Here is a 54,166-nt window from a genome sequence, read left to right as displayed (position 1 = left end):
ATCTTCGACGTGGCCAACTCGACGTTCCTGCCGTCGATCGTGAGCAAGGAGCAGTTGCAGTCCCGTAACAGCCTGACCTCCGGCACCCAAGCCACTACTCAGCTCGGCGGACCATCCGTTGGCGGTCTCATCGTCCAGGTGCTCGGGGCGGTGCCCACCCTCCTCGTCGACGCGGCCAGCTATCTTGTCTCAGCTCTGCTGCTGCGGACCCTGCCCGAACGCCGCGCAGAGGCCCCCGACCGCTGGCCGCCGGTGCGGGCGATGATCCGCGAAGGCTGGCGTTTCGTCGTGCATCACCCGGTGATGGGCCCGTGCATGTGGGCCGCCACCGCGGCGAACACGGTCTGCGGGGCGCAGCACGCGCTCTACGCGCTGTACCTCGTACGCGAGTTGCACGCCGCGCCCGGCCTCGTCGGCCTGCTGTTGGCGGCGGACGGGGTCGGTACGCTGCTCGGCGCCGCGTTGACGAATCAGATCACGGCCAGGCTCGGGACCGCCCGCGCCCTGATCGTCGCCGGATTCGTCTCGCTCGCGGGGGCGCTTGTCGTTCCTCTCGGCACTGGCTGGCAGGCCTTCGTCGCCTTCGCCGCCGGCAACGTGGTTTTCTCCGCCGGTGTGGTGGTGCTCAGCGTGGTGACCCGCACCTACCGGCAGATGGCCAGCCCGCCCGAACTGCTGCCCCGGGTGATGGCGACGGTCCGCTTCGTCTCCTGGGGCGCGATCCCGATTGGCGGCTTGATCGCCGGAGTGATCGCCGGGGTCGTCAGCAGCCGGGTCACCCTGCTGATGTTTGTCGTCGCGGCCGCCTGCATTCCGTTGGTCCTGCTGGCCTCACCGATCCGGCGCCTGCGCAATCTCAGCGATTATCACCAGGGTGAGTAACGGGTAGTTCTCTGGGGTCTTCGCGTATCAGCGTCTCCACGACCAGAAACGTCGTGCACGCCGCCCGGCCACCCGCGCGGTGGACAGGTCCCTGAACGTCCACAATCCCGCTGCGGACGCTGGCGTCCGAAATCCGATGTCAAAGGAACGGGCGCGGTTCCGGCTTCATGGTGATGTCAAGCGATGGCACTGACATTGTGCGGCTGGTGCCGCTTGCAGAGGTGGCGGACCGTCCGGTCTTTCCGGCTCGTGTGACGCGGCGGCGCGGCTTTACGAGCCTGTTTCGGGTGTACGGAGGCGTACCCGCCTGGTCGCGGTACTGGTGGCGCTTGCTCGGACTGTCACGGGAGGAACCGCTCCGGGCGGAAATCCGCAAGCATCTCATCCCTCTTCCCGCTGAGGATCTCCGCAGCAAGCAGCCGGCCGATCACCGGGCGGTGGCGGGCAGCGCGATGCGGCCGTGGTCGGCGTAGCAGGCGGTGAAGGAAGGTCGAGTACAGGAGCCCTGCTGGGGAGGTACTCCGTGTGCCGGAACCGGCCCATGGCCGGCGCCGATCAGGCGTCGTGAGTGGGTGTCTGGCCGCCTTTTCGCACCGGTTCGGTCTGTTCGAGGGTGGAGGCCCAGCTGGCGAGGAGGGTGATCGCGTCGTGGGCTGCGGTGCCGGGTTCGGCGCTGAAGGCGGTCAGGGTCAGGCCGGGGTCGGCGGGCAGGGGCATGGCTTCGAAGGGGAGGCTGAGGTCACCGACGACGGGGTGGTGGAAGTTCTTGACGCCGGTGTGGTGCAGGCGGACGTTGTGGGCGGCCCACAGAGTGCGGAATTCTTCGCTGCGGGTGGCGAGTTCGCCGATGAGGTCGGTCAGCGCGCGGTCGTAGGGGTCGCGACCGGCTTCGGTGCGCAGCAGGGCCACGGTGGTGTGGGCGGATTCGTCCCAGTCGGGATAGAAGTCGCGGGCACGAGGGTTGAGGAAGCGGAAGCGGGCGAGGTTGACGGGCCGGACCGGGTCCTCGAAAACGGGCGCGTACAAGGCCCGGCCGAGCCGGTTGGCGGCGATGATGTCCAGGCGCCCGTTGCGTACGTAGGCGGCCGAGCCGGTCATCGAGTCGAGCAGGTGCTGGATGGCGGGCCGGATCTGCTGCTGGGCAGGGCGGCGGCGGGTGCGGGGGCCGGCGTTGGCGGTTCGGGCCAGGTCGAACAGGTGGGCGCGTTCGGCCTCGTCCAGCTTCAGGGCGCGGGAGAGGGATTCGAGGACGCTTTCGGAGACGCCGCTGAGGTTGCCTCGTTCCAGGCGGGCGTAGTATTCGGCGCTGACGCCGGCGAGCATGGCGACCTCTTCGCGGCGCAGCCCGGGGACGCGCCGATTGCCGCCGTAGGCGGGCAGCCCGGCCTTCTGCGGGGTGATCTTGGCTCGCCGCGAGACCAGGAACTCGCGGACCTCACTGCGGTTGTCCATGTCTTCCCAGGGTAGGCCGGGTTTCAGTGCCGTGGGGTGTTCTGCCAGTACATGGAACAGCAGGAACTCCCTGACCCGTCTCATCAGCGGTTTGCTGGATGGTGCCGGGGTGGTGCGTGCCGTCCCCGAGCTCAGGACAGGCCCAGGGAAAGGCAGAAACGATGACGCAGAAGGGCAGCCGGAGCGTGCTCGGCGGCTTCGCGCCGAAGCTGGTGGAACTGACCGATGAGGTGCGGTTCGGGGATGGCCGGCCCACCGCGATGAGCGCGGTCGCCCAGCTGAAGAGCGTCGTCGAGGAATCGGGCCCGGCTGCCTGACAGCAGCAATCCCGCTGTTCTGCCCGTCAGGCCCGGCACCATTACAGGAGTTCAGATGGAGATTGTGCAGCAGCCTGCCACCATGAAGCTGCCCGAGCAGTGGTTCACCGGCGATGCCTGGGCGGACGTGCTCTACCGGGGTGAGGACCCGTCCCGGGCCCGGGCGAACATGGTCCGCTTCGCGCCCGGCGCGCGCACCGCCTGGCACAGCCACGGGCTGGGGCAAGCACTCTACATCGTCGAGGGCGTCGCCCTGATCCAGTCCCGTGGCGGGCAGATCGTCGAGGCCCGTCCCGGCGAGGTCATCTGGACCCCACCGGGCGAAGAGCACTGGCACGGCGCCGCCCCCGACCGGTTCATGGCCCACATCGCGCTGTGGGAGGGCGACGAGGTCGATTGGCTGGAGCACGTCGCCGACGCCGACTACAACGGCCCACGCACACGCCCCTGATTCCACCTGCGCGGCCCTGATCGACCTCATCCGCAACCGGACCATCGGCCCGGGCAAGGTCTTCCACGTGACCCTGCCCTGGACCAGGCCGCTGAGGGCCATCCGGCCCGGAGATTTCCAGGAGTGGTTCTTTATGAAAGCTGTGGGACTGACCGAGTTCGGCGGCCCCGACGTGCTGCGGGTCCTGGAACTTCCGGTTCCCGAGGCCGGGCCGGGCGAGATCCGGATCCGGGTGCATGCGGCGGCCGTCAACCCGGTCGACACGATGGTGCGCCGGGGAATCGCCTTCGTTTCCGACGCCGAGCCAGCCTACATACCCGGGATGGACGCGGCAGGCGTGGTCGAGCAGGTCGGTGAGGGAGTCGACAGCGATCTCAGCGTGGGCGATCATGTCATGGCCGTCGCGGTCATCTCCGGGACGCACGGAGCATACGCGGAACACCTCGTCGTCCCCGCCGAGTCGGTGGTCCCTGTTCCGGCGGGCACGACCGACATCGAGGCCGCCACCCTGCCGATGAGCGGCCTGACGGCCCGTATGGCGCTGGACCTGCTTGACCTTACTGTCGGTGCCACCGTCGCGGTCACCGGATCGACCGGTGCCGTCGGCGGCTACGCCGTCCAGCTGGCCAAGGTGGACGGGTTCCGAGCGATCGCAGACGCGGCGTCCAGGTGTCCGGTGAACGCGGCATCGTGACCCAGACGACGTTCGTGCCGCGGTACGCCCGTGAACACGCCAAGCTTGACCGCCTCCGGCAGCTGGCTGAGGAAGGCCGGATCACCCCGCGTGTCGCGCGGACCCTGCCGGCCGAACAGGCCACCGAAGCGCACCGGCTGATGGAGGCGGCCGGCCTGCGGGGACGGGTGGTGCTCACCTTCTGAGCCACAGCCGACCGGCTGCGATCCACGGTGTGGCCTCAGCCCCGAGCAGCCCGCCCGTTTGTCCGCCCTCCATTGCGAAGAGATCATCGCATGTCCACTCCGCGCACCGTATCCCCGACCACCGACGCCGGTGCCGACCAGTCACGTTCCTTTGCCGGCGCCGCGCTGGCTGCCGCCGTGCTCGGCTTCTTCGTCATCACCCTGGACGCCGTCATCGTCAACGTCGCCCTGCCATCGATCCGGCACGACGTCGGCGGTGGCATCACCGGGCTGCAGTGGGTCGTCGACGGCTACACGCTGATGTTCGCCGCGCTGCTGCTGACCTCCGGTTCTCTGACCGACCGCGTCGGAGCGCGCCGCGCCTTCGGCATCGGGTTGACGATCTTCGCTCTCGCTTCGGCGGCCTGCGGCCTGGCGCCGAACCTGGGCGCGCTGGTCGCCGCCCGCTTCGTCCAGGGCGCGGCGGCCGCGGTGATGATGCCTTCATCGATGGCGTTGATCGGCCACGCCTACCCAGACCCGCTCCGGCGGGGACGGGCGGTCGCGATGTGGGCGATGGGCGGCGCCGTCGCCTCCTCCTGCGGCCCCGTCCTGGCCGGACTGCTGACCTTGCTCACCTGGCGGCTGATCTTCTTCATCAACCTGCCCGTCGCCGCGGCGGCTCTGATCCTGCTCGCGCGTACGCGGCGCTCGCCCCACCGGCGCGTCCCCTTCGACTGGGCGGGCCAGGTCGCCGCGGTCCTGGCGATGGGCGGGCTGACCTACGGCGCGATCGAAGCCGGTGCCGCCGGTTTCGCCGCGCCCCGGGTGATCGCCGCGTTCGCGGTGGCGGCCGTCGCGCTCGCCGCCTTCCTCACTGCCCAGGCACGCGGCAGCCACCCGATGATGCCGCTGGACCTGTTCGCTTCCCGCACCGTGACGGTCAGCGTCGCCGTCGGCTTCGCGTTCATCGTCGGCTATTACGGGCTGCCGTTCGTGATGAGCCTGTACCTTCAGCAAATGCGGGGCCTGTCGGCCCTGGCCACCGGAGCGGCGTTCGGCCCGATGATGCTCGTCGGTGCCGTCCTGACCCCTTTCAGCGCACGCATCACCGAAAGGGTCGGCGCCCGGGCACTTGTCACCATCGGCCTGGCCCTCATGACGGCGGACCTGGCGGTCCTCGCCCTCGTGCCCGCCTCGACACCGGTCTGGGCCCTGGCCGCACTGATGGTCCCGATCGGGCTGAGCGGTCCGCTCGTGATGCCGCCGATGACCGCCGCCCTGCTGAGCGCCGTACCGTCCCATCGTGCCGGGGTCGCCAGCGGTGTGTTCAACACCAGCCGGCAGGTCGGCGGCGCCCTGGCCATCGCCGTCTTCGGCGCGATGCTCGCCCAGCCGACCGGCTTCCTGCACGGCCTGCGCACCAGCCTGCTCATCGCCGCCGTGACCTCGCTGGCCGCCGCAGCCGTGAGCCGACTGCTGAGACCCGCCCCCACGACGGCAGGACCTACGTGCGCGGACTGACCACAAGCGTCACGAGGCCACCGCTGCAGACGAACGGCAGCGCCCGCTACCCCGAACACCTCGAACGCATGACCGGCCCATGACCTCGCCGTCACCGGCCCAGTACCACCAGAGGGAAGGACATCCGTCATGGCTTCATGGACCAGCGACGAGCTCGACCGTATCGGCACAGCGGACGAGCTGCAGATCGCGCCCGTCCGCAACGACGGCACGCCGCGCACACCGGTGCCCATCTGGGTCGTCCGTGACGGCGACCACCTCTACATCCGCTCCTACCGGGGCAGCGACGGCGCCTGGTACCGGACCGCCCGAGCCAGCCACCACGCCCACATCGCCGCCGGCGGCATCGACAAGGACGTCACCCTGGCCGAGGAGAACGATCCCAGCATCAACGAACGGATCGACGCCGCGTACCACACCAAGTACCACCGTTACGGCGGCACCTATGTCGGCCCCATGGTCGCCGCCCAGGCCCGAGCCACCACCCTCGAACTCCTACCGCGACCATGACCGACGGCACCGACGTTCACCGTCGATTGCCGGTGTCCGGTAGCGGTCCGTAGCGCTGCAGCGAGCACGACGCCGAGCGCATCCGCAGGAGCCTGCCGGCCGGGCGGCCTGTGTCGTCATGGCCCTGCGCGTGCCGGCCCTCGACGTCGTGTCCGCTGCCCACTTCCCGGGCATCCGCCCAGGTGAGACCGGTTCGCAGGAAGGACGGCTGCGACATGTGGCGCTCCCCCGCGCGGAGAGCGGTCTGAAGAGTGCGCGACGTGATTGCGACCATCGAGCGCCGCCGGCTTGGTCAGCGGCGACGTAGCCGCCATCAACGGGAAGGACGACGCCGATGACGAAGCCGCCGCCACCTGGGGCTGTTTCGCCTGGCGGGCGAACCCTCAACTCTTGACGGCCTCTACGATCTGGAGGGCGACCTGGGCGGGCGTGAGGTGCGTGGTGTCCACGACCTCGGCCTCATCGTGCAGCCACGTGCGGGCCGCCTCGGCGTAGGGCTCGAGGTATTCGAGGCGGAATGGGGAGGGGCCAAGAAGGGTGTCCCCCTCGATGCGCCCGCGCAGGGTGTCTTGGTCAGCGTGGAGGACGAAGTGCCTTACCGGGATGGCATGTTGGGCGAGGCCCGTGCTGATCTCGCGCCAGTACTGCTCGACCAGGACCGTCATGGGGATCACCAGAGTGCCGCCGGTGTAGTCGAGCACGCGGCGGGCGGTCTCGACCACGAGTGGCCGCCACGGCGGCCAGTGCTGGAAATTGCCCGTCGCGGGCAGCCCTGGCGTGATGTCCATGAGTGTCTCGCCGACCTTCTCGGCGTCGAACACCCGTGAATCCGGAATCAGCGGCTGCACAAGTGCACTGGTCGTCGTCTTGCCTGCCCCATGGGTGCCGTTGAGCCATACGATCATGGGACCCGATGCTAGCGCTGTGCGGGCCGAGGGAGCGGGCACGGCAGAAATCCGGTACGGCTTCGACGTTTCCCAGGGTGGCACCTGTCTCGATATTCGCAGGAACCGGCAGCCGAGCCGTCTGCTGCCCCCGATGACATATGTCCGGCCAATGTCCCGTCATTGTCCTGATCGGCTCTCGGCATGACGGCAAGAATTCACTCACGAAGAAGGCCGAGCGCGTACAGGTCGAGCATGGACAGAAAGGCGTACCCACGTGTTTGCTATTTACTATGCGCCCTCCAACATATACACCCTCTCAACGAGAGTGACGTGCAGCGTGAGATTCTGAGATCGTAGAAACCGCAGCGCCTCGGGGGCGGCAATCCGTGCCCTCACCGGCACCCTCCGACGTCCAGACCGCAGGCCCACCTGGGACTCACCCGCCCATGCCGCACTGCGACGCCTGATCGCAACGGCCCACCGCCGACCCACCGCACACCCACGCGCCAGAAACGGACGCTGCGATCATGGCCGGTGGCCGCCGATCGACTTGAGTTCGCCTATAGGCGAATATCTAGCGTCGACGCCATGACAGAAGACAACGTCAATGGCCGGCTCCGGATCGCCGTGGTGATCGGGAGCGTGCGCAGGCCCAGACTGGCTGATCCGCTCGCCGCGTGGCTGGAGCAGGAACTCACCGCGATCGACTGGCTCGACCTCGACATGATCGACCTGGCCTCGGTCTCGCTGCCGATGCACGAGATGCAGCCGGGCGGGGCTGCTGCGTCTCCGATCGCGAGCCGCCTCGCGGACGCCGACGGATTCGTGTTCCTCACACCGGAGTACAACCACAGCTTCCCTGCGCCGGTGAAGAACGCGATCGACTGGCACTTCACCGAGTGGGCGTACAAGCCGGTCGGGTTCGTCGGATACGGCGCTTCCGGCGGCATCAGGGCCGTCGAGCAGCTGCGGGCGGTCTTCCCGGAGCTGCGGGCCACCACTGTCCGCGAGTCGGTCCTGCTGCCGATGGCATGGGAGCGTCTTGACGCCGACGGCCGTTTTGCTCCTCCGACGGGCACGGTGCAGGCGCTGCACGTGATGATGAACGAGCTGCGTACGTGGGCGTGCGCGCTGCGCCCCCATCGGGTCACAGATCTGGCCGGTCGGGCATGACCAGGCTGACAGGACCGGAGCTGCGCGCCGCCACCGTGCTGGCGTGCGGCGGATTGATGGCGGTGCTGGATGCCACGATCGTCGTGGTGGCCCTGCCGCAACTGATGGCGACGTTCGGTACGTCGTTGACCGCCGCCCAATGGATCATCACCGCGTACACGCTCGCGATGGTCGCGACGATGCCGCTGGCCGCCGGTCTTGCCGCACGATGGGGAGCCCGTCGCGTGTACCTGGGGGCGCTGGCCGGTTTCGCGGTCGCCTCCGCCGCCGCCGGCGCGGCAGACAGCCTGGGCTGGCTGGTCGCCGCGCGAGCGGCGCAGGGTCTCAGCGGTGGCCTGATGACACCGCTCGGGATGGCGATCGGGTTCGGCGCGGTGGCGCCCGAACGCCGCGGCCGGATGATGACGGTCACCGGCCTGCCGATGCTCATCGGACCGATCCTGGGCCCGGTACTCGGCGCGTTGCTCCTGGGCGCCGGCTCGTGGCGGGCGCTGTTCTTCATCACCGTGCCGCTGGCGCTGCTGGGCACCGCGGGCACGCTGGCCTGGCTACCGGCCGATGCCGCACACGGACGGCGGGTCCGGCTTGACCTGGCCGGAGCGATGCTGCTGGTCCCGGGCATTGTCGCGGTGGCCTACGGCGTCAGCGCCCAGGACGGCCCGGCCTGGGTGCGGATCGCCACGGCCGCCGTCGGCGCGGTGTCGGTCGCGGTGTTCTCGGCGCGCGCGCTGACTCATCCTGAACCGCTGCTGCGGGTCGGTCTCCTGCGGAACCCGACATTCGGCCGGGGCGCCGCGGTCCTCGCCCTGTATGCGGCCCCCTACTTCGGCTCGGCTCTGTTGATGCCGACCTATGTGCAGGTGCTCCGCTCCGACAGCGCGTCGGTCACGGCCGCGTTGACGATCCCCGGTGCGGTCGGCATGTACATCAGCCTGCAGATCGCTGCCCGGCTCCTGGAGCGGCTCGGTCCCCGGCTGGTCGTCGGCGCCGGGCTCGGCGTCGCGATCGGCTCCGGCCTCGTCCAGGTGGCCATCCTCCGGCCGGACACCCCGTACCTGGCGCTCGGTCTGCTCGGACTCCTCCAAGGAGCGGGCACCGGCGCGATCATGATGCCGACGATGTCCAGTTCCAGCCGCGATCTCACCGGCTCCGACCTGGCCTCCGGTTCCGCGCTCCTGTCGCTGGTGACCACGATCGCCAACGGCATGGGCACCGTGGCGGTCAGCGCGCTGTTCGCGATGCTGACCGCCGCGATGACCGGCGGCGGGTCGCTCGCGGCTCTGACCGGCCCGGGAACGGCGGCCACGATCGTGGATTCCCTGCGGTTGACCAAAGCGGCGGCCATCGTCGTGATGTCGCTTGCTCTGGTCGTACGTCTGCGCTCCCCACGCCGAGCTTCGGCGATACTGGACCGGCAAGAGTCGTCAGTGAACGCGGGACGTGTGCCATGACCACCACCGAGCACTCCGGCCGCGAGGCGAGCCAGGCCTCACTCACGGTCGGGCAGGTGGCCAGGGCCGCTGGGGTGACGGCCAACGCGGTCCGCTTCTACGAGCGCTACGGTGTGATCAACGGTTACCGGAGCAGCGGCAACGCCCGCCGCTTCACCGTCGACGCGATCTGCCGGATCAGACTCGCGCTCGCCGCGCAACGCGTGGGGATCACCCTCAAGGAGAGCGCCGACATCCTCGCCGGCATCCCGCCCCTCTCACACGATCTCGACCAGTGGGTCGCCGCGGGTGAAGAGCTCGTCCGGATGGGCCGCGCCCGCATCAGCCAGCTTCAAGAGACCGTGAACGAACTGGCCACCTTCGACTTTCTCCAGTCGGAGATCTCGGACGGCCGGCCTCGGACCTGACGTCCCGTCCGGGACCGATCAGCGCGCCACTCTCGCCCTGATCGAGGTGACCGCCCGCTTGGAAGGGCGTCCGGCCGGCAACGTGATCCGGTAGTTGAGCGCCGTCGCCCTGGAGGCGTTGTGACCTCCGTCCGCCTCATCTTCACCTGACTCTGCAGGAAGGCACCATGCACACGCTCCACGGCAAGACCGCCCTCGTCACCGGCGCGAGCAGGGGCATCGGCCGGGCCATCGCCCTGCGCCTGGCCCGTGACGGCGCCCGCGTCGCCGTCCACTACGGCGGCAACGAGCAAGCCGCCAAGGAAACCGTCGCCGCGATCGAGGCGGCAGGCGGACAGGCCTTCTGCCTGCGGGCCGAACTGGGCACCCCCGGCGACGCCGAACGCCTGTGGGCCGCCTTCGACGCGCGGGCCGACGAGCTGGACATCCTGGTCAACAACGCGGGCATCCTCAACGACGAGCCCGGCATCGAGCACGTGACCAGGCAGCAGTTCGAGCGGATCTTCGCGGTCAACGCCACCGCCCCGTTCTTCATCACCCAGCTCGCGCTGCCCCGGCTGCGCGACGGCGGCCGGATCATCAACATCTCCACGATGCTGACCCGCGGCTCGGCCATGCCCCGATCCATCAGCTACGCCATGTCCAAGGGCGCGCTCGACGTGCTCACCTCGACGCTCGCCAAGCAGCTCGGCCCACGCGCGATCACCGTCAACACCGTGGCGCCCGGCGTCATCGACACCGACATGCACGAGGGCAGGCTCGTCGGGGACGCGCTGGCCTGGCTGTCGTCGCTGTCACCCATGGGCCGCGTGGGCACCCCCGAGGACGTCGCCGGCGCGGTGGCTTTCCTGGCCTCCGACGACAGCCGCTGGGTGACCGGCCACTGGCTGGACGCCTCAGGAGGAACCCTGCTGTAACGGCCCAGAACTCCCTGACTCGGGTCAGTGCGGTAGACGCAGTCCTGCGATGAGGAGTTCGACCAGCCGGCGTGCGTCGTAGCGGGGATCGCTCTCCGCACCTATGCAGAGGTTCCCGACGCCGCGCATGAGCTCGTAGGCCTCCAGGCCGGGGCGGATCTCGCCCGCACCGGCCGCGGCGTCGATCAACTGGGTGCAGACGGGTACGAGGCGGTCGAGGAAATAGGCGTGCAGCGCGTCGAAGCCGGCGTCCTTGGACTGGAGCACGGCGGCGAGACCGTGTTTGGTGACCAGGAAGTCGACGAACTGGTTGATCCATTGCCGGAGCGCGGCGTAAGGGGTCGCGCTGCCGGCCAGCAGGGCCGGACCGGCCTCGGCGCAGGCCTCGACCTGGTGCCGGTAGACGGCGATGATGAGATCCGCTCGCGTCGGGAAGTGGCGGTAGATCGTGGCCGTCCCGACCCCGGCCTCGGCGGCGATGTCGCGGATCGGCGCTTCCACGCCTGACGCCACGAAGATCGCGGCGGCCGCGTCGAGCAGAGTCTCCTTGTTGCGCCGGGCGTCCGCCCGTTTGGGCTGGGCCGCGTGCCCTGCGCCGCGGTCGCCGTCGTTCACCACGCCGTTTCCTCCGCCACCCGGATTGCTAAACGGGACAACGTCCCGTATCGTCAAAACGGGACACGGTCCCGTTTGCTCATCATGCCAGATCAGGGGCCGATGACCAAGCCGCGCGCGGTCACCACCCGCACGGGCCCACCGGCCGGCCCACCCGAAGAAACCGAAACGAAGGCACGTCCATGTCGAACTCCCCCACCGCGAACACGCAGAAGTTCGCGAACACCCCCACCACGGTCGTCTCCGCGAAGCCGGTCGTCCTGTCCGCCCCGGACCGCGGCGAGGACCTCCAGGTCCGCGTGTCCGCCCCCGCGACCGGCAGCGACCTGCCCATCATCGTCTTCTCCCACGGCTTCGGCTGGTCGATGAACGGCTACGCCCCCCTGGCCGACTTCTGGGCAGCCCGCGGCTTCGTGGTCGTGCAGCCCACCCACCTCGACTCGAGGACGCTCGGCCTCCCTGCCGACGACCCCCGTACGCCGCGCATCTGGCGCTTCCGCGTCGAGGACCTCAAGCGTGTCCTCGACGAGCTCGACCAGTTGGAAGCTTCCGTGCCGGGCCTCAAGGGGCGGCTGGACCGCCGCCGCATCGCCGTGGCCGGCCACTCCTGGGGAGCCCAGACCGCGAGCACGCTGCTGGGCGCGCGCGTCCTCGGCTCCGACGGCGTTCCCGGTGAAGACCTGTCCGACCCTCGGGTCAAGGCGGGCGTGCTGCTCGCCCTGCCCGGTCGGGGGGACGATCTGACTCCGTTCGCGGCCGAGCACCTCCCCTTCATGAAGCCGTCCTTCGACCACATGACCGCGCCGGCTCTCATAGTCGCCGGGGACCATGACCAGTCCGCGCTGTCCACCCGGGGGCCGGACTGGTTCACCGACCCCTACTTCCTCAGCCCGGGAAGCAAGAGCCTGCTCACGCTGTTCGACGCAGAGCACTCGCTCGGCGGCATCCCCGGGTACGAGGTCGCGGAGACGACGGACGAAAGCCCCGAACGCGTCGCCCTGATCCAGCAGCTCACCTGGGCGTACCTGCGCAGTGCCCTCTACCCCGAGGACACCAGCTGGCAGGCGGCGAGCTCCGCGCTGGAGGAAGACCCCCAGCCGCTGGGGAAGCTCCAGAGCAAGTAAGCGCTGTCACCTTGAAGGGGGCCGCCGGTGTTCGCCAGTACGGTCCCCCTCGGTCAGGTGGTCGAGCAGGACCTGGCTGATGTCGGCGAGTTGCCGCAGTTGTTCCGGGGTGAGCAGGTCGATCAGGTGCTCGCGGACGCCCGCCACGTGCCGGGGGGCGGCTGCGCCCGCCACGCGATGGTGACCAAGGTGCGCGGCAGCATCCCCGTCCGCGAGGCCACCGCCCACCTGGACGCCGCCGACCCCGCCGCCTCCACCGTCCACGTGGTGCTGGACGTGGCCGGCATCCAGACCGGCAACCAGCTCCGCGACGACCATCTGCGCACCGGCGACTTCCTCGACGCCGCCGCCCACCCGACGATCACCTTCACCTCGACCGAGATCAAGCACCTTGACGGCGACAGCTTCGACGTCACCGGACAGCTCACCGTCCGCGGCGTCACCCGCCAGATCACCATCCCCCTACACCGGCACCGCGGTCGACGCCCAGGGCCTGACCCGGGCCGGCTTCGAGGGCAGCACCGCGATCAACCGCAAGGACTTCGGCATCACCTACAACGCCGTCCTGGAGACCGGCGGCGTGATGATCTCCGACAAGATCACGCTCGAGTTCGACCTGTCCGCCGTCAAGACCGCCTGACCCAGCTGCAACCACATCATGCGTCACCCACGACCACGTCGCCGACTTCGACGCCCGTCGTACAAGCCGTCGACCCCGACATCCTGTGACGCCCCGAGCGTTGGCAAGCCCGCCGCGATGTCATCCCGGTGCTCGTTACGGCCGTTCCTTGCGGGTTAGAGAAGCGGGATTGGCCGGATCAAGCAGAGAGGCGGGGCGATGGCGGTTGTTTCCGGGAGGCTGGTGCTGTGCGGGGTCGCGATGGGCGTCATCTACGGGTACGACTCGGGCGCCATCGCGGGGGCACTGCTGTTCATTCCGGACGACCTGGGCCTGTCGACACCGGCGACGCAGAGCCTGACGGCGGTGACCATCGCGGGATACCTGGTGGGCGCGCTGGGAGCCGGCAGGCTGGCGGAGGCCGTGGGACGGAAGGCGGCGATGACCTTATCGGTCGTGGGGTATGTCGCGTTCGCGCTGCTGGCCGCCGCAGCCAGTGGGCTGGTGTGGCTCGATGTGGCGCGGTTTCTGCTGGGGGTGGCGATCGGGGTCGTCCTGGTGACCGTGCCGGTGTTCCTGGGTGAGTCGGCCTCCACCGGGAGCCGGGGCAGCATGGTGGTCGTCTTCCAGGTCTCCACCGTCGCCGGGATCATGCTGGGGTATCTGGTGGACTTCCTGCTGGCGGGCAGCGGGGCGTGGCGGTGGATGCTGGGTGGGGCGGCGGGGCTGGGAGTGCTGGCTCTGGTCGCGCTGCGGGGGGTGCCGGACACACCGCGGTGGTACGTCTCGAAGGGGCGGTTCGCGGAGGCCGAGGCGGCGCTGCGCCGCACCGAGCCTGGGGCCGACTTCGCGGAGGCGGTCGCGGAGATGCGGGCCTCGTGGCAGGCCGAGCGCGGCGGATCGGCGCGGGAGCTGTGGCGGCTGCCCTACCTGCGAGCCACCGCCTTCGTGGTGGCGCTGGGGTTCCTGGTGCAGATCACCGGGATCAGCGCGATCGGGTACTACGGGCCGTTCATCTTCGCGGGCATGGGGTTCACGGGGCATGCGGCGCTGCTGCTGTTGCCCGCCGCCGTGCAGGGGGTGGGGCTGGCGGCCGGCCTGGTGGCGCTGTCGCTGGTGGACCGGCTGGGGCGGCGTCCGGTCCTGCTCGCGGGGGTGGCGGGGATGGTGGTTGCCGATCTGGTGCTCGTATGGGCGCTGGCGGACCAGGGGCGGGGTGCCGCGGGGTTCGCGGGGGTGCTGCTGTTCACCGCGGCGTTCAACGCCGGCCTGGGGTCGGTGGTGTGGGTCTACGCGGCCGAGAGCTTTCCCGCGCGGCTGCGGCTGGCCGGGGCCTCGGTGATGCTGACGTGCAACCTCGTGGCGAACTTCCTCGTCGCCCAGTTCTTCCTCAGCTCGCTGGAGTCGCTCGGCGCGTCGGGGACGTTCGGGGTGCTGCTGGGGTTCGCGGCGCTGGCGTGGGTGTTCCTGTGGCGCCTCGCGCCGGAGACGCGCGAACGGCCACTGGAGTCGGTGCGGGCCTTCTGGGAGAACGGCGGGCGCTGGCCCGACTGAGCTCTTCTTGCGTTTGAACCCAGACGCCGCGTGCAGAGAACATGACGGCATATGCGGAAACGATCACAAGGAGGGGCGTTCGGATGGCCGATCAGGACAACAGGCCCAGGTTGTGCCAGGTGGTGCTCGACTGCACCGACGCCAGGGCCTTGGCGGAGTTCTACCGTTCCCTGCTTGGCCTCGTCTACCGACCCGGCGATGAGCCGCCCGACGCGGGAGGCGACGACGAACGGGGGCGCGACTGGCTGGTGCTGAGGACCCCGGACGGCGCTCCGCACCTGGCCTTTCAGCAGGTCGACCGGCTCCCTGAAGCAACCTGGCCGGACGACCGGGTGCCCCAGCAGTTGCACCTGGATCTGACCGTGACGTCGGTCGAGAACTTGCTGGCACAGCATGAACGCGTCCTGCGCCTCGGCGGCCGGCTGCTGCTGGACCGCGTGGACGACGCCGAGGAGCCGCTACGTGTGTACGCCGACCCGGCTGGACACCCGTTCTGCATCTTCGTTTCGCAACGCAGCGCAACTCATGTCCCGTGACCCGTGACCCGCCGAGGGCGGCCGTCAGCGGGTGAAAAGGGCGCGGTGCAGCATTTCCCGCACGCGTTTGTGGCGGCTGTCGCGCTGGGCGGTGTCCTTGGTGTTGACGGCGGCCTCGCCCATGGAGATGGCGAGCATCAGGTCGTCGACGTCGACGACGGGCTGGACGAGGCCGGCCGCGCGGCCGTGGTCGAGGAGAGGTTCGAAGCAGGCCGCGATGCGGCGGGAATGCTCCATGAACCATTGCAGGTCGGCGCCGGACAGGACCTGGGCGAGGCCGCGGTTGTCCAGTTGCATGTCCAGGACGAAGTCGAACAGCTTGACCGCGCCGTCGGGCTGTTCCCGCAGTCCGGCCGCGTGGCGCTCGATCTGGGCGACGTTGTCGGCGAGGACCGTGGCCGCGAGCTCCTCGCGGGTGGCGAAGTTGCGGTAGATCGTGGTGCGGCTCACCCCTGCGGCTCGGGCGATCTCCTCCAGCGCGACGTCGTGACCGTGATCGGCGAACATCCGCCGGGCCGCGGTGAGCAGCCGGTCCCGGTTGCGGGCGGCGTCCTTCCGTGTCAATTGCGACCCACTTTCACGCACGGTCCAACCCTAGCTTGCCACGAACCGTACATGATTGTACGTTTAGCGGCGGTCGAACCGTACATATGTGTACGGTTCGGCCGGCCGGACGGCGGGCGCCACCGGCCTCCATCACGACGTAGGCGCGCCGCCAGGAGCAGCGGGGCGCCCGGATCGATCGGAGCGGACAATGCGTGGTTTGACGGAGAAGGCGATCATCGTGGCAGGCGGGGCGACCGGCATCGGCGCGGCCACCGCGATCAGGCTCGCCGAGGAAGGCGCCGGCGTCGTCGTCGGCGACATCAACCTGTCCGGCGCGCAGGCCACCACCGCCACGATCACCGAGGCCGGCGGTTCGGCGATCGCGGTGCACTTCGACCTCGCCGACGAGCACTCCGTCAACGCGATGGTCGCCAGGACGGTGGAGGAGTTCGGTACCGTGCACGGCCTGTTCAACGTCGGCGCGGACCTGTCGCCGGGCAACCTCGGGCGCGACACGTCACTGCTCGACACCGACCTGGACGTGTGGGAACGGACCCTGGACGTCAACGTCGTGGGTTATGTCCGTACGGCTCGCGCCGTCCTGCCGCACCTGCTGGACAACGGCGGCGGCAGCATCGTCAACTGCTCCTCCGGCGCCGCGGTCAGCGCCAGCGACCGCAAGCGCCCCGCCTACGGGGCATCGAAGTCGGCGGTCAACGCGCTCACCCGCCACATCGCCGGGCGCTACGGCCCCAAGGGGGTGCGCTGCAACGGCGTGATGCCCGGCCTGGTCATGGGCGAGACCCAGGTGGCGCAGAACGACATCCAGCTCCAGAAGATGTTCCTGGAGCACGTCCCCACCACCCGGCTGGGCCGCCCGAGCGACCTGGCCGCAGTCGTCGCCTTCCTGCTGTCCGACGACGCCGAATGGATCAACGGCCAGGTGTGGGCCGTCGACGGCGGCGCCAACATGCGCGCCTGACCGGCGGCGGCGACCGAGCGGCAACGGATCAAGAGGTGCCGGCGCGTACGGCGGTGGCCGCCAGCGTGGTGTAGTGCATCGTGAAGCGGCCCCCCAGCGCGTCGATCGCACCTCCGACCGCGTCCAGTATCTCGGCCAGCTGATCGGGACGGAGCTGGGTGAGACCGCCGGTAGTGGGCAGCAGGTCCAGCCATTGGTCGCGCGTGTAGGACTGCTCCCAGTCGAATCGCCACTGTTTCGGCTCGGTGAACCGTCCGGTCTCGCAGATCTTGTCGGCGAACTTCGCGTACCCCGCTCGGTACAGGTCGAGCGGACGTCGAGCCGGCTGATTGCCGAACGGCGAGTCGGGCGCCACCCGGCGGAAAGCGGCGGCGAACGGCTCGGCCACCTCGGCAGGCGGCTCGAATACGTGCCCGAAAATCGCCAGGCGCCCGTCCGGGCGCAGCACCTGGGCCGCCTTCACGGCGCCGGCGACCGGATCCACCCAGTGCCACGACTGGGCGGCGACCACCGCGTCGAACCTCCGGCCGGCCGGCTCCCAGGCTTCGAAGGTCGCCACCTCGACCTGCAGGCCGCGGCCTTGCGCGAACTCGGCCATCCGCGCATCCGGCTCGATCCCGAGCACGGCGCAGCCGGCGGCCTGGAACTGGCGGGCCGCGATGCCGGTGCCACAGCCGACGTCGAGCACGTCAGGTCCTGGGCTCCCGGCGACGATCCGCGCCACCAAGGCATCGGGGTAACCGGGTCGGGCCTGGTCGTAGCGTTGCGCGTCCATGCCGAACGACTCAGCCATCCGTCGGGCCTGATGCAACTGCGCTGGTTCTGGTTGCTCTCGCGGTAGAGTGGGCATGCGTTCACCTTAGTGGGCAAGCGCCCACTAAGCAACGGATGCCGACGACTGACGTACGAGAGGATCGGTCAGTGCCGACTGGGGTGCACCTTCGCGACGCGCGACAGCAACTGTTCGACGCCGCCGAACGCGTGCTGCTGCGCGACGGCCCGAACGGGCTGACCAGCCGTGCCGTCACCGACGAGGCAGGCTGCGCCAAAGGCGTCCTGCACCGGCACTTCCCCGACTTCGACGCCTTCCTCACCGAGCTCGTGCTCGACCGCGCCGCACAGCTCGAGACCCAAGCACGTGCGCTGCACGAGGCCGCCGGCACCGGCACGGTGGCCGACAACATCACCGGCGCACTGACCACCCTGTTCGGACCGGTCCCGGTGGCGATCATCCCGCTCATCACGTTCCGGGACGAGCTGCGCGCACGGCTGCGGCAGGCCAGGCCCGGAGGCGGCATCGCGATCCTCGCCCAGGTCGCGACCGCCGTCTCCACCTACCTGGCCGACGAGCGCGAACTGGGCCGTATCGCGGCCGACGCCGACATCGAGTCACTCACCCTCTCCCTGGTCGGAGGCGGGCATCTGCTGTTCGCAGACCGCCACCAAGACCCGCCGACCACGGCCACCGTCCACAAGCTCGTGACCACCGTGCTCGCCGACGTCGTGCAACGGCGGCTGCTCTGAGCTTGGCCGGTCATCGCGATCACTGGTGCGTGGTGCTCGCCCGCCCTGATTCCGTCCTCAGATATCCCCGGCGCTTGCCGCACCGGGGATATCGTCGAGCCTGCGGCAAGGCGGCGTTGGCCGGGTTACCGGTTCAGGCGGGCAGGGTCAGCATCTGCGCAGGCCGTACCTGCCGGGGTCGGCGTCGAAGGCGCTGGGCGTGTGCACCGCGGAGGCCGGCACGTACCCGAAGTTGCCGAACCTGTCGCCGACGGTTCCGTACCAGGTGGTGTTGCCGCCGGTGTGGAGTTCTCCCTGCGTCCAGCAGGTGAACCAGCTCTGCGTGGTGTCGAGGAAGTCCACCGCGTCGACGGGCCGGGGCTCGTGGAACACGGGGACGCCGCCTTCGTTGCTGCAGTGCAGCCTTCCGTCGTGCGGGTCGACTCCGCAGGGGGCGGCAGCACTGGCAGTGGCAGTGGCCGGGGTGAGCCCGAGCAGCGCGAATGCCGCGATGGCGATGGCCGTGGAGATGGCTTGGTGCTTGTTCATCTGTGGCGCCTCATTCGGTGTAGTTCTCGGGGATGCGGATCGTGAGGGCGTCACGGTCCGATGAGGTCGTAGTCGGCCGAGGTGCACTCGCGCAGTCCCGGCGCGGGGTCATGGGCGGTGGCCACGTGGACGGCGGGCAGGAAGCCCCAGCCGCGGTAGGGCGGCACCGCCTCGTCGCCCGCGGCCAGGTACCAGATGCTGTTGCCGCCCGCGTGCGGGCCGCCCTCGACCCAGCACTGGAACCAGCTGAAGCTGCTCTTCAGCACGCCGGTCTCCGCGGTCTGGTAGGAGGCGTCGTAGGACAGGGTGACGTTGGGGGTGTTGCGGCAGTAGAGCCTGCCGTCGCTGCGGACCCCGCATTCCTCCGCCGCCGTGGCCGCCAGGGCCGTGGTGGTGGCGGCCTCGGGGATCCCGGCTCCCCAAAGGGCACTGAACAGGGCCGCGGTCAGCAGCGCGCCGGCCGCGCGATTGCGGATCATCATGGTGGTGGTCTGCCTTTCTGTTGCGACAGGTGCGGCGGGTTCGCCGCGTCGAGACTCAGCGAAGCCGCGTGTGCAAGGTGTCCAACAGGGGCGCGGACGGACTCGTCCGAAGTCGAGCCATCCGATGGCCAGACCTGGACGGCAGGCCGCCGTTGCCGGCACTTCTCGGACGCTCTGCGTCATCGCTTGTAAACTCTGCGTCAAGTACGGGTCGGTGAGGCGGAACGGCCCGGGCAGAAAGGACAAGGGCTGGCGGCGATGAGCGAGTATCCGGAAGGCGACCAGGGTTCCGGGGCCGTCAGGCAGGCGCCCCCATCCCAGCTGGAGTCCGTGACCTGTCACGAGGATCTGGTGAAGTTGCTGGCCGAGCAGTTCGCGCGGGCCGACACTTCACTGCGGGAGCTGCAGCTGCGGGCGGACAAGGCGGGCGGTACCCGCCTGCCGCGGGCGACGTGCGCGGACATGCTGGCCGGGCGGCGCTTTCCCAAGAAGGCGTTGATGGTGGCCTTCCTGCGGGCGTGCCAGGTGCCCGAGGATCAGCTTCCGGCTTGGGAACGGGCGTGGGAGCGCTTGCGCGTCAGCCGCATGCCCGCAGGGAGGGAGGAGGATCGCGAGATCGAAACCCCCGGCGGCGCGGCGCCTGCCGCCCAGACGGCCGGGCCGGGCCAGGCGGGGCCGACCGGCGTCCTCGGGCGAGGCCGGCGTCGAGCCGTCGTGTCGGCCGTACTGGGAGTGCTGGCAGCACTGGTCGTGAGCGTCATCATCGATCAGCGGGCGGCATCGCCACGCGATGCCGGCGGCTCTGTGGGTCCCGGCCACTTCGTGAGCGACGATGGCCGTGCGTTCGGCCCCGGCGGGTCGAGCCGGTTCACCGTGTCCGTCGATCCGGCCAACACCGGCGTACGCCTGATCCGCCGCCTGGACGTAGGCGTCGCCTCGCAACACGCCACCATCACCGTGAACGGGGAACCGGCCGGGGTGTGGCGGGAGCTGCCCGGCGACAGCACCTACAAGTGGAGGGATCAGGTCGTCGAAATCCCGCGCACCCTGACCGCAGGCCGACGCTCTCTCACCATCGTCAACAGGTTCGTCTCCTCCTCCTTGGGCTTCAACGAGTTCCTCTACGTCGTCGAGCAGCGGGTCAACGGAGCCTGGTCGACCGCCGACACGGTCGACGTCGGCCCTCACCACGCCGCCAGCGAAGCCTCGCACGACTACCGCATCGTCGGAGAGGGCTGGACCGGTCCCCAGACATTCGCCTATCCCCCGCGTGAGGAGGACCGGAGAGTCGAATGAGTGAGAAGCCCAGCCCGCGATCAGAGGTATCCGCCGTGCATGTCGCGAGACTGCAGGCATGATCGTCATTATGTCGATCACTACCTTTGACGCCGGGAGACGGGTTCGATGAGTGAGGTCACGCCGCAACTGCTCGTGGACGGTGCCCTGCCGCTGCACCCGGCGATCTCACCGGACGGCCACTGGGTCGCCTACACGGTCGCCCCTGTCGCGCGGACAGACGACCATCCGAGCAGTGCCATCTGGATCGCCGCGACTGACGGAAGCTCATCGCCCAGGAAGCTGACCGCGGGAACGGCGAAAGACTTCGCTCCGCGCTGGGCGCCGGATTCAGCCTCGCTCTTCTTCGGATCGGATCGGGTGCAGCGCGGCACCATCCAGATCCATCGAATATCGCTCGACGGCGGCGAAGCCACGACGCTGACCACCTGGCAGAGCGGGATCTCCGGCTACCTTCCCCTCACCGACGGCCGGCTGGTCGCGGTGGTGGCCGCGGAGCCGCCAACCGATGAGGACGAGCGCAGGACGGCCGAACGCGACGACGCCAAGGTGTGGGGTGTCGGTGGCGTCCTCGCCGACCTGGTGGAACGCTGAGGGAGATAGCTGGCACCTGTGCTACCTGGCGACGACCCCGCCCGGGCCGGTCGGGGGTCGCGCCGTCTTCGACCTCACCGTGCCCGAGACCGGCGCGGCGGGCGAGCATCGCAACCTGACCAGCGGCATGACCGTCTGCCCAGCTGACCTGGCACAGGTTGCGGATGGACTGCCGCTGGCGCTGTTCGCCGACGGGCTCGACACCTCGATCTGCCGGCTCGATCTCGAGACACGGCGGTTCCAGCCGATGTCCTCTCTGGAGGGCTTGGCCGTCTCACTCACCGCGAGTCACTCGGGCGAGGTCGTTGCCGCGCTGGCGAGCACGGCGTACGAGCCGATGAATGTCCACGCCGGCTCGCCTGCCGATCGGCTTTTACGGCTCAGCGACACCAGGCCGGAGCTGCGCGGGATCAGGTGGGGAAGGCAGGAGCGCCTCTCGTACAAGGCCTCCGACGGGCTCGATCTCGACGGGTTGCTGATCCTGCCGGCCGGAAGGAGCCGTCGCGACGGCCCGTTTCCGCTCATCACGTTGGTGCACGGCGGCCCGTACGACAGACATGCCGACCGGTTCATGCTCGGCGTGATCCCGTCGGGGCAGTGGCTTGCGACCGCAGGATATGCGGTCTTCCTGCCCAATCCGCGGGGCGGCGAGGGCCACGGCCATGATTTCGCGGCGACCGTCGCGGGCGCGGCCGGCATGGATGAATGGAGGGACATCGTCAGCGGCATCGACCTGCTGATCACTGACGGCATCGCCGATCCGGACCGGCTCGGGATCGGCGGGTGGAGCCACGGCGGGTTCATGGCCGCCTGGGCCGTCGGGCAGACAAGCCGGTTCAAGGCCGCCGTCATGGGTGCCGGCATCAGCGACTGGGGCATGCTCGTCGCGACCGGTGACTGGGGGACTCTGGAGGCCGGGCTCAGCGGGAGCTGCGGCTGGGAGGGGACAGGCCCGCACCGGCACGACCGGCTCAGCCCCATCTCCCACGCCTCGAAGGTCTGCACGCCGGTGCTGATCCTGCATGGCGAGGACGACACGAACGTGCCGGTCAGCCAGGCCGTCTACTTCCATCGCGCTCTGCGGCGGTTCGGAGTCGAGCACGAGTTCGTCGTCTATCCGCGAGAAGGCCACGTGATCCAGGAGCGCAACCACCAGATCGACGTGCTGCGGCGCACCCGCGCGTGGTTCGACCGATGGCTCGCCGACCCCGCATCAGCTCACGGCTGACGCTCGCGGCAGGGGCGCGCGGACCGGCGCGGTTGCTTTGCAGCGGCATCGATGCAGCGGCTGTTCCACCAGATGGACACTGTCAAGCAGCTGTCCGCTCGCGTGGCCTCGAGCAAGTCTGGAAGGTTCTCTGTGCTGATGCGGGCTTGATCGATAAGGTGATCGGCCATGGGTGTTCTGGTCGACTACTTCACTGCGGACTCTGAGCAGGTGGCCCGGGAGGCGTTGTCCGGCGGGCCGGGAGCCGCGAACCTGCCGTATGTCGACTGCAAGGGCTGGCTTGACGAGCTCGACGCGCTGGTCGCTGAGATCAGCGGGCGTGATCTCAGCGAGTTCGGCGACAGCGAGGTCGTCGCGGACGACGGCGAAGCGGCGGGCGTGGAGCGGATCGCGCCGGAGACGGTCGCCGCGCTCGCCGAGGTGGACGATGCGCGGTTGCGCGAATATGCCGAGGACGAACTGCTCGAGGAGTACGAGGTCGAACGCATCACCGCCGTGCGGGACCTGGCCCGCCAGGCGAGGCGGCTCAATCAGGGGATGTATCGCTGGTTGTGCGCCTGAACGCGTCGAACAGCTCTTCCCGGAGGGCGGGCGGCAGCTTGCGGCCCATTCGCGCCGGGCTCACCAGGGCCTGGTCATCGTTCCATTCGCGTGCCATGTCGGCGAGGAACTCCAGCGCGGAGTGGACCTCCTTGCGGTGCCGCTCATCCGCCCAGCCGTCGGCCAACGCCAGCACTGACCTTGCCCGTTCGGTGATCCGGTCGAGGAGCGCGTAGCCGGGCAGGCCGGGAAAGCGCTGGGCCCGCAGGTCGATGTGGCGGAAGGCGACGTAGTCGAGCTCGGCGGCGGTGAAGTCGTTGCCGGTGAACTCATTGTGTTCCCTGCCCAGCACGTCTTGATGCTCGGTCGGGCGGCCCCAGAAGTTCATGTTCCGTACGCGGCCGAGGAAGACGCAGTCGACGAACTCGGCTTCGAAGGTGGCCGTCTGCTCCCGTAGCCGGGATCCGTCGAACACGCATCGTTCGAACCGCACGTTGCCGAAGTAGGTTCGCTCCGCAAAGCGGGTGCGGCGGAAGGTGCAGTCGCGGTAGACAGTCTGCGGCCATGTGGCGCCGTCCCACTTCTGTCCACCGATGCCCGTGCCGGTGCTGCCCATCAATGGCTGCTCGAAGGCGACGCCGGAGAAGTCGCATCCGTCGAACTCGCTGCCGTAGGCGTTGAAGCCGACGAACCGCGTCTCGGTGAAGTCCACGTTCACCAGTCGTGCCCGGTCGAAGATCACATCGGTCACGCCGGTGGGCAGCTGAAACCGCTGGTCCCGGAGCTGTCCGCGAGCGATCCTCGCGCTCCGCCACTCTTCGTTGGTCGGCTCGAAGGTGAACTGTTCAGACGTGTTCACGTCGGTCGCCTGATAGGAGATTCATGTGCGGAGTCTCGCACTCGACGCCGACAAACCGCGCCACGTCCTGGTCAGGCGCGGGCAGATTGGCCCGCGACGTGGGCACGGAGCCGGTCGAGCAGGTCGAGCAGGGCACTCCGTTCGGCGTCATCGAGGATGGCGAAGGTGAGTTCGGCGTGCGTGGCGTGCAGCGCCTTGATCTCGCCGAGGTGCTCATGGCCCTTGGCGGTGATCTCGAGCCGGGTGGACCTGCGGTCGTCGGGATCGTCGCACCGACGCAGCAGGCCTTCGTCCTCCAGACCGTCCACCAGGGACGTGATCGACCTGCCGGTGATGCCCAGCCGGTCCTTGAGCTCGCCCATCCGCGGCGTGCCCGCTTCGTCGACGGCGAGCATCAGCAGAACCCGGGACGTGGACCAGCCGCGTTGCAGGTAAGGCTGCCCGGCGAACCGCCGCAGCGCATGTGTGGTGCGCATGAGCGCCTCGGCCAGTTCCGCTCCTGACGGGGGTGCCTCCTGCCGGGGAGGTGCCGACGCTTTCTCGCTTGACACCCTCTCAGGATACAGACAATCCTGATATACGTAATTGAAACTATCCGGCTTGTAACTATTACAGGAGACTGGATGGACACGAGCGGAGCGAGCACGGCGTCGACAGTGAAGGCGGGGCCGTGGCAGAGCCGCAACTACCGGTTACAGATCGCGAGCGCGGTCATATCGGCGCTGGGCACAGCCGCCGCACCGGTCGCGAGCGCGTTCGCGATCCTCGACACGGGCGGCTCGGGCACCGCGGTCGGCCTGGTGTCCGCGGCGGGCACGGTGCCCGCGGTGCTGTTCTTCGTGATCGGGGGCGTCGTGGCCGACCGGCTGCCACGACACCTGGTCATCGTCGTCGCGAACCTGGTCAGCGCGCTCGCACAAGCGCTGTTCGCGCTGGTGGTTCTCACCCAGACGGTCAAGCTCTGGCAGCTGGTGATCTTCGCCGCCGTCAACGGACTCGCCATCGCCTTCCGCATGCCCGCCACCGAGGGGCTGCTGATGCGCAGCGTCGACCGGGCGTACGCGAGCAAGGCATTCGCCATCTTCCGGACCGGCCTCAACGGCGCCCAGGTGGCCGGCGCCGCGCTCGGCGGCGTTCTGGTCGCGGGCGTGGGTCCGGGCTGGGTGCTCGCCTTCGACGCGGCCACCTTCCTGCTCGCATCCGTGGTCGGCATGAGGATGCAGGTCGAAGGGCGGCTGCGTAAGCGTGCGGGTTTGGTCAGCGAGCTACGCGAAGGCTGGACCGAGTTCGCCGGGCGACGGTGGCTGTGGAGCGTGGTGGCGCAGTTCGCCGTCGTGAACGCGGTCGGCGTCGGGGCCTTCGCCGTGCTCGGCGCGTTGGCCGCCGACCGGCAGTTCGACGGGGCGCGCGACTGGGGATTCATCCTCTCCTGTGACGCGATCGGCATGATCTTCGGTGGCCTGCTGATGGTGCGGCTGCGGCCGCGGCGACTGCTGGTCTCCGGCGCTTCCGCGGCCCTGCTGCTCGCGCTGCCGCTCGCAGCGTTCGCGGCCGGGGCGCCGCTCCTGGTGGTCTGCGCGGCGTCCCTGCTCGCCGGGATCGGTGTGGAGATCTTCAGCGTCAACTGGATGACCACGCTCAGGCAGGAAGTGCCACACGAGAAGTTCTCGCGCATCGCGGCCTACGAGGCACTCGGCTCCTTCGGGCTCACCCCGCTGGGAGCGGCCGCCGCCGGCCCCGCCGCGGACCGGCTCGGTCTCGATCGAACGCTGTGGTTCGCCACCGGCGCCATCGTGGCCGCGACCGCCCTGGTCCTCGCCGTCCCCGACGTACGGAAGATGCAACGCGAACCAGAGGACGACGCCGCCGGATCCGGTGGGCCCCCAGGACCCCGATGACCGCCTGTCTTCGACAGCGGGTCCGGGCCTTCCAGAAGCCCTGAGGCCGAGGGGTGGAGACACCGGCCACCCGCCGTCCATGGCATGAGCCGCATAGGTATCAGTCACGGCGTGGTGAGTGGGGAACGAGCATGGAGGGTGGGCTCCGAGCAGTTCCAGCACCTCGGCTTCCCGAGGGGAGATCTCCGCTTCTGTCACCGCTGTGCAAGTTTGCCGCATCCCTTCCGTACTCCCCTCCGTGATGGCCGCCGTACGCGATCCGTGTGCGGTTCCGTGGTCACCACGGATGTGGACCGGCCAGGCCGGAAGGAAAGCTGTGAACACGAACACAGCGGGTCGATATGACCCACGCCCAACCAGCGAAGAAAGGTAATGACAGAACATGAACCGGCACGTCAGCGACACCCTGCTCGGAGTAAAGGACATTGAGCAGCAGCCCAAGAGGCGCGGAATGAGGTTCACGCTCAACGGCGCACTCTGGTCACTTCAAGCGTTGTTCGGCTTCTTCTTCGCCGGCAGCGGATTCGGCAAAGTGCTGTTGTACGACGGAGCTCTGTATGCGGCAGCGCCCCGAGCCGTGGCTTGGTACGCCGCGGTGCCGCAGCCCCTGATCGTCTTCATCGGGGTCTGTGAGGTACTGGGCGGCGTCGGCGTGATCCTGCCGGCGATGGCGAGGGTCAAACCGAAGGTGACGCCGCTCGCCGCCGCCGGCCTGACACTGACGATGATCCTCGCGGCTGGCTTTCATATCATCCGCGACGAATACGCATTGGTGCCTGCGAATCTCCTGCTGGGAGGGGTCTCGGCGTTCGTCATGGTCGGACGATGGAAGCTGAGGCCCATCGCACCCGCGATCCTCAGCACCTCACGCGCACTGATGTCGTTCGCGGTCCTTGGCGCAGTGGTCCTGCTGACATTCGTTCCGACGTGGTACACGATGACTAACGTCCCATTCTGATCCCTCCGTGGTCATGCGCGGGGGCCTGGCTCGCCGACCGGCCCGCCACCTGCGCCGGCCCGCTCACCGACAACCGCGCCCGCGACCGGGGCCGTGCGCGACCACCGCCACTCCTTGCTACGCGAGGCCGACCCAAACGCTCGGTGCGCTACGTCAACAACGCACCGGATGACTTCCACACCCGGCGCGGCCTGGGCAAGGCCGACGTCGGCCGCGAGGACATCCCCAAATGTCACCGGGCGGTGCCGGGGGTGGCGAGCTGAGCGAGCAGTGCGGGCATGCGCTCCTGCTCGACAGGAAGGCCCGCTCGCAGGGCCGCGTACTCCGCGCCAGGCCCGCCCAGCTCGACGAGCTCGGCCCAGCAGTGCTCGAGCTCCTCCCTGGCCTGCCGGAGCCGGTGGTGGTCGCCCGCGTCCCGCGCGTCCTGATAGCGCGCGCGGGCCTCCTGCTCGCGCCTCATCAGCGCGTTCTCGCCCTGCGTGGGTACGGTCTCGCCGAGCAGTTCGGCCAGCGCCCTGGACTTCACCGACCGGACGATGTACGCCGCCAGGCTGCCCGGCTCGGGCTGCACGCCGGGTGGCAGCGGCTGGGCGGCCAGCGTGGCCAGGTGGTCGATCACGAGCTCGGCGAACAGCTCGGCGGAGCCGCGGGCCGCGCCGCGCAGCTCGTCGTCGACGATGCCGAAGTGCACCGACTGCAGGTAGCCGAGGGCGGCGGCGAGATGGCCCGCGGCCGGGTAGGGGTCGATCGGGCGGAGCGCGACGCCGAGGAGCTCGTGGAACTGGGCACTCATCGCGAAACTGCCGCGCTTCTCCGTACGCTCGATCCACTTTTCGATGACCGCGGTGTCGGGGATCTTCACCATGAAGCCGGTCGCCTCGGCGCCGGCGGTGACGCCCCGGCGGAGCCGGTTGCGGCCGGGGACAGGAGCGCTCCCTCTGATGAGCTCGTGCAGGATCCAGGAGTTGCTCATCGGGCGGTCCGGCAGGAAGCGTGTCACCGGCACCTCGCCGCGCAGGAGAGGACCGTAGTCGAAGGGGTTGAGTGTGACGCGCAGCTGATGTCTTCCGACGTTGACTTGGACGGTGTCCACGCTGACGCCGATGATCTCCGTTCCTGCCGTCGTCGTGCCCGGCGGGGGAAGCGGGACGGCGGCGGCCCGCCGCAGGAGCTCCTCGGCGGTCCGGCGGTCGCCGTAGCCGGCGTGCATCAGCGCGGTGTTGATCGCGGTCTCCCGGCGCACCTGCGGATGCACCCGCTCGTCCATCGTGGCGCGCAGCGCCCCGGCATCGGCCTCGGCCAGCGGAAGCGTACGCCGGGCGGTCGGCCGCCCTGGATCGATGCCCGGGAAGATCGTGACGATGTTGATCAGGACCATCGCCTCCGAGTTGACCGCCCCGATGTCCCGGTACAGCCGCGCGGCCGTCCAGTAGTCCATGACCGACTCCTCGGGGCGGCCGTGCAGGCGGTTGGCCAGCCCGCGGACGGTGTGGAGATAGCAGCGGTACGCGGCGTACGTGGAACGCAGCGGCTCCTCCGCCGTCAGCAGCTCCGGGTGGGTCCTTTCGGCCAGGTCGAGCAGGGACAGCGCCTCATCCGCCCACTTCAGCGCGACGTCCAGCAGGGGCGGGCGTCCCTCGGCCCGTTCGAAGGGCAGCCAGAGCGTGTCGTCGATGTCGCCCAGGGCCGTCTTCTCGCTCTCGTCGGTCATCACCTCCACGAGCTGGAGGGCGGAGTTGATGTGGATGTTCCACATGCGTTCGAGTTGTTGGGCCTTGCGCTGCCGCGGCCCGTCCTGGAGCGGCTTCAGCAGGCCGAGGGTGACACGGATCCGTCCCATGGCGGCGAGCGCCCTGCCGAGCTCGTCGGACCAGGCGGTCCTGAGCTGCTCGCGGCGCGGCCCGACGGAGAAGAGATAGTGCGCGGCGTCGAGGCGGTCGATGGTGTGGCGGATGGGAACCTCGATCCGGCGCCCGGCATGGGGCGTGTTGAAGAGAGCCAGGGCGAGGCTGGAGCCGATCAGGGCGCTCAGGTCGTCGTGGAAGACGCCCGCCGCCATCACGCAGAACCACCCCAGCCCCAGCTCCGCCGCGTACAGGCCGGAGAACCTGTCACGGTTGAGCCGCATGCCGACGGGCGCTTTGATGAGCGTGACCTTGGCCAGCGAGCCCCGGCCGACCAGCAGGAACACGAACTTCATGATCAACATGGCCGCTGCTACGCCAACCGTGCCGACGACGAATCCCAGCACGCCCGGCGGCCACGTACGGATGAACCAGTCCCCCGCCGGCCCCAGGGCGAGCAGCATCGTGCCGAGCAGCCAGATGACCGCGCCCAGCCAGATCTGGCAGCGGTGCCAGCGGGTCATCCCCGCCGTGGTGATGCCCACCATGCCGAAGTGCGGGCGGATCAGCAGCACGTACATGATCAGCACGGTGATCAGTGCGGTCGGCCACGAGCGGCTCTGCGCCCAGAGGGCCGTGATCGGCACGGCCGTCACGAGAACGCAGAAGGTCCGGGCGACGCGTACCTGCACCTGCTGCCGGGGCAGCGCCCCGACAGCCCAGCCGGCCAGCAGCGGGATCGTCCACCAGGACAGGTCCGCGAACGGTACGCCGCCCGCCACCATCACGGCGCCACCGGCCAGCGCCGCCAGACAGCCGAGGAGCCCGAGCGCCAGTCCCAGCGCGGCGACGCACGCCAGCGCCCCCGGCCCGGCCCGCAACACCGACGTGTACGGCTCGACGGCCAGCAGCCCGGCCAGCGCCCACCACACGACCCGGCCCGGCCGGAAGGTGGCCACCACCGCGCCTTCCTGCCACATGCGCACGGAAAGGTTGGCGTTGAAGAGCACCTTCTCGACGAAACCCGGGTTCCCGGAGAACCTGAGGTTGACCCGCATGAATCCTCCCTAGGGGAGTTCGAGCACGAGGTGAACGGTGCCGTCGGGCAGGGCGGCCGTGAGTTCGGCCAGCTGGTCCCGCGTGACGGCCAGGACGACACCACGCTCGCCCAGGACGTCCAGCACCACGGCGCCCGGGACGGTGACGGGGTCCTCGTCGCGATTCTTCGGAATGACGCGGATTGTGGTGATCCCACCTCGGCCAAGCGCGGGCGTGACTGTCACCTGGGGCGGCCCGAGAGCGAGGGCGGAACGTCCGGACAGGCGCCCGCTGGGCAGCGGCGGCCCGAGATCGCCGGGCGCGACCGGTGACGCCGCCGAGATCGGCCGGAGCGTGTACCGGCCGATCAGGCGGTCGGGGACGGCGCCGGTCACGTCGCCGGTCACGTCGCCGGCGGTGAGCACATGGTAGGCGGGCAGGTCCCGCGCGGCGGTGCCGGAGCCAGGGGACTGCCGGATCGCGGCGACGGTGAGAATGGCGCACCCGAGGAACACCACGGCGAGCAGAACGACGAGCACCGGGCTGGTGCGCGAGCGCCGCACCCGAGAGGGGGGTATCGGGCGGGCGGCCACGCTGGGCGGCCGCTCGATCTCGGGCGAGGGCTCCTCCGAAGGCTCCTCCGAAGGCTCATGCGAGGGCTCGTCCGAAGGCTCATGCGAGGGCTCCGACGACGGCCCGGACGACGGCTCTGGCGACGGCTCGGGGAGCCGCGTATGCGATGGTTCGCCGCTTTCGGAAGCGGAGGACGGGCCTTTCGGGTAGCCGAGGTGGGCGACCCGGTCGGTGCTCACGCTGCCGCGCATCCACATCTGGTCGAGCGCGGTCCACTGCTTCAACTCGGCGTCGAAGTCGGCAGGACGTTCCAGCCCGATGGCGTCCAGCAGCAGCCAGCGGTGCACGTCGAACGCCGCCCGGTAGAGCTGCCCGTACGGTTCGGCGGCGCGGATCGCCGCCCGGTAGCCGCCCCAGGCGACCAGCAGGCCGCCGGAGAAGCAGAGAAGAGCCCCGTACCAGGGCAGAAGGAACGCCCCCAGCAGCCCTCCGGCGACCGCGTACGCGCCGCCGAGCGCACTGATCGTGATCGCGAGTTCCAGGTCCGCGGTGGCCAGGGCGAACGCCTGACGGAACGCCTCCGGCAGCACGGGATACAGGCGCGGCCAGGCGGTCGCGGAGTCGAGGCGGTAGCGGTCGGCGCTGTGCTCGGCGGCGCCCCGCAGGATGTTCCCGAATGTGGTCGGCATGAGCTGCCGTTCGCTCGCGGGGTACGAAGCCCACCGATCGTCCTCCTCCGTGAGCCACTGGAAGAACACCTGGTGCCGGCGGGTGAGCCGCTCCGCCAGCCGCCCGCCCCCGGGCAGGTCGCGCCATTCGCCCTGATACCGCTTGATCAGGGCGGGCAGCCGCGCGGCGAACAGCTGTGCCGACAGCAGCACCAGCACCAGCGCCAGCAGGGTCAGCAGGATGCGCGACTCGGCGTTCATGCCGGTCCACCAGCGCAGGGTCTCCGTCCAGCCCACTCCCCCGGCGATCAGCGCGCCGAGCGCGGCCAGGAAGATCAGGATCGGGATGAGCACCGTGGAGAACAGCCGGCGGTCGAGGGCGCCGAAGAGCGCGTCGAACAGGCCACCCACGTCAGTGCGCCCCGTAGAACGGCACGAAGTCGTGGCCCGAGACGCAGGCGTAGGTCTCGGTCTGCTGGAAGCGGGTGAAGGTGTTGACCTCCCCGCAGGTACGGCAGCGGATGCGGAGGGGCGGCGCCAGCGACCTGGGCCGGCGGAGCCCGTCCCCGGCGCCGAGCTCGTGGGGGTCGGCCAGCGCGCGGGCCAGCTCGGCGCGTACGGCCGGCAGGGGCACGACGCCGACGGGGCGTTCCCCGGGATCGGTGAGGACCAGCGCGTCGGCGCCGGCGAGCAGCGCGTCCAGCACGTCCTCGGAGTTCAGGACCGCCGCGAGCGGAGTGTCGGCGGGAATCGCGATCGCGGGACCCGGTCCGGTCGGCCCCACCAGGCCGGCGGTGCGACCCTGCGCGTCCACGAGCACGAACAGCCGCTCCCCCACCTGCTCGGGGACGGTCTCCCCGTGGAGGAAGCCGGCGTCCGCCAGCTCGGAGACCGGTCGCCCCGATGTCACCTCACCCATCTCCACCTCTCAGTACCAGTCGCCGACGAGGACGAAGGGGGCCCAGTAGTAGGGGTCCGCGAACACCTGGGAGCGGGCCCCGGCGTCGGCGGCGCGCCCGGCGAGCATGATCTGCTTCTGGGCCACCCGTAGCAGCTCCAGGTCCGGGGCGCTCAGGCCAGGCGTCAGGAGCGTGTCGGCGAGGAGCCGCCGCGCCGCCTCGCCGTCGCCGGAACGGGCCAGCATGCGGGCCTCCTCACGGACCAGAACCGCCGTCGCGGCGGGATCGTCGCCGAGCCGTCCGCGTGACTCGCGGGCGTGGGCGACTACGTCGGCGAGCGTCCGCTCGGCCAGCAGGGCCTGGGCCTGCCGCAGCGCCTCGGCCTTCGAGGTGCCGCCGGCCAGCGCGGCGTAGAAGTCGCGCAGCAGCATGCTGGTCGACAGCTCGTCCACGCGCCACAGGGTCACCAGCGCCGACGGCGCGCCCGCGTAGAGCAGGGCGCGGGTCAGCCCGATCAGCTCGTCGCCCGGCCGCCTGTCGCTGACGCCGGTCTCGCACGCGGCCAGCGTCACCAGGTCCACGTCGAGAGCCAGGCCGAGGATGTCCTCGGCGGTCAGGCGCCCGTCGGCCAGCTCGATGCCGGATCTCATGGGCTCGTCGGGGTCGAAGACGCCGTGCGCGCCGAAGTGCAGGATCGCGGGGGTGGCGTCCTTCGCCGCGAGCGCAGCCAGCAGCTCCGCCCGCGAGGCCGCCCCGCCCGTCAGCATGCGGGTCGAGCCGAGCCGAGCCGCGATGGCCTGCGCCTGCTCGCGGGCGAAGACCAGGGGACGTTCGGAGGGCGGGTCCGCGACGATCAGGGCCGAGTCGCGCCGCCGCTCCGTCCGCTTGGCCAGGCAGTACTGCAGTACGGACGCGCTCGGCGTCACCACCACCGCATTCCGGCGGGACAGCGGAACCCCGTCGTCCACGGGCACGGCGTGCAGCGGTAACCGGTGCAGCACATCGTGCGGGACGAGGTACACCAGGTCCCCCGGCCGCGCCCAGCGCGTCACGGGCGCCACCAACTGGGTCAGAAGCTTCTCGCGCAGCAGCCCGCCCAGCGCCGGACGGCCCCCGGCCAGCTCCGCGCGGATCCGCTCGGCCAGCGCGCGAACCTCCGTACGCGCAACGGGCAGAGTGACCAGGTCCGCTTCGGGTGAGTCGGCGGTGATGCCGAAGACCAGGGCGCGGTCTTCGCTCAGGAAGTACTCGACGAGGACGATGCGCGGTGTGCCGTTTGCCCCCGTCGCTTCCAGCACAAGACCTCCAGCAGGGTGGATGTCACCATGAGCTATCGCTCAGATTGTGACAGCGACCATGCCGAAGGGCCATGGCGTAACCCATCCGGTATGCGGGCCCTGGGCGGCGTTCGGACCGGGCAGGTCAGGACGGTGTCGTGGCCGTGGGTGAGTCAGTGGGTCGAGCCCGCGGCGCCGAGACTTCCGCGGGCTTGGACCTCACCAGCCACAGCCCGGTGAACACGGCGCCCACCAAGGTGACGACGCCGGCCACGATGAAGGCGCTGTTGAGGCCGGCCTCGAACGACGCGCCACCGGATTCCCGGGTGCGGACGACGGCTCCGAGCACCGCCACGCCGAGCACCGCGCCGATCTGCCGGGTGGTGCTGCTGATGCCCGACGCGAGGCCTCCCTCCTGCGGGCTGACCGCCTGGATGGCCGCACCGGTCAGCGGGGACATGGTCAGAGCGAAACCGATGCCGACGACGGCCAGCCGCCACCACACATTCCCGTAGGCGGTGTCCGCGTGCGCGAAGCCCAGCGCCAGCAGCCCCAGCCCGGCCAGCGCCAGGCCGATGGTGACCACGACCCGGAAGCCGTACGTGGCGGCGAACCGGCCCGCGAACGGGCTGACGATCACCATGGCGAGAGTGGCGGGCAGGGTCTGCAGGCCGGCACGGAGGATCGAACTGCCCTGGACGTACACGAAGAACTGCGAGAAGAAGAAGGCCGAACCCATCAGCCCGAAACCCACCACGGCCATCGCCGTGTTGGACACCGTGAACAGCCGCTGACGGAACAGCCGCAGCGGCAGCATCGGCGTCGTACCACGTCCTTCGACGACGACGAAGACGGCGAGGATCACCACCGCGGCGGCGAAGCTGCCCAGGATCAGCGGCGAGGTCCAGCCGCGGGCACCGCCCTCGATCAGCCCGTACGTCAGCGCCCCCACCCCCAGGACGGACAGGACCGTCCCCGGGACGTCGATCGCCGGCGCGCCGGGATTGCGGGATTCGCCCAGGATGCGCAGACCGGCCAGCAGCAGGACCGCGCCGATGGGCACGTTGACGAGGAAGATGGCGGGCCAGCCGAAGGCGTCCACCAGGACGCCACCGGCCAACGGCCCGGCGGCCAGGCCGATGCCGCTGAACCCGGCCCACAGCCCGATCGCCTTGACCCGTTCCTGCGGAACGGGGTACGCGGTGGCGAGCAGCGCCAGCGAGGCGGGGCTCAGCGCCGCAGCCCCGATGCCCTGCACCACCCGTCCGGTGATCAGCCAGCCGATCGAGGGCGCGACGGAGCACAGCACGGACGCGGCGGTGAACACCACGACGCCGGCCAGGAACACCCGCTTGCGACCGAAGCGGTCGGCGAAGACGCCGCCGGACAGCAACAGCATGGCGACCAGCAGCACGTAGGCGTCGACAATCCACTGCAGACCGGTCAACTGGGTGTGTAAGCGCTGCTGCATATCGGGCAGTGCCGCACCGACGATCGTGCTGTCGAGCAGCACCATGAACTGCCCGAGGCAGGTCACGGTGAGCAACGCCGCCCGGTTCGATCGCGTGCCTACGGCCTCAGACGATCCGGCTTTCGTCGTGCTTTCGTGTGCGGTCAACGCTGGTCCCTCTCATGGTGTGGGTGGCTCCCGTCACCATAGTTCGATAATACCGAACTGTCGAACAATGGGATATCGTGGAGGCATGCGACAGCTCCCCGAGCCCGCGCGTGCGGCACTGACGCTCGCGCCAGTGCTGCACGCGCTCGGCGATCCGGTGCGCCTGGAATTGGTGCGGCGCGCCTCGGTCAAGCCCGACTCGACCTGTGCCGCCCTCGCCGACGGCATGGACGTGCCGCTGTCGACGCTGACCAACCACTGGCGGATCATGCGCGAGGCGGGGCTGATCAGCATGTCCGTCGACGGCCGGCACCGGCGGATCCGGCTGCGCGCCGACGATCTACGCGACCGCTTCCCGGGTCTGCTCGATCCGATCCTGCGCCTGGCCACGGCCGAGTCGCCGGACAGCGGCGCAGTGGGCTCATGACGTTGTGAGCGCTGGGTGCTGTCGGCCACCTGCCTGCTTCGGCGTCCGGATACGGCGGCGCCACCCCGTCCCGACTACGGACTCATCGTGAGGGTGATCTGATCGGGTGCCGCGTCCAGGAGGATCAGGAATCCCGCAATCCCGACGATCCACCGCAGGGTGGTGCGGGATCCGGAAGAGAGCTTGGACTGCCACCGTTCGAACCGGCCGCGCATCCGGTCACCCAAGGCGGCCCAGACGGCAAAGAGCAGGATGCCCGGGATCACCATGATGGTCACGTACCCGCCGAGCAGCGGCGACCACTGAACGGCGGGCAGGTCGGCCGCGGTCATGATGCCGAGCGCGGCGAAGTACGGCACGGCGGTGACGAACTCGAACAGCCAGGTCCCCAGTCCCAACAGCAGCATCGAGCGCATGGTGTAGGACCGAGCGGCCCGGATGGATGCGCGTTCGGAGTTCTTGTCGGGAATGAAGTAGCTTCCCACGATGAGCGCTACGCCGAGGACGGCCTGCCCCCAGGCCCACACGGTGTCATCAACGACCGGCACGACGGCGCCGAGCCCGAGCATGAGCAGTACGCCCAGGACGAAGTACGCGATCGCGACCGATCCGAGGTACACGCCGAGCAGCGCGCCCACGCGGCGTGGCCTGGCCAGCAGCAGGTAGAGAGTTATCCCGATCACGGTGGGACTCAGCGTGTCGAGCAGAGCCAGTCCGAGCACCGCCCCGATCGTCTGGATCGACAAGCCTGTCTCCTCCCGAGAGCCGGCGAGCCGTACTAACACAGCCGTGTTAGCTAAGCTAGCACGGCCGTGTTAACATGTGGAGGTGCCGCGACTCGTTGATCATGACCAGCGACGGGCCGAGCTCGGCGCGGCCGCCATCCGGGTGATCCTGCGCGAGGGCCTTGCCGGCGTGACCGTCCGCGGAGTCGCCGCCGAAGCGGGCTGGTCCACCGGTTCCCTGCGGCACTACTTCAGCAATCAGCACCAGTTGCAGGCCTACGTCGTGCAGGCCACCACCGACACCCTCCGCCGCCGGGTCCTCCCCCGCATCCAGCGGCCCCGCACCGCAGATTCGGTGGTCGAGGGGGTCGCCACGATCGTGGAGGAGATGCTGCCGCTCGATGCGGAGCGGCGCGAGGAATACGCGCTGTGGTCAGCCGTCGTGGAATGGGAGCGCCGACACCCTCCGGAAGGAGGCTCTGTGACGTGGAACGACCAACGGGCGCTGTACCGCCAGTGCATCGCCGCCCTGCGCGGACACGAGCCGACCCGCGAACCGGACCAGGCCACGTTCCCGCACCCTGACGCCCAGGTCGAGCTCTGGGCGGCGCTCCTGCACACGTTCGTCGACGGACTCGCCTCCCAGATCATGAACACACCAGGCGAAGTGCCCGCCGAGACCGCCGCGCGACTGCTGCGCTCACTGCTGCGAGCCGTACCCGCCGACGCCCATGCCACCCAACGGACCACAGGATCATGAGGACGCGGACGGGACCCCAGGCACCCCCAGCAGCGGCAGCCACACCTCGTCCACGATCTCGACGATCGACTCGTCCGGCACCGCGCGCATCGTCATGAACATGTCGTGGCGCAGCAGGTCCAACGGCAAATTCACCACGCGGGACGAACGCGGCACGTCGGGCAGTTCGCCGCGCTCGACCGCGCGGGCGACGATCATCTCGAAGGCGGTCGCCTGGCCAGGCGCAAGGAGGGTGTCACGTAGCTCGCCGAGGCTGGTGCCGGTGTCGCGGAAGTAGCCCACCAGCTGCACGCTCATCAACGTGATCATGCCTGCGCGGTCGGCGTCGGCGTTGCGCAGGAAGCCGATCGCGTCATCGCGGAGACTGCCGGTGTCGGGCACCGCGATCGGCTGCCAGAACTTGGCGAGAGTGGCCAGCAGCAGATCGTCGCGCTGCGGCCAGCGCCGGTAGAGCACAGGACGACTCGTGCCGGCGCGGGCGGCGACCGCTTCGTAGGTGAAGCCGTGATATCCGTGCTCGACCAGCACGTCCCACGCGGCGTCGAGGATCGCGTCCTCGAGTTTGGGTCCACGGCGACGGGACACGCCACTGTCGCGGGAGGCGCCACTGTCGCGGGTCGAGCCGCCGCCGGCACCACGTTCCGCCGCCTGCTCCCCGGTCACCCCGGTCACCCTGGCCGCCTCGCGCTCACCCGCGCTCCGCTCGCGCTTACGATCCACTTGCGTATCTTATCGCGGCCACCTACGGTGTCCCCCATTAGATACAGCCGTGTACCCTAAGGGAGCGTCAGCGATGTTCGACGTCATCATCGTCGGAGGCGGGCCCACCGGCCTCTTCCTCGCCTGCGAGCTTCGCCTCGCGGGGATTCGGCCTCTGATGCTGGAACGACGCCCGGAACCAGACCTGGCGGACAAGGCGCACGGCCTCGCCGGCCAGGTCGTGCGCCTGCTGGACAACCGTGGCCTCTTCGAACGCTGCGGAGGCCGAGGAGCACCGGCGCCCGCGCCTGGGTTCTTCTTCGGCGGGATGCCGCTGCCGCTGCACGCGCTCGGCAAGGAGAACCCGATGTATCTCCTGCCGGTCAACCAGCGCGACCTGGAACAGGTGCTCAACGAGCGCGCGGCGGAACTCGGCGCGGATGTCCGACGAGGTTGGGAGGTGCTGTCCTTGAGCCAGACCGATGACCGGGTCGACGTCGTGGCACGCGGTTCGGACGGGACCGAGACGACCTTGTCCACCCGATACCTCGTCGGCTGCGACGGCGGCCACAGCCTGGTCCGGAAGCAGGCGGGTATCGCCTTCCCCGGCATCAGCGACGACAACGTCGTCGACCGCTCGGCCCTGATCGGGCCGAGCGACCGCTTCCGTTTCGCGCCGGGGGGACGTGTCGTGATCGAGGGCCTCGGCGAGATCCCGGCGCACTTCCACCGCACCGACCGGGGCGTTTTCACCCTCCTCGCGTACGATCCGGAGCGGCCGCTGGTCAACACGGCCGAATGGGAAGATCACCCGGCAGGCACCTTCCCGGGGCCGGGTGCGCCGATGACGCCGGCCGAGATGGAGGAGAGCGTCGAACGGGTCCTCGGAGTGCGCCTTCCCCTGGCTCCGCCGCCCGAGGGCGCGCCCACCATGCTCCGCCGCCTGTGCGGCCGGAACTCCCGGCTCGCTGACCGCTATCGCGACGGCCGGGTCTTCATCGCCGGCGACGCCGCACAGGTAAGTCACGGGCCGACGCTGAACCTGGCGCTGCAGGACGCGGCCAACCTGGCCTGGAAACTCGCCGCCACGCTGCAGGGATGGGCTCCGGAAGGCCTGCTGGACAGCTACGGAACCGAACGCCGCGCGTGCGGCGAACGCGTGCTCATGCACACCCGGGCCGCGACCGCTCTGATGGCACCCGGAGGCGATGTCACCGCACTGCGCCTGCTCTTCGCGGAACTCCTCGACCGCACCGAGAACCTGCGCCTGGTCGCCGCCCTGATGGCGGGCGCCGATGTCCGCTACGACATGGGCGAAGAACACCCCTCCGCCCCCACCGGCCGGTTCGTACCACCCATCTGCCTGACCACCGACGACGGGCACGAACGGCGCCTCGCCGAGCTCCTGCGCGACGCCCGCCCTCTGCTGCTTGACCTCACCGGCGGCGACGACCTCGCCGCCACCGCCGAGCCCTGGAAGAACCGAGTGCGCCGCGTGACCGCAACCGCCGACGACGCCCCGGCACCCGCGCTGCTCATCCGGCCCGACGGCTACGTCGCCTGGGCGGGCGCGGACCCCGACAGCCTGAGGTCAGCCCTCACCCGCTGGTTCAGCCCGGGCTGAGGCCCCGCGGCGTCAGAACACGTCGGTGAGCGCGTCTTCCAGGACGTGCAGCGCGGCGCTGTTGGAGGCGCGGTGGCGGTGGCGCTCCACCCAGTAGACCGTCCGCTCAGGAGGGTTCTCGCCAGGGGCGCTCTGGGAGGCATGCACGATGCGCGCCGCCTGCGTGAGGCTGCCTGACCGGGCGATCTCGTCCGACGTCCACGTGATCCAGCGCGCCGACGGGCGGGTCATCGTCGCCCGCCACTACTCCGGCAGCCCCGTCGGCGACCCGGACGGTCTCGACGGTGAGCACCTGCACGCCGACGTGGCCGCGCTCCGCGACGCCTCGATCGAGAAGGTGACGGTGGGCGACCGAGATGCTCGACGGGGCACGCGTGGACGTGCTGGACCCGTACCGGGCCGACGCACCCGAGCGGCGCCTCTCTGAACAAGGAACGTGATCATGCCCACGGCATTCGACTCTTTCGAGCTGGGCGGCAAGCGCCTGGCCAACCGCATCGCAATGGCCCCGATGACCCGCAGCCGCGCGTACGCTCCCGGCGCCGCCCCGACCGAGCTGATGGCGACCTACTACGCGCAGCGGGCCGACGCCGGCCTGATCGTCACCGAGGGGACCCAGCCGTCGGTGGTCGGCCAGGGGTACCCCGACACCCCGGGACTGCACTCCGCCGAGCAGGTCGCCGCCTGGCGCAAGGTGACCGACGCCGTACACCGCGAAGGCGGCGTGATCTTCGCACAGCTCATGCACACCGGCCGGATCGGCCACCCCAGCCTGCTGCCGGACGGCCTGCACCCGGTCGCCCCCTCCGCCGTGGCCGCCAAGGGGCAGATCTACACCCGCCAGGGCCCTCAGGACTTCGTCACCCCGAGGGAGCTGACCGAGGCCGAGATCCTCCAGACCATCGACGACTTCGCCGCCGCGGCACGTAACGCGGTGGCCGCCGGGTTCGACGGAGTGGAACTCCACGGCGCCAACGGCTACCTGATCCAGCAGTTCCTCGCCCCCAACAGCAACCGCCGCACCGACGCCTGGGGCGGCTCGGTCGACGGCCGGATCCGCTTCGCCGTCAAGGTGGCCACCGAGGTGGTCAAGGCCATCGGCGGCCGGCGGGTGGGCCTGCGCATCTCGCCCGGCAACCCCTACAACGACATCGCCGAGGACGACATCGAGGAGACCTACGGCACCCTGGTGACACGCCTGGCCCCGCTCGGCCTGGCCTACCTGCACCTGGTGGAGAACCCGGACCGCGACCTGACCCGCCGCCTGCGCAAGGAGTGGCCCGGCGCGTTCATCCTCAACCCGTTCACCCACCCTGCCCCCACCGGGCCTGACGCGCTCGAACTCGTGGAGGACGGCACCGCCGACATGATCACCTTCGGCGCGCTGTTCCTGGCCAACCCCGACCTGCCGGCCCGCCTCGCGACCGACGGGCCGTACAACACCCCTGACCCCGCCGCCTTCTTCGGCGGCGACCACCGCGGCTACACCGACTACCCCACCCTCACCTGATCCCGGGCCAGAGGCGATCAGCACGGCGCCCGGCCGGTCACCTCGGCCGGGCGCCTACCTCGTCGAAGAGCCGGTTCAGGTCTCCTGCGCCGCGGCGCGGGCGAGGTTCTCCTCGATCTGCTGCAGGAGCCCGCCGGCTTCGCTCTGCTGCTCGGGGGTCAGATCGCCGGTGGTGCTGCTCTCGAGTTCGGCCCAGATGCGTTCGACCTCGTGGCGAAGGGCGTTGCTCGCGGCGGTCGGTTCGACGATGGTGGCGCGTTTGTCGGTGGCACAGGGGCAGCGGCGGACGAAGCCGGCGTGCTCGAGGCGCTGGATGGTGCGCGTCATGGTGGCGGCATCGGAGCCGAGCAGGCGGACGAGATCCGTCTGACGCTGAGGGCCGCGGTCCCACAGCTGCATCATGACCAGTTCCTGGCTGGGGTGGAGGCCGACGCGGCGCAGGAGCTGCCCGGCGAGCATGCGGTGCAGGCGGGCCACGCGGAAGATCGCATGGCTGAGGGGGCCGGCATGGGCGGAGGCCGGCACGGGCACGCTCGCCGACACCGTGGCTTCGGCGGCCGACCGGCTGGGGGCCGCCTTCTTCGGCTGGCTCATGAGCCCTCACTGCGGTGTGAAACTGCTTGGACAGGTATCAGCCTATACGGCTTACCTGTTCAGACAGTAAGGCGTTATCGGCCCGCACCGCCTCGGGTCAGAGCCGGACGGCCGTCATTCAGGCAGACTCCTGAGTGGATCGCGGAACCAGGCGGATGATCGGCAGTTCCCGGTCGGTCTTCACCTGATACTGCCCGAAACGGGGCGCGGCGGCGATGATCTGCTGCCAGGCGTCCGCGCGCTCGACCCCGAGCAGCTGCTCGGCGACCACGGCTGTCTTGCGGCCATCGACCTCGATCTGGACCTTGTCGGGATTGGCGGCGAGGTTGTAGTACCACGACGGGTTCCCCGCCGCCCCGGCCGCCGACGCCACGATCAGCCAGCTGCCGTCCTTACCCGGGAACCAGCCGACGGGAGTCGTACGCTCCAGTCCGCTCTTGGCGCCGACGGTCGTCAGGACCAGGGCGTTGAAGCCCATGAACGTGCCGCCCTTGCGGCGGATCCGCCTCGCCATCAGCTTGTTCAACCATCGGAACGCCCATCCGGACGGCACGCGGGCGCCGCGGGTTCCAGCAGGTGTGTTGAAGCTCATGTGACTTCCTCCATGGATGTGGTCCCTTTCTGAGTACGGGTCAGGCCCGAAGTTTCGGCATTGACGCTCTCCGAATGTTGGGTGCGGGCCGGCTGGAGATCGCCGGGCCGCGGTGCGATGCCCCGCGAAGGCGGGCTATTGTCGTTAGTGACGCATACAGTACATGACATTAACTATATTCGCAGCGTGAGGAGCGGTGGGGTGGACCTGGTCGTCCCGATCAAGAGGCTGGACCGGGCGAAGTCGCGGTTGCGCGGCGCCGTGCCGGCGGACGGGCACGCCGACCTCGTACTCGCGCTGCTGCTGGACACCGTGACGGCGGCCGCGCAGGCCGCCGGGGTGCGGCGGGTCCTGGTGGTCTGCGAGGACGAGCGGATCCCGGCGGCACTGGCCGGCACCGGCGTGGAGTGCCTCGACGAGCGTGGCCTGCCCGGCCTGAACGCGGCGCTGACGTTCGGGGCGGAGTACCTGGGCAGCACGCCGGGGAGCACGGTGGGCGCGTTGCAGGCAGACCTGCCCGCGCTGCGCCCTGCCGACCTGTCCGCGGCGATCGAGGAGGCCGCCGGCCGGCGGGCGTACTGCGCGGACCGGCCGGGCACCGGGACCACGCTGCTGCTGGCCGCACCCGGGGAGCCGCTCCGCCCGCGCTTCGGCCGGCGGTCCGCGGACGCGCACGCCGCCACCGGCGCCGTGCGGGTCGGCGGGTCGCTGGCGTCGCTGAGGTGCGATGTGGACACCGAGGACGATCTCGCCGTCGCGGCCGGGATCGGGCTCGGGGCGTTCACTCTCCCCTTCGACCACCGCTACACGATCCGGCCGTGAACGCCGGGCGAGTTCAATACAGGAGGAAATCATGACCGACGTGACAAGTCTGACGGTGGGTGTGCTCGGTGGGACCGGCCCGCAGGGGAAGGGCCTCGCGCTGCGCTGGTCCAGGGCCGGCATCAAGGTGGTCATCGGCTCGCGGAGCTCCGAGCGTGCCGAGGCGGCCGCCGCCGAGCTGGGCGAGGGCGTGACCGGCATGAACAACGAGGGCACGGCCGCCATCGCGGACGTCGTGCTCGTCGCGGTGCCGTGGGAGGGCCACGGCGAGCTGCTGACCTCCCTGCGGGACCAGCTCGCCGGCAAGATCGTCATCGACTGCGTGAACCCGCTCGGCTTCGACCAGCAGGGCCCGTTCGCGCTCCCGGTCGAGGACGGCAGTGCCGCGCAGCAGGCGGTGAAGCTGCTGCCGGAGTCCCGGGTGACGGCCGCCTTCCACCACGTTTCGGCCGTGCAGCTCGCCGACCTGTCGATCGCCGAGCTGCACACTGACGTGCTCGTGCTGGGCGACGACCGCGAGGCCACCGACATCGTGCGCGCGCTGGCCGACGCGGTGCCGGGTATGCGCGGCGTGTACGGCGGGCGGTTGCGCAACGCCCACCAGGTGGAGGCGCTGACCGCCAACCTGATCGCGATCAACCGCCGCTACAAGGCGCACACGGGGATCCGCATCACGGACGTGTGATCATCCCGCTGCACGTGGATCTCGCGGTCATGGCTGAACGGCAGCCCTCACAGGCCGTGAAAGTTCATGCCATAGACTGTATGCGCCATTAACTATACGCGTACTGTACCGTAGTGCCGTGGATGAGACGGCGCAGGCGATCGCGGACCCCGCGGCAGCCGGGCAGGGGTGCGCGATCGACGGAGACGACGGCGCGCACATGGACGTCGCCACCGGGCTGGTCCAGCTCACCAGCCTGGTGCAGGGCCTCTATACCCGCATCTCCGAACGCCACGACCTGACCCCCGTCCAGGCCAAGCTCCTGTGCGTGCTGCTCGGCGGCCCCAGAGGCATGGCCGAGCTCGCCCGCTGCTTCGGCGTGGAGAAGGCCGCGCTCACCGGCCTCATGAACCGTGCCGAGCGCCGCGGCCTCGCCCAGCGCTCATCCGTACCCGGTGACCGGCGCGCAGTCCAGGTGACGCTGACCGACGCCGGCCGCCAGGCTGCGATCGCCTTCCACGCCGAGGTGAGCGCGGAGCTCGGCGATCTCACCTCGCACCTCTCGCCCCTCGAACGCGAGCAGTTCCGCAGCACGATGGCCGAGATCATCACACGATGCAGGACGTCGCCCCCCGGGGAGACGTGCTGACCTTGCGCCCCACCGGCGCAGGTCATCACACCGGCCGGGGCAGGTAACGGCCTGTCGGAGCGCCCACGATCTTGCCGTCGTCCAGCACACGACTGCCGCGTACGAACGTGTCCGTCACCCTGGCGGTCATCTCGAAGCCCTCGAACGGTGTGTATTCCTGTCTCGACTCCGAGTCCCGCGCGCGCACCGTCCATGGTCGCGCGGGATCGACCAGGCAGATGTCGGCGTCAAACCCGGGGGCGATCACGCCCTTGCCGCGCAGGCCGAACCGCTCGGCGGGATTGCGGGAGGTCAGCGCGGCGATCCGGCCGTACGGCAGACCCCGGCGGCGGCCCTCGGTGATCAGGCCGGGCAGCAGGTACTCGGCCCCGCCGAAGCCGGATTTCGCCAGGAAGACGTTCTCCCGTGGCGTGCCGAACTTGGCCTCCTCGCGGCAGCAGGCGTGGTCGCTGACGACCCAGTCGACGGTGCCGTCGAGCACGTACTCCCACAGGGCCTCGACATCCTCGCGCGGCCTGATCGGCGGGTTCACCTTGCCCCCGATGCCGTCGGCCGTGTCCACGTCGGCGAGCAGATGGCCGATCGTGACCTCGCGCCGGAAATCGATGGCCGGGAAGGTCGCCGCCATGCGTACGGCGGCGTCCATGGCCTTGCGAGAGGACAGGTGCAGCAGGTTGACGTTGGTCAGTCCCGTCTCGTGGGCGAGGTAGGAGGCGATGAAGACCGCCAGCCCTTCGGAGTGCGGAGGACGGGAGGCGCTGTAGGCGGCCAGCCCTTCCACCTGTCCGGCCTCCTCGACGAGCCTGGTGTAGGCGGTCATGATCTCGGCCGTCTCGCAGTGCAGCGACAGCGAGATCTCGCCGGCCAGGTCGGGCAGGCGCTCCCTGACCGCCTGCACTCCGCGCATCACGAACTCGAAGTGCGCGTAGTCGTAGCGCTCCCCCTCGGGCAGCATGAGGAAGGAGCTCTGGTCGTCGGAGCGCCCGTGCAGCCCGTGCCCGCCGTAGAACATGAAGATCTTGAACGACGGCACCCCGAACCGCTCGACCAGCGCGGGTAACTCGTCGATGTGCCCGCTCGACATGGGCGCCAGATGGAATCCGTAGTCGACGTAGGCCCTGCCCTCGGACTGCTTGAGCACCTCCGGGAAGAACTCCGCGTAAGGGCCGCCTCTGTTGAGGTAGTACATGCCGGTCCGCATGTACGTGAGCGCCGTCGTGACGCCTCCTTGGGCGCAGGCCCGGCTCTCCGACTCGGTGTCCTCGGACAGGGGGTTGTAGATCCCCCAATGCTGGTGGGCGTCCACGACCCCGGGGAAGGCGAGCTTGCCGCCACCGTCGATCACCTCGCCGTCGGTCGAGAGCCCCGGCTCGACCCGGACGATGCGGCCGCCCGCGATGGCGATGTCCGCGTCGACCGGCTCATCCCGATCGTGGGTGACGACCTTCACGTTCTTCAACAGGGTCTCGGTCACAGAGAGGACGCCTCCTAAGCGATGTGGTGTGCGTCGCGGTGCCAGCTGAGCACGCGCCGCTCCACCAAGAGGAACAGGGTGTTGAAGGTGAAGCCGAGCACGCCGAGAAGCAGGACGCCGGCCCAGATGGCCGGCATGTCGGCGTTGTTGCCGGCCAGGTTGAGGAGGTAGCCGATCCCCTCGGTGCTGCCCTTGAGCTCTGAGATGACCATCAGGATCAGCGCCAGCGAGACGCTCAGGCGCAGGCCTGCGAAGATCTTCGGCGAGGCCCCCGGCAGGATGATCCGGGTGAGCCGCAGGCGTGCGGACACGCCGAAGACAGCGGCCGTCTCCATCTGCAGGTTGTCCAGGTTGCGGGCGCCGTCGATGGAGTTGAGCAGGATCGGCCACACGATGCCGAAGACGATCGTCGCGACCTGCACCTGGGTGCCCATCTGGAACAGCACGAGAAAGACCGGCAGCATGGCGGGCGGCGGCACCGCCCTGCCGAACTCGATCAGCGGTTCGACGTAGTCGGCCAGCCCGGCGCTCCTGCCGAGTGCCACGCCGAGCGCCACTCCCACGACCACGGCCACGCACCAGGCTCCGACCACCCTGACGAGGCTGGGGACGAAATTGCCGACTGCCTCTTCGGTGAGGACGTACGGCCCGGAGAACCACATGTCGTACATGCGGGTCACGATCACGGCCGGCGCCGGCAGGTACGGATTGCCGAGGGACCGCGCGAGCAGCTCCCAGCCGATCAGGACGACAGGGACCAGCCACAGCCGCCTGACAGTGCTGCGGATCATGTCGTCCGCCACCTGAACAGCCGTCGCTCCGTACGTACGAGAACGGTGTTGACGACGAGCCCGATCGCGCCGGACCACAGCAGGGCCGCGATCACGTCGATCATCGCGTCGGCGCCGACGCCCGTGCTCGCCTCGATGAGAAAGCTGCCTATGCCGCTCGAACCGCCGACGAAGTACTCCACGCTGATCGCCAGGATGAGCGTGACGGAGGCGGCCAGCCGCACGCCCGTCGCGATGAAGGGGGCCGCGCTGGGCAGGGACACCCACCAGAGGATCGCGCCTCGTCCGAAGCCGAAGGAGCGCAGCGTCTCCTCGCTGACCGGGTCCACGTCCCGCACGCCGTACATGGTGTTGATCAGGATGGGCCAGGAAGCGGCGAAGACGATGAGCGCCACCTTGGCGTTGAGCTCGGGCTGGAAGAAGAACAGGGCCAGCGGGATCAGCGCCACCGAAGGGATGGGCCGCAGGAACTCCACGAACACCCGGGTGGCCTCCTCCACTGCCGGCAGCGTTCCCAGGACCAGGCCGATCGGTACGGCGACCAGGACGGCGAGCGGCAGCCCGATGAGCGCGGCCGTGAGCGTTCCCCGCAGGTCGTCGAGGAAGGCCGGGTCGACGGCCAGCGTGATGGTCCGCGCCAGCGTGGCCGTCGCCGGCGGCAGCCAGCTGAACAGGCCCGACATTCCGAGGATCTGCCACACCAGCAGAAAGCCCGCCACGCCGGCGGTGTGGCGGGCGACCTTCCTCAGCTCGGCCTGGGCGCGCGCCTGCCTGGGGACCGCGCCCGTCATCCTTGGGAGTAGATCATGGAAGCCGCGTTCACCTTCTGCTTGAGCATGCCCGCCTCGTACATGAGGTCGGCGACCCGCTGGATGCGCTGGGCGCTGAGCGAGGTGGGGTAGGCGCCCAGATTGATCGTGGCGGCGGTCTCCGCCGGGATCTTGGTGTAGGTGGGGAGCACTTTCGTCACCGCGCTGCGGTCGGTGGCGGCGATCTTCTGTGCCTTGGCCATGGCCCGCTGGAAGGCGGCCAGCGTCTTGGGGTTCTGCCGGACCCACTTCTCCGTGGCGGCCCAGCCTGTGATCGGCAGGCCCTCGGTCGGACCGGACATCGTGTCGAGGAGCATGGTCGCGCCGAGCTGCTTCCTGGCCTGGCTGACGTACGGGTCCGTCATCCAGACAGCGTCGACGTCCCCCTTGTCGAGCGCCGAAAGCCAGTTGGTCGTCGGCACCTCGACGTATTTGACGTCCGTCTTGGGATCGAGACCGGCGAGCTTGAAGTGCGGGCTCATGGTGAGCGTCCCGAGACCGGCCAGGGCGTTGACGCCGATCTTCTTGCCCTTCAGGTCGGAGACCTGCTTGACGGGGGAATCCTTTCTCACCATCACCCCGAAAGCGCCCGTGGCTCCCTGGTAGGCGTCGGCGATGTAGGTGAACTTCTCGGTGCCGGCCTCCTGAATGGTGAGGATGGTCGCGTAACTGCCGAGGACGATGTCCATGGTGCCGTTGGAGAGTTTGCCTAGGACCTGCTGAGGAGCCTGGATCGGCTCCTGCCTGACATTGAGGCCTTCTTCCTTGAAGAAGCCGCGTTCCATGGCGATGAACAGCGGTGCGGAATCCGCGCCGGGGTACTGGCCGATCAGCAGGTCCGTCTTCATTTTGGAAGAGGCGGTGCTTGATGACTGGCTGCCTGAGCCGGAGCACCCCGTGAGGACGAGGGCCGCCACAAGACCAACCAGACCAGCATGCCCTGACGCGCCGAGCCGCATTGCGGGTCTCCTTCGGAGCCGGGGGGTGGGGCACGATCAATATGCAGCAAATCACAGTAATTGCCGCCACTCCCTTCCGCGGAAGGTCATGAAAATAAGTTGCAGTGCGAGTGCCGTACAGAAAAGATTTCGGCATGATCCGGGTCGAGGGGTTAACCAAGGTCTTCCGCCGGCCACGTACCTTCTCCGGCACTTTTGGGGCGTTACGCACGCTGGTCACTCGCCAGTACGAGGAGAAGACCGCCGTCGACGATGTCAGCTTCGAGATCGGCGAAGGCGAGGTCATCGGCTATCTCGGGCCCAACGGCGCCGGCAAGTCCACCACCATCAAGATCCTCACCGGCATCCTCACCCCGACGAGCGGCACCGTGGAGGTCAACGGCCTGGTGCCCTGGCGCAACCGCTCGGCCAACGCGCGCAACGTCGGCGTGGTCTTCGGCCAGCGCAGCCAGCTGTGGTGGGACCTGCCGCTGATCGAGTCCCTGCGGCTGGTGGGCTCACTCTACGACGTCCCCGGTCCGCGCTTCGAGAGCTCGCTGAAGAAGCTGCGTGACCTGCTCGGGCTCGACGCGTTCCTCGACACTCCGGTCCGTCAGCTCAGCCTGGGGCAGCGGATGCGCGGCGACCTCGCCGCGGCCGTGCTGTACGAACCGCCGCTCCTCTACCTCGACGAGCCGACCGTCGGGCTGGACGTGCTGGCCAAGGAGGCCGTACGCGAGTTCATCGTCGAGACCAACCGCGTCGGGCGCACGACCGTCATCCTGACCACGCACGATCTGGCCGACGTCGAAGCCCTGTGCAAGCGGATCATCCTCATCGACCACGGCAAGGTGCTCTTCGACGGCGCCATCGACGCGCTGGTCGACCAGCCCCGGCGGCTGGTGGTCCTGCTGGAGTCCGCGCCGGAGGAGGTGCGCGGGGCGACGCGGGACGCCGAGGGCCGCTACGTGTTCGACATCCATGACGATCTGCCGGGCATGATCGCCTCGATCTCCGCCGAACACACCATCCGCGACATGTCGATCGAGGAACCCGACCTCGAGAGCGTGATCAAAGGGATCTACACCCGATGACGCGCATCGGCTTCCGCCTCGCCCTGGCCTACCGCAGCAACATCATCATGACCTGCGTGACGCTGGTCGCCCAGGTGTTCCTGCTGCGCATGATCTGGACCTCGGTGTACGGCTCGCGCCCCTCGGCCGCCGGGCTCTCGCTGGAGGCCCTGCTGGCCTACCTCACGCTGGCCAACCTGCAGGGCTTCGCCACCCACACCCTCGTCTCCCGCATCATGCACCAGCGCATCCGTACCGGCATGGTCTTCTTCGACCTGGCCCGGCCGGTCGGCTACCTGAGGCAGATGGCCGCCTTCCAGGTCGGCAACACCGCGGGCGGGCTGCTGCTGCTCGCCCCGGTCATCCCGGTGGTGCTGCTGGTCGGCTCCATCACCGTGCCGGTCAACGGCTTCGGGTACGTGCTCACTTTGGTGCTCGGGTACGTGATCGCCGTGCAGCTGGCGCTGCTGATCAGCCTGATCGGCTTCTGGACGATGGAGACGGGGGCCATCTCGCTGCTCTACCGGCTGGTCAGCCAGTTCTTCGCCGGGACGATGGTGCCGCTCGCCTTCTTCCCCGGCTTCCTGGGCGTGCTGGCCGAGATCCTGCCCTTCAAGTACATGGGGTACGTGCCCGCGGCGATCTACGTCGGCCACATCACCGACATTTCAGGTCCTGTCCTGGTCGAGCTCGCCTGGGTCGCGGGACTGTGGGGCCTGCTCGCGTTGACGTGGTCCCGAGCCCATCGAAGGGTGGTGATCCAGGGTGGCTGAGATCCTCCGCTCCCTGCGCCTGTACGTCCTGCTCCAACGCGCCTCCGCCCGCGGCGCCATGCAGTACCGCCTGAACACCGTGATCGGCATCCTCAGCGGCGCGGTCTGGCAGGGCACCGGGTTCGCCTTCATCTGGGTGGTGATGCACACGTTTCCCTCGCTGGCGGGGTGGGGACTGGCGGAGATCGCCTTCCTGTACGGCCTGCGGCTGACCGCGCACGCGCTGGCGATGATCCCCATGATGAGCGTGAACGACATCCAATGGGTGGTGCGCGACGGGGAGTTCGACCGCTTCCTGCTGCGTCCTCTCAACCCCCTTGTCCAGCTCATGGGCAACAGAATGGGCATCGCGCAGTTCGGCGACCTGCTCGTCGGCGTGGCACTGCTCGTCGTCGCCGGTCAGAACGCACAGGTTCGATGGAGCGCCCTGCTGATCGCCTTCTGCTTCGTGTCGGTCGTCGGCGGCGCGCTCATCGAGGCCGCCTTCTTCCTCGCACTCTGCTCACTGGCGCTGCGCATGATCGACACGTTCGCCCTGCGCGTCTTCGTCGACGACGTCTTCAGCAAGTTCGGCTCCTACCCGATGAAGATCTTCGGCGGCGCCGTGGAGTGGCTGCTGACCTTCGTGCTTCCCGTCGCCTTCGTGGCCTACGTACCCTCGAGCATCCTGCTGGGCAAGCTCGGCAACGCCTGGGCACTGGCCGCCCCGCTCCTCGGCGTGGTCCTGATCGCGCTGGCGTACCTCATCTGGCGACGCCAGCTCGACCACTACCAGAGCGTCGGCCACTGAGCTCAGACCATGTACTGGTCGTGGCGGTGATAGAGGTCGGCCCACTCCTCCTCGCCGAGTTGCCGGCCGCTCGCCACGATCTCGGCCAGCTCCTCGAAGTAGGCCTCGCGAGGAGCACCGGGGGCGAACAGCACCAGCATCGTGGCCGGTCCGTCCGTGTTGCGGAACGCGTGGATCCCACCTGGGGGGACGTGGAGGAAGTCGCCCGGGGAGCCGGTGCTCCAGTCCTCGCCGTTGTACAGGCTGACCGTCCCGCTCAGGACGAAGAACGACTCGGAGAAGGTCCTGTGGAAGTGAGCTCCGGAGCCTGACGGCTCGGTGCCCATCTCCCACCGGTAGAGCCCGTAATGGCCACCCGTACTCGTGCCGGTGGCCAGGTAGTGCACGTTCGTGCGCCCGCCGATCGACAGGTCCGGCGCGGTGTCCACGGTCCGGAGCACGCCGCTGATCTCGCCCTTGTCTCCCAGGTAGAGAGCGTCTGGATAGGACATCCTTCTCCTCTTCGTCGAGCCCCGGGCCGAGCCCGACCCGCCCTCGACCGTAACAGGGACAAGACGCCGGTTCCGACCGCTTTGTGACACCTCCCGAGCGGTGGCGCACGTCACATCCCCGCGCTGTCACAGGGAGCGGGTCGCCGGCATCTCCATGTTCGGCCGGACGCCGCGCGAACGATCCGCGCGGCACGCAACCTTATGAATGAGGACGAAGTCATGGAACCCCGTATGAACCTGTACACCAACCAGCTCGGCGCCAAGCTCAGCAAGCGGTTCTACAACGTCAGCCTGGCGATCGAGCAGTCGACGCTGCCCAGGGCCACCCAGAACCTGGTGATGCTGCGCGTCAGCCAGATCAACGGCTGCGGCTTCTGCGTCGACTACCACTCCAAGGACGCCGCCGCCGCCGGGGAAACCGCGGTCCGGCTCAACCTGGTCGCCGCCTGGCGTGAGTCCACCGTGTTCACCGAGGCCGAGCGGGCCGCGCTGGCGCTCGCCGAGGAGGGCACCCGGCTCGCCGACGCCCACCACGGCGTGTCCGACGAGACCTGGGCCCAGGCGCGCAAGCACTACGACGAGGACCAGACCGTCGCTCTGGTCTACCTGGTCGCCATGATCAACGCGGCCAATCGGCTCGGCGTGATCGTGCGCACCCTGGGGGGCTCCTACGAGCCGGGCATGCTCGCCGCCAGCATGTCGAGCTGACCGACAGGCCGGGCCCGGCCCCGGATCACCCGATCGGGGGGCGGGCCCGGACGTGGCTCCGCCTCTGATGGCAGTTACCCGAGCCATGACCTCGGCACGCTCGGCCGGACGCCGGCCGTCCGCAGGGCCGCCGCGAGAACGGCGCCGCGAAGCGCCGCGGCCGCTACCCGGCAGTTGCCCGGCGGCGGCCGGCCTGGGCCCGTACCGCGTCCGCGGCCGCCAGATCGCTTTCACCGGTGAGCACGGTGTTGCCTTCGTACGTGACGCCGGCGGGCGGTGCGTCGGCGCCGATCGGAGCGGCGTCCCAGAAGTTGCCCCGGTAGACGACGTTGTCCAGCGGCGGCGACACGTGCAGGATGGCCGTGCTGTCGGCGCGGACCACCACGTTCTCCTCGACCGTGACCCATGCCGCGCCGTAGTCGGTGTACAGCCCGAAGTTGTACGGCGTGCGCGTGTCCTCGATGACGTTGCCCCGGACGACCGCGCCCGAGTCGTGGGACTCGCCCTGCGTGCCGGACAGGTAGACGCCTCCGCCGTCGGCCAGCACCTGCATCGTGTCCGTCGTGCGATTGTGCAGGATCCGGGTGCCCCGGCCGGGGCCGGCGACGATGCCGCAGTGCGGCACGTCGGCGACGTGGTTGTGCGCGACGGTGCACCCGGTCGTGCCGGTCAGCGAGATGCCGGGTGAGCCGGAGAACTCCAGGCCGACGTGGTGGATCCCGTTGTCCTCCACGGAGGTGGAACCGCTGCCGTCGACCACGAGGGCGCCGGCCGAGAGCGTGTCGAAGTCGCATCCGCGTACCGTGATGTCCGCGCCGCCGTACACACCGAGGCCGGTGGCGCCCAGCCGGGTGAAGCGGCAGCCCTCGACCCGCACGCCGGAGGCGTCCGTCAGTGTCACGCAGGCGGGGATCGTGGCGGACTCCCCCGGCACGGTGACCGAGCCGACGCCCTCGCCGAGCGAGACCGTGTGGATCGGGCCGCCGACGTAGAAACCGCTCCCGTGGTAGTGCAGGAACCCCTCGGGACTGCTCGGCCGGAGCCAGGTGGCGTCGGCGAACGTCAGCCCCTTGAACGTCACACCGCTCACGCCGGCGGCGCGGAGCAGCGTCTCCAGCACGGGTGCGACCACCCGCGTGCTCTCCGGGTGCTCGCCGGGGCGGGGCAGGTAGCGCAGGACGTGGTGACCCGGCCGTGAGCGGTCCAGGACGAACGTGCCCGGTTCGGTGAGGAAGGCGGCGTCGTTCTCGATCCGGGTCGGCAGGCCGGGCCCCCGCGAGGTCTGCCCTTGCCAGATGGAGTTGTACAGCTCGAGGGCGCGGCCGAAGGCGGGCTGCGCCATGGTGATCACGGTGCCCTCTCCCCCGTCCGCTACCGTGGCGACGCCGCAGCGGGCCTCCGTCCACGGGTAGACGCCCCGATGCACGAACTCCACATCGCCCGGGCTCCGCCAGGCCAGCGGCGCCGTGCTGTCGGTGGTGTAGCCGGTCTCGGTCATGGTGACCTGGCCGGGAAGGCCGTCGATGCCCGCCCGATCGGCCCGGCGGCCGTCCACGTACAGCTGACGGGTGTCCAGGTCACCCACCTCGGCCAGCCACACGCCGTCCAGTTCCTGCCAGCCGGTGATGAGGCGGCCGCCGCTGACGACGACCTCTTCCCGCCCGGTGGTGCCGTATCCGTGGGCCTGGTAGACGACGTGGTGACCGTCGCGGCCCGAGTCGGCCTCGGTGAGCTCCAAGGGTTCGGCGAGCAGGTGCGTCCCGGCCCTGAGCTGGACGACGATCTCGCCGGTGAGGGCGCGGGCCGCGTCGCGGGCACGGCTGAGGGTGGCGAACGGGCGCGTGAGCGTGCCCGGCGCGGAGTCGTCACCGTGGGGGTCGACGAACAGTTCGATCATGGGGGGGTACCGCCTCCAAATGATGTTTATGGCGTACACAGGGTGTATATCATAAACAGAGGAGGAGAGCATGACGCGAGACAGAGCGGGAGATCCCGACCATGTGGTGGAGCTGCTGTGGCGCGAAGGCGGCGCGGAGCCGCGGCCGGGGCTGAGTCTCGACCGGATCGTGCGCACGGGTGTCGAGCTGGCCGACGCCGAGGGCCTGGCAGGGCTGTCGATGCGGAAGGTGGCCGAACGGCTGGGCTTCACCACCATGTCGCTCTACCGGCACGTGCCCGGCCGCGAGCAGCTCATCGACCTCATGTGTGACGAGGTGGCCGGTGAGACGGCGGCGGGCGGGTCCACGGCGGCGCGCGACGGGTGGCGGGCGCGGCTGGAGGCGTGCGCCCGTGCGGGCTGGGAGCTGCGCCGCCGTCATCCGTGGCTGGCGGAGGTGCGGGGCGGCCGGCACGTGCCCGGCCCCAACACCATCGCCCGCTACGAGCAGATGCTGAGCACGGTGGCCGACACCGGCCTGACCCCCGCCGAGGTGATCGCCGTGGTCGGCCTCGTCGGCAGGTTCGTCGACTCCGAGGCGCTGCTGCTGGTGGAGGCGGCCGAGACCGAGCGCCGCAGCGGCGTCAGCGAGGAGGAGTGGTGGGGAGGCCGCGACACGCTGTTCGAGCGGCTGTACGGCTACCCCACGCTCACCCGGCTGTGGGAGCAGGGCGGCTTCGACCGGCCG

Annotated in this window: 61 protein-coding genes and 1 pseudogene (2 of these 62 only partly in view); 37 read left to right on the top strand and 25 right to left on the bottom strand. The window is 69.7% G+C overall.

Annotated elements, in window-relative coordinates; all coding sequences use genetic code 11:
* Positions 1-882, top strand: the 3' portion of a protein-coding gene (locus tag AB0J64_RS19910; protein WP_364028661.1) for an MFS transporter. Its footprint begins 357 nt before the window's first position; the window shows 882 of its 1,239 coding nt (coding positions 358-1,239); its start codon lies off the left edge, out of view; the stop codon is at positions 880-882.
* A gap of 555 nt (positions 883-1,437) precedes the next feature.
* On the opposite strand, the gene AB0J64_RS19905 is transcribed toward AB0J64_RS19910, so the two are convergent.
* On the bottom strand, positions 1,438-2,334 hold the full coding sequence (locus AB0J64_RS19905; protein WP_364028659.1) for a helix-turn-helix transcriptional regulator: 897 nt from the start codon (positions 2,332-2,334) through the stop codon (positions 1,438-1,440).
* Between the two features lie 161 nt (positions 2,335-2,495).
* Between AB0J64_RS19905 and AB0J64_RS19900 the strand changes: the two genes are divergently transcribed.
* From AB0J64_RS19900 to AB0J64_RS19875, 6 genes are all read left to right on the top strand, one after another.
* Positions 2,496-2,651: a hypothetical protein gene (locus tag AB0J64_RS19900; RefSeq protein WP_364028657.1), complete on the top strand. Its 156-nt coding sequence runs from the start codon at positions 2,496-2,498 to the stop codon at positions 2,649-2,651.
* A gap of 55 nt (positions 2,652-2,706) precedes the next feature.
* Positions 2,707-3,102: a cupin domain-containing protein gene (locus tag AB0J64_RS19895; protein ID WP_364028655.1), complete on the top strand. Its 396-nt coding sequence runs from the start codon at positions 2,707-2,709 to the stop codon at positions 3,100-3,102.
* Positions 3,103-3,169: 67 nt separating this feature from the next.
* Positions 3,170-3,796 carry an NADP-dependent oxidoreductase gene (locus tag AB0J64_RS19890; RefSeq protein ID WP_364028653.1) on the top strand — a complete coding sequence of 209 codons (627 nt, stop codon included), beginning with the start codon at positions 3,170-3,172 and terminating at the stop codon, positions 3,794-3,796.
* Positions 3,772-3,981: a zinc-binding dehydrogenase gene (locus AB0J64_RS19885; protein WP_364028651.1), complete on the top strand. Its 210-nt coding sequence runs from the start codon at positions 3,772-3,774 to the stop codon at positions 3,979-3,981. Before AB0J64_RS19890 ends, AB0J64_RS19885 begins: the two co-directional genes overlap by 25 nt.
* A gap of 90 nt (positions 3,982-4,071) precedes the next feature.
* Complete coding sequence (locus AB0J64_RS19880) at positions 4,072-5,484, top strand: MFS transporter (RefSeq protein WP_364028649.1); 1,413 nt, start codon at positions 4,072-4,074, stop codon at positions 5,482-5,484.
* Positions 5,485-5,613: 129 nt separating this feature from the next.
* Positions 5,614-5,994 (top strand): DUF2255 family protein, encoded by a 381-nt coding sequence (locus tag AB0J64_RS19875; protein ID WP_364028647.1) that lies wholly within the window; start codon positions 5,614-5,616, stop codon positions 5,992-5,994.
* Positions 5,995-6,377: 383 nt separating this feature from the next.
* Here the strand turns inward: AB0J64_RS19875 and AB0J64_RS19870 are convergent, their stop codons facing one another.
* Positions 6,378-6,899 carry an ATP-binding protein gene (locus tag AB0J64_RS19870; RefSeq protein WP_364028645.1) on the bottom strand — a complete coding sequence of 174 codons (522 nt, stop codon included), beginning with the start codon at positions 6,897-6,899 and terminating at the stop codon, positions 6,378-6,380.
* Positions 6,900-7,469: 570 nt separating this feature from the next.
* Here AB0J64_RS19870 and AB0J64_RS19865 point away from each other — a divergent pair.
* From AB0J64_RS19865 to AB0J64_RS19850, 4 genes are all read left to right on the top strand, one after another.
* Positions 7,470-8,054: an NAD(P)H-dependent oxidoreductase gene (locus AB0J64_RS19865; RefSeq protein WP_364028644.1), complete on the top strand. Its 585-nt coding sequence runs from the start codon at positions 7,470-7,472 to the stop codon at positions 8,052-8,054.
* The gene (locus AB0J64_RS19860; RefSeq protein ID WP_364028642.1) at positions 8,051-9,505 is read left to right on the top strand and encodes a DHA2 family efflux MFS transporter permease subunit; all 1,455 of its coding nucleotides are present in this window, start codon (positions 8,051-8,053) and stop codon (positions 9,503-9,505) included. Before AB0J64_RS19865 ends, AB0J64_RS19860 begins: the two co-directional genes overlap by 4 nt.
* Positions 9,502-9,912 (top strand): MerR family transcriptional regulator, encoded by a 411-nt coding sequence (locus AB0J64_RS19855; protein WP_364028640.1) that lies wholly within the window; start codon positions 9,502-9,504, stop codon positions 9,910-9,912. Before AB0J64_RS19860 ends, AB0J64_RS19855 begins: the two co-directional genes overlap by 4 nt.
* 167 nt (positions 9,913-10,079) lie before the next feature.
* Positions 10,080-10,829 (top strand): SDR family oxidoreductase, encoded by a 750-nt coding sequence (locus AB0J64_RS19850; RefSeq protein WP_364028638.1) that lies wholly within the window; start codon positions 10,080-10,082, stop codon positions 10,827-10,829.
* Positions 10,830-10,853: 24 nt separating this feature from the next.
* Here AB0J64_RS19850 and AB0J64_RS19845 read toward each other — a convergent pair whose 3' ends face one another.
* On the bottom strand, positions 10,854-11,444 hold the full coding sequence (locus AB0J64_RS19845) for a TetR/AcrR family transcriptional regulator (protein WP_364028723.1): 591 nt from the start codon (positions 11,442-11,444) through the stop codon (positions 10,854-10,856).
* A 182-nt stretch (positions 11,445-11,626) separates the two neighbouring features.
* Here AB0J64_RS19845 and AB0J64_RS19840 point away from each other — a divergent pair, with 182 nt between their 5' ends.
* The 5 genes and pseudogenes from AB0J64_RS19840 to AB0J64_RS19820 all read left to right on the top strand — a co-directional run bounded on the left by AB0J64_RS19840 (position 11,627) and on the right by AB0J64_RS19820 (position 15,277).
* Entirely contained in the window at positions 11,627-12,568 is a 942-nt protein-coding gene (locus AB0J64_RS19840; RefSeq protein ID WP_364028636.1) for an alpha/beta fold hydrolase, read from the top strand.
* Between the two features lie 177 nt (positions 12,569-12,745).
* Positions 12,746-12,982 (top strand): annotated as a pseudogene (locus tag AB0J64_RS19835) (YceI family protein); the annotation flags it as partial.
* A complete protein-coding gene (locus tag AB0J64_RS19830; RefSeq protein WP_364028634.1) occupies positions 12,960-13,208 on the top strand; it encodes a YceI family protein in 249 nt (82 codons plus the stop codon). The pseudogene AB0J64_RS19835 and the gene AB0J64_RS19830, both read left to right, overlap by 23 nt.
* Positions 13,209-13,406: 198 nt before the next feature.
* Positions 13,407-14,741, top strand: a complete 1,335-nt coding sequence (locus AB0J64_RS19825; protein ID WP_364028632.1) for a sugar porter family MFS transporter — start codon at positions 13,407-13,409, stop codon at positions 14,739-14,741.
* 83 nt (positions 14,742-14,824) lie between these two features.
* Complete coding sequence (locus AB0J64_RS19820; protein WP_364028630.1) at positions 14,825-15,277, top strand: VOC family protein; 453 nt, start codon at positions 14,825-14,827, stop codon at positions 15,275-15,277.
* Between the two features lie 24 nt (positions 15,278-15,301).
* Here AB0J64_RS19820 and AB0J64_RS19815 read toward each other — a convergent pair whose 3' ends face one another.
* Positions 15,302-15,841 (bottom strand): helix-turn-helix domain-containing protein, encoded by a 540-nt coding sequence (locus tag AB0J64_RS19815; RefSeq protein WP_364028628.1) that lies wholly within the window; start codon positions 15,839-15,841, stop codon positions 15,302-15,304.
* 190 nt (positions 15,842-16,031) lie between these two features.
* Here AB0J64_RS19815 and AB0J64_RS19810 point away from each other — a divergent pair, with 190 nt between their 5' ends.
* Positions 16,032-16,805, top strand: coding sequence for an SDR family oxidoreductase (locus AB0J64_RS19810; RefSeq protein WP_364028627.1), 774 nt, complete (start codon positions 16,032-16,034; stop codon positions 16,803-16,805).
* A gap of 28 nt (positions 16,806-16,833) precedes the next feature.
* Here AB0J64_RS19810 and AB0J64_RS19805 read toward each other — a convergent pair whose 3' ends face one another.
* Positions 16,834-17,598, bottom strand: a complete 765-nt coding sequence (locus AB0J64_RS19805; protein ID WP_364028625.1) for a class I SAM-dependent methyltransferase — start codon at positions 17,596-17,598, stop codon at positions 16,834-16,836.
* 128 nt (positions 17,599-17,726) lie between these two features.
* On the opposite strand from AB0J64_RS19805, the gene AB0J64_RS19800 reads away from it, so the two are divergent.
* Entirely contained in the window at positions 17,727-18,329 is a 603-nt protein-coding gene (locus tag AB0J64_RS19800; RefSeq protein WP_364028623.1) for a TetR/AcrR family transcriptional regulator, read from the top strand.
* Between the two features lie 147 nt (positions 18,330-18,476).
* Here the strand turns inward: AB0J64_RS19800 and AB0J64_RS19795 are convergent, their stop codons facing one another.
* Complete coding sequence (locus AB0J64_RS19795; protein ID WP_364028621.1) at positions 18,477-18,857, bottom strand: hypothetical protein; 381 nt, start codon at positions 18,855-18,857, stop codon at positions 18,477-18,479.
* Positions 18,858-18,907: 50 nt separating this feature from the next.
* The gene (locus tag AB0J64_RS19790) at positions 18,908-19,339 is read right to left on the bottom strand and encodes a hypothetical protein (protein WP_364028619.1); all 432 of its coding nucleotides are present in this window, start codon (positions 19,337-19,339) and stop codon (positions 18,908-18,910) included.
* A gap of 258 nt (positions 19,340-19,597) precedes the next feature.
* Here AB0J64_RS19790 and AB0J64_RS19785 point away from each other — a divergent pair, with 258 nt between their 5' ends.
* From AB0J64_RS19785 to AB0J64_RS19770, 4 genes are all read left to right on the top strand, one after another.
* Positions 19,598-20,635 carry a hypothetical protein gene (locus tag AB0J64_RS19785; protein ID WP_364028617.1) on the top strand — a complete coding sequence of 346 codons (1,038 nt, stop codon included), beginning with the start codon at positions 19,598-19,600 and terminating at the stop codon, positions 20,633-20,635.
* Positions 20,636-20,743: 108 nt separating this feature from the next.
* On the top strand, positions 20,744-21,229 hold the full coding sequence (locus AB0J64_RS19780) for a hypothetical protein (protein ID WP_364028615.1): 486 nt from the start codon (positions 20,744-20,746) through the stop codon (positions 21,227-21,229).
* The gene (locus AB0J64_RS19775; protein ID WP_364028613.1) at positions 21,198-22,457 is read left to right on the top strand and encodes a prolyl oligopeptidase family serine peptidase; all 1,260 of its coding nucleotides are present in this window, start codon (positions 21,198-21,200) and stop codon (positions 22,455-22,457) included. Before AB0J64_RS19780 ends, AB0J64_RS19775 begins: the two co-directional genes overlap by 32 nt.
* 168 nt (positions 22,458-22,625) lie before the next feature.
* The gene (locus AB0J64_RS19770; protein WP_364028611.1) at positions 22,626-23,018 is read left to right on the top strand and encodes a hypothetical protein; all 393 of its coding nucleotides are present in this window, start codon (positions 22,626-22,628) and stop codon (positions 23,016-23,018) included.
* Here AB0J64_RS19770 and AB0J64_RS19765 read toward each other — a convergent pair.
* Positions 22,984-23,856, bottom strand: a complete 873-nt coding sequence (locus tag AB0J64_RS19765) for a pentapeptide repeat-containing protein (protein WP_364028609.1) — start codon at positions 23,854-23,856, stop codon at positions 22,984-22,986. The two genes, AB0J64_RS19770 and AB0J64_RS19765, sit on opposite strands and share 35 nt — an antisense overlap.
* A gap of 71 nt (positions 23,857-23,927) precedes the next feature.
* Positions 23,928-24,407, bottom strand: coding sequence for a MarR family transcriptional regulator (locus tag AB0J64_RS19760; protein WP_364028607.1), 480 nt, complete (start codon positions 24,405-24,407; stop codon positions 23,928-23,930).
* A 72-nt stretch (positions 24,408-24,479) separates the two neighbouring features.
* Between AB0J64_RS19760 and AB0J64_RS19755 the strand changes: the two genes are divergently transcribed.
* Together AB0J64_RS19755 and AB0J64_RS19750 are read left to right on the top strand one after the other, a co-directional pair.
* A complete protein-coding gene (locus AB0J64_RS19755; RefSeq protein WP_364028605.1) occupies positions 24,480-25,754 on the top strand; it encodes an MFS transporter in 1,275 nt (424 codons plus the stop codon).
* Positions 25,755-26,136: 382 nt separating this feature from the next.
* On the top strand, positions 26,137-26,712 hold the full coding sequence (locus tag AB0J64_RS19750; RefSeq protein WP_364028603.1) for a DoxX family protein: 576 nt from the start codon (positions 26,137-26,139) through the stop codon (positions 26,710-26,712).
* Positions 26,713-26,944: 232 nt separating this feature from the next.
* On the opposite strand, the gene AB0J64_RS19745 is transcribed toward AB0J64_RS19750, so the two are convergent.
* The 5 genes from AB0J64_RS19745 to AB0J64_RS19725 form a co-directional block, all read right to left on the bottom strand.
* Positions 26,945-29,614, bottom strand: coding sequence for a hypothetical protein (locus AB0J64_RS19745; protein ID WP_364028601.1), 2,670 nt, complete (start codon positions 29,612-29,614; stop codon positions 26,945-26,947).
* Positions 29,615-29,623: 9 nt separating this feature from the next.
* Positions 29,624-31,246 carry a hypothetical protein gene (locus AB0J64_RS19740; protein WP_364028599.1) on the bottom strand — a complete coding sequence of 541 codons (1,623 nt, stop codon included), beginning with the start codon at positions 31,244-31,246 and terminating at the stop codon, positions 29,624-29,626.
* A gap of 1 nt (position 31,247) precedes the next feature.
* Complete coding sequence (locus tag AB0J64_RS19735; RefSeq protein ID WP_364028597.1) at positions 31,248-31,754, bottom strand: hypothetical protein; 507 nt, start codon at positions 31,752-31,754, stop codon at positions 31,248-31,250.
* Between the two features lie 9 nt (positions 31,755-31,763).
* Positions 31,764-33,032 (bottom strand): CHAT domain-containing protein, encoded by a 1,269-nt coding sequence (locus AB0J64_RS19730; RefSeq protein ID WP_364028595.1) that lies wholly within the window; start codon positions 33,030-33,032, stop codon positions 31,764-31,766.
* A 124-nt stretch (positions 33,033-33,156) separates the two neighbouring features.
* Complete coding sequence (locus AB0J64_RS19725) at positions 33,157-34,548, bottom strand: MFS transporter (protein WP_364028721.1); 1,392 nt, start codon at positions 34,546-34,548, stop codon at positions 33,157-33,159.
* 166 nt (positions 34,549-34,714) lie between these two features.
* On the opposite strand from AB0J64_RS19725, the gene AB0J64_RS19720 reads away from it, so the two are divergent.
* The gene (locus AB0J64_RS19720; RefSeq protein ID WP_364028593.1) at positions 34,715-35,056 is read left to right on the top strand and encodes a helix-turn-helix domain-containing protein; all 342 of its coding nucleotides are present in this window, start codon (positions 34,715-34,717) and stop codon (positions 35,054-35,056) included.
* Positions 35,057-35,130: 74 nt separating this feature from the next.
* On the opposite strand, the gene AB0J64_RS19715 is transcribed toward AB0J64_RS19720, so the two are convergent.
* Entirely contained in the window at positions 35,131-35,802 is a 672-nt protein-coding gene (locus tag AB0J64_RS19715; protein ID WP_364028591.1) for a GAP family protein, read from the bottom strand.
* Positions 35,803-35,884: 82 nt separating this feature from the next.
* Here AB0J64_RS19715 and AB0J64_RS19710 point away from each other — a divergent pair, with 82 nt between their 5' ends.
* A complete protein-coding gene (locus AB0J64_RS19710) occupies positions 35,885-36,541 on the top strand; it encodes a TetR family transcriptional regulator C-terminal domain-containing protein (protein WP_364028589.1) in 657 nt (218 codons plus the stop codon).
* Here AB0J64_RS19710 and AB0J64_RS19705 read toward each other — a convergent pair.
* Positions 36,536-37,261, bottom strand: a complete 726-nt coding sequence (locus AB0J64_RS19705; RefSeq protein ID WP_364028587.1) for a TetR/AcrR family transcriptional regulator — start codon at positions 37,259-37,261, stop codon at positions 36,536-36,538. The genes AB0J64_RS19710 and AB0J64_RS19705 overlap by 6 nt on opposite strands.
* Positions 37,262-37,334: 73 nt before the next feature.
* On the opposite strand from AB0J64_RS19705, the gene AB0J64_RS19700 reads away from it, so the two are divergent.
* A complete protein-coding gene (locus AB0J64_RS19700) occupies positions 37,335-38,864 on the top strand; it encodes an FAD-dependent monooxygenase (protein WP_364028585.1) in 1,530 nt (509 codons plus the stop codon).
* A 12-nt stretch (positions 38,865-38,876) separates the two neighbouring features.
* Here the strand turns inward: AB0J64_RS19700 and AB0J64_RS19695 are convergent, their stop codons facing one another.
* Positions 38,877-39,011, bottom strand: a complete 135-nt coding sequence (locus tag AB0J64_RS19695; RefSeq protein WP_364028583.1) for a hypothetical protein — start codon at positions 39,009-39,011, stop codon at positions 38,877-38,879.
* A 16-nt stretch (positions 39,012-39,027) separates the two neighbouring features.
* On the opposite strand from AB0J64_RS19695, the gene AB0J64_RS19690 reads away from it, so the two are divergent.
* Together AB0J64_RS19690 and AB0J64_RS19685 are read left to right on the top strand one after the other, a co-directional pair.
* A complete protein-coding gene (locus AB0J64_RS19690; protein WP_364028581.1) occupies positions 39,028-39,291 on the top strand; it encodes a hypothetical protein in 264 nt (87 codons plus the stop codon).
* A gap of 15 nt (positions 39,292-39,306) precedes the next feature.
* On the top strand, positions 39,307-40,374 hold the full coding sequence (locus AB0J64_RS19685) for an alkene reductase (protein ID WP_364028579.1): 1,068 nt from the start codon (positions 39,307-39,309) through the stop codon (positions 40,372-40,374).
* Between the two features lie 75 nt (positions 40,375-40,449).
* Here AB0J64_RS19685 and AB0J64_RS19680 read toward each other — a convergent pair whose 3' ends face one another.
* Both AB0J64_RS19680 and AB0J64_RS19675 read right to left on the bottom strand, forming a co-directional pair.
* A complete protein-coding gene (locus AB0J64_RS19680; protein ID WP_364028577.1) occupies positions 40,450-40,968 on the bottom strand; it encodes a MarR family winged helix-turn-helix transcriptional regulator in 519 nt (172 codons plus the stop codon).
* A gap of 118 nt (positions 40,969-41,086) precedes the next feature.
* Positions 41,087-41,560 (bottom strand): nitroreductase/quinone reductase family protein, encoded by a 474-nt coding sequence (locus tag AB0J64_RS19675; RefSeq protein WP_364028575.1) that lies wholly within the window; start codon positions 41,558-41,560, stop codon positions 41,087-41,089.
* 186 nt (positions 41,561-41,746) lie between these two features.
* On the opposite strand from AB0J64_RS19675, the gene cofC reads away from it, so the two are divergent.
* The 3 genes from cofC to AB0J64_RS19660 all read left to right on the top strand — a co-directional run bounded on the left by cofC (position 41,747) and on the right by AB0J64_RS19660 (position 43,695).
* Positions 41,747-42,382, top strand: coding sequence for a 2-phospho-L-lactate guanylyltransferase (cofC, locus tag AB0J64_RS19670; RefSeq protein ID WP_364028574.1), 636 nt, complete (start codon positions 41,747-41,749; stop codon positions 42,380-42,382).
* A gap of 31 nt (positions 42,383-42,413) precedes the next feature.
* The gene (npdG, locus tag AB0J64_RS19665; RefSeq protein ID WP_364028572.1) at positions 42,414-43,067 is read left to right on the top strand and encodes an NADPH-dependent F420 reductase; all 654 of its coding nucleotides are present in this window, start codon (positions 42,414-42,416) and stop codon (positions 43,065-43,067) included.
* A 118-nt stretch (positions 43,068-43,185) separates the two neighbouring features.
* A complete protein-coding gene (locus AB0J64_RS19660; protein ID WP_364028570.1) occupies positions 43,186-43,695 on the top strand; it encodes a MarR family transcriptional regulator in 510 nt (169 codons plus the stop codon).
* A 25-nt stretch (positions 43,696-43,720) separates the two neighbouring features.
* Here AB0J64_RS19660 and AB0J64_RS19655 read toward each other — a convergent pair whose 3' ends face one another.
* Genes AB0J64_RS19655 through AB0J64_RS19640 form a run of 4 tightly spaced genes read right to left on the bottom strand, consistent with a single transcriptional unit; the run spans position 43,721 to position 47,617 of the window.
* The gene (locus AB0J64_RS19655; RefSeq protein ID WP_364028568.1) at positions 43,721-45,169 is read right to left on the bottom strand and encodes a dihydroorotase family protein; all 1,449 of its coding nucleotides are present in this window, start codon (positions 45,167-45,169) and stop codon (positions 43,721-43,723) included.
* Between the two features lie 14 nt (positions 45,170-45,183).
* Positions 45,184-45,960, bottom strand: coding sequence for an ABC transporter permease subunit (locus AB0J64_RS19650; protein ID WP_364028566.1), 777 nt, complete (start codon positions 45,958-45,960; stop codon positions 45,184-45,186).
* Positions 45,957-46,751, bottom strand: a complete 795-nt coding sequence (locus tag AB0J64_RS19645) for an ABC transporter permease (protein WP_364028564.1) — start codon at positions 46,749-46,751, stop codon at positions 45,957-45,959. The genes AB0J64_RS19650 and AB0J64_RS19645 overlap by 4 nt, the downstream gene beginning before the upstream one ends.
* The gene (locus AB0J64_RS19640) at positions 46,748-47,617 is read right to left on the bottom strand and encodes an ABC transporter substrate-binding protein (RefSeq protein WP_364028562.1); all 870 of its coding nucleotides are present in this window, start codon (positions 47,615-47,617) and stop codon (positions 46,748-46,750) included. The genes AB0J64_RS19645 and AB0J64_RS19640 overlap by 4 nt, the downstream gene beginning before the upstream one ends.
* Positions 47,618-47,862: 245 nt before the next feature.
* On the opposite strand from AB0J64_RS19640, the gene AB0J64_RS19635 reads away from it, so the two are divergent.
* Genes AB0J64_RS19635 through AB0J64_RS19625 form a run of 3 tightly spaced genes read left to right on the top strand, consistent with a single transcriptional unit; the run spans position 47,863 to position 50,343 of the window.
* Positions 47,863-48,801 carry an ATP-binding cassette domain-containing protein gene (locus AB0J64_RS19635; protein ID WP_364028560.1) on the top strand — a complete coding sequence of 313 codons (939 nt, stop codon included), beginning with the start codon at positions 47,863-47,865 and terminating at the stop codon, positions 48,799-48,801.
* Positions 48,798-49,553 (top strand): ABC-2 family transporter protein, encoded by a 756-nt coding sequence (locus AB0J64_RS19630; protein WP_364028558.1) that lies wholly within the window; start codon positions 48,798-48,800, stop codon positions 49,551-49,553. Before AB0J64_RS19635 ends, AB0J64_RS19630 begins: the two co-directional genes overlap by 4 nt.
* Positions 49,546-50,343: an ABC-2 family transporter protein gene (locus tag AB0J64_RS19625; protein WP_364028556.1), complete on the top strand. Its 798-nt coding sequence runs from the start codon at positions 49,546-49,548 to the stop codon at positions 50,341-50,343. The genes AB0J64_RS19630 and AB0J64_RS19625 overlap by 8 nt, the downstream gene beginning before the upstream one ends.
* Positions 50,344-50,345: 2 nt before the next feature.
* Here the strand turns inward: AB0J64_RS19625 and AB0J64_RS19620 are convergent, their stop codons facing one another.
* The gene (locus AB0J64_RS19620) at positions 50,346-50,834 is read right to left on the bottom strand and encodes a cupin domain-containing protein (protein ID WP_364028554.1); all 489 of its coding nucleotides are present in this window, start codon (positions 50,832-50,834) and stop codon (positions 50,346-50,348) included.
* A 219-nt stretch (positions 50,835-51,053) separates the two neighbouring features.
* Between AB0J64_RS19620 and AB0J64_RS19615 the strand changes: the two genes are divergently transcribed.
* Positions 51,054-51,542, top strand: a complete 489-nt coding sequence (locus AB0J64_RS19615) for a carboxymuconolactone decarboxylase family protein (RefSeq protein WP_364028552.1) — start codon at positions 51,054-51,056, stop codon at positions 51,540-51,542.
* A gap of 163 nt (positions 51,543-51,705) precedes the next feature.
* On the opposite strand, the gene AB0J64_RS19610 is transcribed toward AB0J64_RS19615, so the two are convergent.
* Positions 51,706-53,439: a right-handed parallel beta-helix repeat-containing protein gene (locus tag AB0J64_RS19610; protein ID WP_364028550.1), complete on the bottom strand. Its 1,734-nt coding sequence runs from the start codon at positions 53,437-53,439 to the stop codon at positions 51,706-51,708.
* Positions 53,440-53,509: 70 nt separating this feature from the next.
* On the opposite strand from AB0J64_RS19610, the gene AB0J64_RS19605 reads away from it, so the two are divergent.
* On the top strand, positions 53,510-54,166 hold the 5' portion of the coding sequence (locus AB0J64_RS19605) for a TetR/AcrR family transcriptional regulator (protein WP_364028548.1). It continues 207 nt past the right edge of the window; the window shows 657 of its 864 coding nt (coding positions 1-657); it begins with the start codon at positions 53,510-53,512; the stop codon falls past the right edge of the window.

The sequence above is a fragment of the Nonomuraea sp. NPDC049695 genome (genome assembly GCF_040674955.1).
In the GTDB taxonomy this organism is placed as follows: Bacteria; Actinomycetota; Actinomycetes; order Streptosporangiales; family Streptosporangiaceae; genus Nonomuraea; species Nonomuraea helvata.
Note: the sequence above shows the minus strand (reverse complement) of the source record. Positions and strands in the feature narration are given on the sequence as shown.

What these genes read in the sequence shown, in the direction of transcription:
- AB0J64_RS19905 (WP_364028659.1), bottom strand. Translation starts at nt 2,334, where the DNA reads ATGGACAACCGCAGTGAGGTCCGCGAGTTCCTGGTCTCGCGGCGAGCC.
- AB0J64_RS19900 (WP_364028657.1), top strand. Translation starts at nt 2,496, where the DNA reads ATGACGCAGAAGGGCAGCCGGAGCGTGCTCGGCGGCTTCGCGCCGAAG.
- AB0J64_RS19895 (WP_364028655.1), top strand. Translation starts at nt 2,707, where the DNA reads ATGGAGATTGTGCAGCAGCCTGCCACCATGAAGCTGCCCGAGCAGTGG.
- AB0J64_RS19880 (WP_364028649.1), top strand. Translation starts at nt 4,072, where the DNA reads ATGTCCACTCCGCGCACCGTATCCCCGACCACCGACGCCGGTGCCGAC.
- AB0J64_RS19875 (WP_364028647.1), top strand. Translation starts at nt 5,614, where the DNA reads ATGGCTTCATGGACCAGCGACGAGCTCGACCGTATCGGCACAGCGGAC.
- AB0J64_RS19870 (WP_364028645.1), bottom strand. Translation starts at nt 6,899, where the DNA reads ATGATCGTATGGCTCAACGGCACCCATGGGGCAGGCAAGACGACGACC.
- AB0J64_RS19865 (WP_364028644.1), top strand. Translation starts at nt 7,470, where the DNA reads ATGACAGAAGACAACGTCAATGGCCGGCTCCGGATCGCCGTGGTGATC.
- AB0J64_RS19860 (WP_364028642.1), top strand. Translation starts at nt 8,051, where the DNA reads ATGACCAGGCTGACAGGACCGGAGCTGCGCGCCGCCACCGTGCTGGCG.
- AB0J64_RS19855 (WP_364028640.1), top strand. Translation starts at nt 9,502, where the DNA reads ATGACCACCACCGAGCACTCCGGCCGCGAGGCGAGCCAGGCCTCACTC.
- AB0J64_RS19850 (WP_364028638.1), top strand. Translation starts at nt 10,080, where the DNA reads ATGCACACGCTCCACGGCAAGACCGCCCTCGTCACCGGCGCGAGCAGG.
- AB0J64_RS19840 (WP_364028636.1), top strand. Translation starts at nt 11,627, where the DNA reads ATGTCGAACTCCCCCACCGCGAACACGCAGAAGTTCGCGAACACCCCC.
- AB0J64_RS19825 (WP_364028632.1), top strand. Translation starts at nt 13,407, where the DNA reads ATGGCGGTTGTTTCCGGGAGGCTGGTGCTGTGCGGGGTCGCGATGGGC.
- AB0J64_RS19820 (WP_364028630.1), top strand. Translation starts at nt 14,825, where the DNA reads ATGGCCGATCAGGACAACAGGCCCAGGTTGTGCCAGGTGGTGCTCGAC.
- AB0J64_RS19810 (WP_364028627.1), top strand. Translation starts at nt 16,032, where the DNA reads ATGCGTGGTTTGACGGAGAAGGCGATCATCGTGGCAGGCGGGGCGACC.
- AB0J64_RS19805 (WP_364028625.1), bottom strand. Translation starts at nt 17,598, where the DNA reads ATGGCTGAGTCGTTCGGCATGGACGCGCAACGCTACGACCAGGCCCGA.
- AB0J64_RS19795 (WP_364028621.1), bottom strand. Translation starts at nt 18,857, where the DNA reads ATGAACAAGCACCAAGCCATCTCCACGGCCATCGCCATCGCGGCATTC.
- AB0J64_RS19790 (WP_364028619.1), bottom strand. Translation starts at nt 19,339, where the DNA reads ATGATGATCCGCAATCGCGCGGCCGGCGCGCTGCTGACCGCGGCCCTG.
- AB0J64_RS19785 (WP_364028617.1), top strand. Translation starts at nt 19,598, where the DNA reads ATGAGCGAGTATCCGGAAGGCGACCAGGGTTCCGGGGCCGTCAGGCAG.
- AB0J64_RS19780 (WP_364028615.1), top strand. Translation starts at nt 20,744, where the DNA reads ATGAGTGAGGTCACGCCGCAACTGCTCGTGGACGGTGCCCTGCCGCTG.
- AB0J64_RS19770 (WP_364028611.1), top strand. Translation starts at nt 22,626, where the DNA reads ATGGGTGTTCTGGTCGACTACTTCACTGCGGACTCTGAGCAGGTGGCC.
- AB0J64_RS19755 (WP_364028605.1), top strand. Translation starts at nt 24,480, where the DNA reads ATGGACACGAGCGGAGCGAGCACGGCGTCGACAGTGAAGGCGGGGCCG.
- AB0J64_RS19750 (WP_364028603.1), top strand. Translation starts at nt 26,137, where the DNA reads ATGAACCGGCACGTCAGCGACACCCTGCTCGGAGTAAAGGACATTGAG.
- AB0J64_RS19745 (WP_364028601.1), bottom strand. Translation starts at nt 29,614, where the DNA reads ATGCGGGTCAACCTCAGGTTCTCCGGGAACCCGGGTTTCGTCGAGAAG.
- AB0J64_RS19735 (WP_364028597.1), bottom strand. Translation starts at nt 31,754, where the DNA reads ATGGGTGAGGTGACATCGGGGCGACCGGTCTCCGAGCTGGCGGACGCC.
- AB0J64_RS19720 (WP_364028593.1), top strand. Translation starts at nt 34,715, where the DNA reads ATGCGACAGCTCCCCGAGCCCGCGCGTGCGGCACTGACGCTCGCGCCA.
- AB0J64_RS19700 (WP_364028585.1), top strand. Translation starts at nt 37,335, where the DNA reads ATGTTCGACGTCATCATCGTCGGAGGCGGGCCCACCGGCCTCTTCCTC.
- AB0J64_RS19685 (WP_364028579.1), top strand. Translation starts at nt 39,307, where the DNA reads ATGCCCACGGCATTCGACTCTTTCGAGCTGGGCGGCAAGCGCCTGGCC.
- AB0J64_RS19680 (WP_364028577.1), bottom strand. Translation starts at nt 40,968, where the DNA reads ATGAGCCAGCCGAAGAAGGCGGCCCCCAGCCGGTCGGCCGCCGAAGCC.
- AB0J64_RS19675 (WP_364028575.1), bottom strand. Translation starts at nt 41,560, where the DNA reads ATGAGCTTCAACACACCTGCTGGAACCCGCGGCGCCCGCGTGCCGTCC.
- npdG (WP_364028572.1), top strand. Translation starts at nt 42,414, where the DNA reads ATGACCGACGTGACAAGTCTGACGGTGGGTGTGCTCGGTGGGACCGGC.
- AB0J64_RS19650 (WP_364028566.1), bottom strand. Translation starts at nt 45,960, where the DNA reads ATGATCCGCAGCACTGTCAGGCGGCTGTGGCTGGTCCCTGTCGTCCTG.
- AB0J64_RS19645 (WP_364028564.1), bottom strand. Translation starts at nt 46,751, where the DNA reads ATGACGGGCGCGGTCCCCAGGCAGGCGCGCGCCCAGGCCGAGCTGAGG.
- AB0J64_RS19640 (WP_364028562.1), bottom strand. Translation starts at nt 47,617, where the DNA reads ATGAAGACGGACCTGCTGATCGGCCAGTACCCCGGCGCGGATTCCGCA.
- AB0J64_RS19635 (WP_364028560.1), top strand. Translation starts at nt 47,863, where the DNA reads ATGATCCGGGTCGAGGGGTTAACCAAGGTCTTCCGCCGGCCACGTACC.
- AB0J64_RS19630 (WP_364028558.1), top strand. Translation starts at nt 48,798, where the DNA reads ATGACGCGCATCGGCTTCCGCCTCGCCCTGGCCTACCGCAGCAACATC.
- AB0J64_RS19620 (WP_364028554.1), bottom strand. Translation starts at nt 50,834, where the DNA reads ATGTCCTATCCAGACGCTCTCTACCTGGGAGACAAGGGCGAGATCAGC.
- AB0J64_RS19615 (WP_364028552.1), top strand. Translation starts at nt 51,054, where the DNA reads ATGGAACCCCGTATGAACCTGTACACCAACCAGCTCGGCGCCAAGCTC.
- AB0J64_RS19610 (WP_364028550.1), bottom strand. Translation starts at nt 53,439, where the DNA reads ATGATCGAACTGTTCGTCGACCCCCACGGTGACGACTCCGCGCCGGGC.